The sequence below is a fragment of the Cryobacterium sp. M25 genome (assembly GCF_002929635.1).
Lineage (GTDB): Bacteria > Actinomycetota > Actinomycetes > Actinomycetales > Microbacteriaceae > Cryobacterium > Cryobacterium sandaracinum.
The window spans coordinates 1-57,083 of sequence record NZ_PJJU01000047.1; the positions used below are offsets into that span (position 1 = coordinate 1).

The 57,083-nt window shown below is 69.6% G+C and carries 52 protein-coding genes and 2 pseudogenes (1 of these 54 running past the window's edge); 32 read left to right on the forward strand and 22 right to left on the reverse strand.

Translation table 11 applies throughout. From position 1 onward, the window contains the following. The 3 genes from CXY81_RS06365 to CXY81_RS06375 form a co-directional block, all read left to right on the forward strand. Positions 1-702: DUF222 domain-containing protein (locus CXY81_RS06365; RefSeq protein ID WP_158252017.1), on the forward strand; the 702-nt coding region annotated here is incomplete at its 5' end. Between the two features lie 112 nt (positions 703-814). Beyond that, positions 815-2,779, forward strand: a complete 1,965-nt coding sequence (locus CXY81_RS06370; protein WP_104194352.1) for a M13 family metallopeptidase — start codon at positions 815-817, stop codon at positions 2,777-2,779. A 75-nt stretch (positions 2,780-2,854) separates the two neighbouring features. Then, positions 2,855-3,757 carry a serine hydrolase gene (locus tag CXY81_RS06375; protein ID WP_199182995.1) on the forward strand — a complete coding sequence of 301 codons (903 nt, stop codon included), beginning with the start codon at positions 2,855-2,857 and terminating at the stop codon, positions 3,755-3,757. Between the two features lie 90 nt (positions 3,758-3,847). Here the strand turns inward: CXY81_RS06375 and CXY81_RS06380 are convergent, their stop codons facing one another. Together CXY81_RS06380 and CXY81_RS06385 are read right to left on the reverse strand one after the other, a co-directional pair. Continuing rightward, entirely contained in the window at positions 3,848-4,081 is a 234-nt protein-coding gene (locus tag CXY81_RS06380; protein ID WP_104099947.1) for a YbdD/YjiX family protein, read from the reverse strand. Then, positions 4,078-6,372: a carbon starvation CstA family protein gene (locus CXY81_RS06385; protein WP_104169341.1), complete on the reverse strand. Its 2,295-nt coding sequence runs from the start codon at positions 6,370-6,372 to the stop codon at positions 4,078-4,080. Before CXY81_RS06385 ends, CXY81_RS06380 begins: the two co-directional genes overlap by 4 nt. Before the next feature lie 164 nt (positions 6,373-6,536). Between CXY81_RS06385 and CXY81_RS06390 the strand changes: the two genes are divergently transcribed. Beyond that, a complete protein-coding gene (locus CXY81_RS06390) occupies positions 6,537-7,922 on the forward strand; it encodes a glycine--tRNA ligase (RefSeq protein WP_104169342.1) in 1,386 nt (461 codons plus the stop codon). Between the two features lie 248 nt (positions 7,923-8,170). On the opposite strand, the gene CXY81_RS06395 is transcribed toward CXY81_RS06390, so the two are convergent. Both CXY81_RS06395 and CXY81_RS06400 read right to left on the reverse strand, forming a co-directional pair. Then, positions 8,171-9,235 (reverse strand): alcohol dehydrogenase catalytic domain-containing protein, encoded by a 1,065-nt coding sequence (locus CXY81_RS06395; protein ID WP_104194354.1) that lies wholly within the window; start codon positions 9,233-9,235, stop codon positions 8,171-8,173. Positions 9,236-9,293: 58 nt separating this feature from the next. Further along, positions 9,294-10,658, reverse strand: a complete 1,365-nt coding sequence (locus CXY81_RS06400; RefSeq protein WP_104194355.1) for a glutamyl-tRNA reductase — start codon at positions 10,656-10,658, stop codon at positions 9,294-9,296. Between the two features lie 71 nt (positions 10,659-10,729). Here CXY81_RS06400 and hemE point away from each other — a divergent pair, with 71 nt between their 5' ends. The 12 genes from hemE to CXY81_RS06460 all read left to right on the forward strand — a co-directional run bounded on the left by hemE (position 10,730) and on the right by CXY81_RS06460 (position 21,141). Next, positions 10,730-11,920: a uroporphyrinogen decarboxylase gene (gene hemE / locus CXY81_RS06405; RefSeq protein ID WP_104194356.1), complete on the forward strand. Its 1,191-nt coding sequence runs from the start codon at positions 10,730-10,732 to the stop codon at positions 11,918-11,920. A gap of 28 nt (positions 11,921-11,948) precedes the next feature. Beyond that, a complete protein-coding gene (gene hemG / locus CXY81_RS06410) occupies positions 11,949-13,430 on the forward strand; it encodes a protoporphyrinogen oxidase (protein WP_104194357.1) in 1,482 nt (493 codons plus the stop codon). 88 nt (positions 13,431-13,518) lie between these two features. Continuing rightward, a complete protein-coding gene (locus tag CXY81_RS16605) occupies positions 13,519-13,875 on the forward strand; it encodes a YtxH domain-containing protein (RefSeq protein WP_199180843.1) in 357 nt (118 codons plus the stop codon). A 31-nt stretch (positions 13,876-13,906) separates the two neighbouring features. After that, complete coding sequence (locus CXY81_RS06420) at positions 13,907-14,323, forward strand: phage holin family protein (protein ID WP_158252018.1); 417 nt, start codon at positions 13,907-13,909, stop codon at positions 14,321-14,323. Further along, positions 14,313-14,636 (forward strand): DUF3618 domain-containing protein, encoded by a 324-nt coding sequence (locus tag CXY81_RS06425; RefSeq protein ID WP_104194358.1) that lies wholly within the window; start codon positions 14,313-14,315, stop codon positions 14,634-14,636. Before CXY81_RS06420 ends, CXY81_RS06425 begins: the two co-directional genes overlap by 11 nt. Before the next feature lie 69 nt (positions 14,637-14,705). Then, positions 14,706-15,470, forward strand: coding sequence for a hydrogen peroxide-dependent heme synthase (gene hemQ, locus CXY81_RS06430; protein ID WP_104194359.1), 765 nt, complete (start codon positions 14,706-14,708; stop codon positions 15,468-15,470). Then, a complete protein-coding gene (locus CXY81_RS06435; RefSeq protein WP_104169349.1) occupies positions 15,470-16,564 on the forward strand; it encodes a ferrochelatase in 1,095 nt (364 codons plus the stop codon). The genes hemQ and CXY81_RS06435 overlap by 1 nt, the downstream gene beginning before the upstream one ends. Continuing rightward, positions 16,561-17,514 (forward strand): hydroxymethylbilane synthase, encoded by a 954-nt coding sequence (gene hemC, locus CXY81_RS06440; protein ID WP_104169350.1) that lies wholly within the window; start codon positions 16,561-16,563, stop codon positions 17,512-17,514. Before CXY81_RS06435 ends, hemC begins: the two co-directional genes overlap by 4 nt. Beyond that, positions 17,514-18,305 carry a uroporphyrinogen-III synthase gene (locus tag CXY81_RS06445; RefSeq protein WP_104169351.1) on the forward strand — a complete coding sequence of 264 codons (792 nt, stop codon included), beginning with the start codon at positions 17,514-17,516 and terminating at the stop codon, positions 18,303-18,305. Before hemC ends, CXY81_RS06445 begins: the two co-directional genes overlap by 1 nt. A 43-nt stretch (positions 18,306-18,348) precedes the next feature. Beyond that, positions 18,349-19,335 (forward strand): porphobilinogen synthase, encoded by a 987-nt coding sequence (gene hemB / locus CXY81_RS06450; RefSeq protein ID WP_369828346.1) that lies wholly within the window; start codon positions 18,349-18,351, stop codon positions 19,333-19,335. Next, entirely contained in the window at positions 19,335-20,663 is a 1,329-nt protein-coding gene (gene hemL, locus CXY81_RS06455) for a glutamate-1-semialdehyde 2,1-aminomutase (protein ID WP_104169353.1), read from the forward strand. Before hemB ends, hemL begins: the two co-directional genes overlap by 1 nt. Positions 20,664-20,790: 127 nt before the next feature. Then, entirely contained in the window at positions 20,791-21,141 is a 351-nt protein-coding gene (locus CXY81_RS06460; RefSeq protein ID WP_104099932.1) for a hypothetical protein, read from the forward strand. A 170-nt stretch (positions 21,142-21,311) separates the two neighbouring features. On the opposite strand, the gene CXY81_RS06465 is transcribed toward CXY81_RS06460, so the two are convergent. From CXY81_RS06465 to CXY81_RS06485, 5 genes are all read right to left on the reverse strand, one after another. After that, positions 21,312-22,328 (reverse strand): MDR family oxidoreductase, encoded by a 1,017-nt coding sequence (locus CXY81_RS06465; protein WP_104170037.1) that lies wholly within the window; start codon positions 22,326-22,328, stop codon positions 21,312-21,314. Between the two features lie 34 nt (positions 22,329-22,362). After that, complete coding sequence (locus CXY81_RS06470) at positions 22,363-23,205, reverse strand: ABC transporter permease (RefSeq protein ID WP_104170038.1); 843 nt, start codon at positions 23,203-23,205, stop codon at positions 22,363-22,365. Further along, complete coding sequence (locus CXY81_RS06475) at positions 23,202-24,122, reverse strand: ABC transporter ATP-binding protein (protein ID WP_104194360.1); 921 nt, start codon at positions 24,120-24,122, stop codon at positions 23,202-23,204. Before CXY81_RS06475 ends, CXY81_RS06470 begins: the two co-directional genes overlap by 4 nt. Positions 24,123-24,206: 84 nt before the next feature. Further along, positions 24,207-25,421 carry a cysteine desulfurase-like protein gene (locus CXY81_RS06480; RefSeq protein WP_104194361.1) on the reverse strand — a complete coding sequence of 405 codons (1,215 nt, stop codon included), beginning with the start codon at positions 25,419-25,421 and terminating at the stop codon, positions 24,207-24,209. 79 nt (positions 25,422-25,500) lie between these two features. After that, positions 25,501-26,427, reverse strand: coding sequence for a rhodanese-related sulfurtransferase (locus CXY81_RS06485; protein ID WP_104170041.1), 927 nt, complete (start codon positions 26,425-26,427; stop codon positions 25,501-25,503). Between the two features lie 120 nt (positions 26,428-26,547). On the opposite strand from CXY81_RS06485, the gene CXY81_RS06490 reads away from it, so the two are divergent. From CXY81_RS06490 to CXY81_RS16915, 3 genes and pseudogenes are all read left to right on the forward strand, one after another. Continuing rightward, complete coding sequence (locus tag CXY81_RS06490; RefSeq protein WP_104099926.1) at positions 26,548-27,093, forward strand: YbhB/YbcL family Raf kinase inhibitor-like protein; 546 nt, start codon at positions 26,548-26,550, stop codon at positions 27,091-27,093. Positions 27,094-27,211: 118 nt separating this feature from the next. Beyond that, positions 27,212-27,373: pseudogene (locus CXY81_RS16910) on the forward strand (alpha/beta hydrolase); the annotation flags it as partial. Positions 27,374-27,440: 67 nt separating this feature from the next. Beyond that, a complete protein-coding gene (locus CXY81_RS16915; RefSeq protein WP_233194024.1) occupies positions 27,441-27,818 on the forward strand; it encodes a hypothetical protein in 378 nt (125 codons plus the stop codon). A gap of 177 nt (positions 27,819-27,995) precedes the next feature. On the opposite strand, the gene CXY81_RS06500 is transcribed toward CXY81_RS16915, so the two are convergent. Continuing rightward, the gene (locus tag CXY81_RS06500) at positions 27,996-28,634 is read right to left on the reverse strand and encodes a LysE family translocator (RefSeq protein WP_104194362.1); all 639 of its coding nucleotides are present in this window, start codon (positions 28,632-28,634) and stop codon (positions 27,996-27,998) included. Between the two features lie 202 nt (positions 28,635-28,836). Here CXY81_RS06500 and CXY81_RS06505 point away from each other — a divergent pair, with 202 nt between their 5' ends. After that, positions 28,837-29,400, forward strand: coding sequence for a thioesterase family protein (locus CXY81_RS06505; protein WP_104170043.1), 564 nt, complete (start codon positions 28,837-28,839; stop codon positions 29,398-29,400). Positions 29,401-29,672: 272 nt separating this feature from the next. Here the strand turns inward: CXY81_RS06505 and CXY81_RS06510 are convergent, their stop codons facing one another. The 4 genes from CXY81_RS06510 to CXY81_RS06525 form a co-directional block, all read right to left on the reverse strand. Continuing rightward, complete coding sequence (locus tag CXY81_RS06510; protein ID WP_104170044.1) at positions 29,673-30,185, reverse strand: hypothetical protein; 513 nt, start codon at positions 30,183-30,185, stop codon at positions 29,673-29,675. A 99-nt stretch (positions 30,186-30,284) separates the two neighbouring features. Further along, positions 30,285-31,907 (reverse strand): NAD(P)/FAD-dependent oxidoreductase, encoded by a 1,623-nt coding sequence (locus CXY81_RS06515; RefSeq protein ID WP_104194363.1) that lies wholly within the window; start codon positions 31,905-31,907, stop codon positions 30,285-30,287. Between the two features lie 71 nt (positions 31,908-31,978). After that, positions 31,979-32,344 carry an META domain-containing protein gene (locus CXY81_RS06520; protein ID WP_104170046.1) on the reverse strand — a complete coding sequence of 122 codons (366 nt, stop codon included), beginning with the start codon at positions 32,342-32,344 and terminating at the stop codon, positions 31,979-31,981. 72 nt (positions 32,345-32,416) lie between these two features. Then, positions 32,417-33,331 (reverse strand): LysR family transcriptional regulator, encoded by a 915-nt coding sequence (locus tag CXY81_RS06525; protein WP_104194364.1) that lies wholly within the window; start codon positions 33,329-33,331, stop codon positions 32,417-32,419. 141 nt (positions 33,332-33,472) lie between these two features. Between CXY81_RS06525 and CXY81_RS06530 the strand changes: the two genes are divergently transcribed. The 5 genes from CXY81_RS06530 (at position 33,473) to CXY81_RS06550 (ending at position 43,091) form a co-directional block, all read left to right on the forward strand. Beyond that, a complete protein-coding gene (locus CXY81_RS06530; RefSeq protein ID WP_104194376.1) occupies positions 33,473-37,093 on the forward strand; it encodes a bifunctional proline dehydrogenase/L-glutamate gamma-semialdehyde dehydrogenase in 3,621 nt (1,206 codons plus the stop codon). Between the two features lie 173 nt (positions 37,094-37,266). Then, a complete protein-coding gene (locus CXY81_RS06535) occupies positions 37,267-38,289 on the forward strand; it encodes a 3-oxoacyl-ACP synthase III (protein WP_104099919.1) in 1,023 nt (340 codons plus the stop codon). Next, positions 38,286-41,099 (forward strand): alpha/beta fold hydrolase, encoded by a 2,814-nt coding sequence (locus CXY81_RS06540; RefSeq protein ID WP_233194025.1) that lies wholly within the window; start codon positions 38,286-38,288, stop codon positions 41,097-41,099. Before CXY81_RS06535 ends, CXY81_RS06540 begins: the two co-directional genes overlap by 4 nt. Positions 41,100-41,202: 103 nt before the next feature. Further along, positions 41,203-42,171 (forward strand): NAD(P)-dependent oxidoreductase, encoded by a 969-nt coding sequence (locus tag CXY81_RS06545; RefSeq protein WP_104194365.1) that lies wholly within the window; start codon positions 41,203-41,205, stop codon positions 42,169-42,171. Positions 42,172-42,317: 146 nt separating this feature from the next. Then, positions 42,318-43,091 (forward strand): ABC transporter permease, encoded by a 774-nt coding sequence (locus tag CXY81_RS06550; RefSeq protein ID WP_174843657.1) that lies wholly within the window; start codon positions 42,318-42,320, stop codon positions 43,089-43,091. 62 nt (positions 43,092-43,153) lie between these two features. On the opposite strand, the gene CXY81_RS06555 is transcribed toward CXY81_RS06550, so the two are convergent. Further along, complete coding sequence (locus tag CXY81_RS06555; RefSeq protein WP_104099917.1) at positions 43,154-43,591, reverse strand: Lrp/AsnC family transcriptional regulator; 438 nt, start codon at positions 43,589-43,591, stop codon at positions 43,154-43,156. A 347-nt stretch (positions 43,592-43,938) separates the two neighbouring features. Between CXY81_RS06555 and ddaH the strand changes: the two genes are divergently transcribed. Both ddaH and rocD read left to right on the forward strand, forming a co-directional pair. Continuing rightward, on the forward strand, positions 43,939-44,817 hold the full coding sequence (gene ddaH, locus CXY81_RS06560; RefSeq protein WP_104170077.1) for a dimethylargininase: 879 nt from the start codon (positions 43,939-43,941) through the stop codon (positions 44,815-44,817). An 8-nt stretch (positions 44,818-44,825) separates the two neighbouring features. Next, a complete protein-coding gene (rocD, locus tag CXY81_RS06565; RefSeq protein ID WP_104194379.1) occupies positions 44,826-46,070 on the forward strand; it encodes an ornithine--oxo-acid transaminase in 1,245 nt (414 codons plus the stop codon). Positions 46,071-46,178: 108 nt separating this feature from the next. Here rocD and CXY81_RS06570 read toward each other — a convergent pair whose 3' ends face one another. The 4 genes from CXY81_RS06570 to CXY81_RS06585 all read right to left on the reverse strand — a co-directional run bounded on the left by CXY81_RS06570 (position 46,179) and on the right by CXY81_RS06585 (position 49,741). Further along, on the reverse strand, positions 46,179-47,438 hold the full coding sequence (locus CXY81_RS06570; protein WP_104170049.1) for an alpha-hydroxy acid oxidase: 1,260 nt from the start codon (positions 47,436-47,438) through the stop codon (positions 46,179-46,181). Between the two features lie 16 nt (positions 47,439-47,454). Next, the gene (locus CXY81_RS06575; RefSeq protein WP_233194026.1) at positions 47,455-48,492 is read right to left on the reverse strand and encodes a FadR/GntR family transcriptional regulator; all 1,038 of its coding nucleotides are present in this window, start codon (positions 48,490-48,492) and stop codon (positions 47,455-47,457) included. Positions 48,493-48,641: 149 nt separating this feature from the next. Further along, positions 48,642-49,196 (reverse strand): glycerophosphodiester phosphodiesterase family protein, encoded by a 555-nt coding sequence (locus CXY81_RS06580; protein ID WP_104194366.1) that lies wholly within the window; start codon positions 49,194-49,196, stop codon positions 48,642-48,644. A 149-nt stretch (positions 49,197-49,345) separates the two neighbouring features. Beyond that, on the reverse strand, positions 49,346-49,741 hold the full coding sequence (locus CXY81_RS06585; protein ID WP_104170052.1) for a sortase: 396 nt from the start codon (positions 49,739-49,741) through the stop codon (positions 49,346-49,348). A 115-nt stretch (positions 49,742-49,856) separates the two neighbouring features. Between CXY81_RS06585 and CXY81_RS06590 the strand changes: the two genes are divergently transcribed. Beyond that, positions 49,857-51,323 (forward strand): peptide MFS transporter, encoded by a 1,467-nt coding sequence (locus CXY81_RS06590; protein ID WP_104170053.1) that lies wholly within the window; start codon positions 49,857-49,859, stop codon positions 51,321-51,323. Positions 51,324-51,563: 240 nt separating this feature from the next. Here the strand turns inward: CXY81_RS06590 and CXY81_RS06595 are convergent, their stop codons facing one another. Both CXY81_RS06595 and CXY81_RS06600 read right to left on the reverse strand, forming a co-directional pair. Then, complete coding sequence (locus CXY81_RS06595) at positions 51,564-52,877, reverse strand: MFS transporter (RefSeq protein ID WP_104170078.1); 1,314 nt, start codon at positions 52,875-52,877, stop codon at positions 51,564-51,566. Between the two features lie 5 nt (positions 52,878-52,882). After that, positions 52,883-53,359 carry a MarR family winged helix-turn-helix transcriptional regulator gene (locus CXY81_RS06600; RefSeq protein WP_104170054.1) on the reverse strand — a complete coding sequence of 159 codons (477 nt, stop codon included), beginning with the start codon at positions 53,357-53,359 and terminating at the stop codon, positions 52,883-52,885. Between the two features lie 120 nt (positions 53,360-53,479). Between CXY81_RS06600 and CXY81_RS06605 the strand changes: the two genes are divergently transcribed. After that, positions 53,480-54,331: an alpha/beta fold hydrolase gene (locus CXY81_RS06605; protein ID WP_104099911.1), complete on the forward strand. Its 852-nt coding sequence runs from the start codon at positions 53,480-53,482 to the stop codon at positions 54,329-54,331. 9 nt (positions 54,332-54,340) lie between these two features. Then, the gene (locus CXY81_RS06610; RefSeq protein WP_104170055.1) at positions 54,341-55,390 is read left to right on the forward strand and encodes a biotin/lipoate A/B protein ligase family protein; all 1,050 of its coding nucleotides are present in this window, start codon (positions 54,341-54,343) and stop codon (positions 55,388-55,390) included. Positions 55,391-55,413: 23 nt separating this feature from the next. Here CXY81_RS06610 and CXY81_RS06615 read toward each other — a convergent pair whose 3' ends face one another. Then, a complete protein-coding gene (locus CXY81_RS06615; protein WP_104099909.1) occupies positions 55,414-55,746 on the reverse strand; it encodes a GNAT family N-acetyltransferase in 333 nt (110 codons plus the stop codon). Positions 55,747-55,780: 34 nt separating this feature from the next. On the opposite strand from CXY81_RS06615, the gene CXY81_RS06620 reads away from it, so the two are divergent. Together CXY81_RS06620 and CXY81_RS06625 are read left to right on the forward strand one after the other, a co-directional pair. Then, positions 55,781-56,791: a site-specific DNA-methyltransferase gene (locus CXY81_RS06620; RefSeq protein ID WP_104194367.1), complete on the forward strand. Its 1,011-nt coding sequence runs from the start codon at positions 55,781-55,783 to the stop codon at positions 56,789-56,791. After that, positions 56,788-57,083, forward strand: a pseudogene (locus tag CXY81_RS06625) (LLM class F420-dependent oxidoreductase); it runs 566 nt beyond the window's last position. The gene CXY81_RS06620 and the pseudogene CXY81_RS06625 overlap by 4 nt, the downstream one beginning before the upstream one ends.

A 57,083-nucleotide genomic window follows, 5' to 3' on the forward strand; every position in this document is an offset into this window, starting at 1 on the left:
GTGCTCTCCACCTTCGACTCCATCACCGGACCCCGCCGCGGCGGAGTGCGCTTCGTCGACCCGGAACGCGCCGCCTGGGCCCAGAAAATGCAGGACGACCCGCGCAGCACCGAGCAGATCAACGCGGACTCCCTCGTGCAGCTGCTGACGATCGCCGGCGAAGCCGACCCCGGCCGGGTCTTCGGCGGACGCCGCCCGGCGGTGCGCGTGATCGTGACCGAGAAGGCTCTCACAGCCGAACCCGGCGAGCCGGGTGCCGCCGAACCCGCCGCTCACGGGCAGATCGAGGGCAACCCGGTCCCGATCTCGCAGGAAACCATCGACCGGTTGCTCTGCGAGACCGGCACCCGCGGCATCAAATTCGACGACATCGGCCAGATCATCGACGTCGGCCGTGACGAACGACTCTTCACGGAGGCACAGCGCGCCGCGATGGGAGTGCGCGATGGTGGATGCCTCTGGGTCGGCTGCGACCGATCACCGGCCTGGAGCGAAGCCCACCACATCAACGAATGGCTCACAGACAGCGGAGACACCAACCTCGCCGACGGCGTGTTGCTCTGCCACCCGCACCACCTGCTGCTGCACAACCAGCACTGGAAGATCACCCGCACGAGAACGCAATGCTGGCTGCGGCCACCGGTGGAGAACGATCCGGAGCAGACACTGATCGCACTATCGAGCAAGGCGGTGGGGCTGTAGCTCCGGGTCTCGGCGGGCTCGACCAGCGGGCCGGGAGGTCCACCGCCATCCGTGTGCACACCCGATGGGTCTCTACCAGCTCGGCCACTGTCACAGCGAATAGGGTGGAGGTATGACTGACCAGGGGACCGCATCCGGAATCGACCGCGACGAACTTGACCTCGAGGTGCGTCCGCAGGACGACCTCTTCCGCCATGTGAACGGCAAGTGGATCGCCCGCAGTGAGATCCCGGCCGACAAGGCCCGCTGGGGCTCGTTCTACCTGCTCGCCGAGGAATCGGAGAAGGCCGTCCGGGAAATCATCCTCGAAGCCCAGACCGCCGCCCCCGGCACCGAAGAGCGCAAATTCGGTGACCTCTATGCCAGCTTCCTGGACGAGGACCGCGTCGAAGAGCTCGGAGCGACCCCGCTCGCGGCCGATCTCGCCATCGTCGACGCCGTCACCTCCGTCCCCGAGCTGCTCGGCACCCTCGGCCGCCTCGAGCGCGCGGGTGTGTCCGGCGCCTTCGGTCTCTTCGTCGACAACGATCCGGGGGACCCCGAGCGCTACCTCGTCTTCGTCGAGCAGGGCGGGCTCGGCCTCCCCGACGAGTCCTACTACCGCGACGAGAAGTTCGCCGCGATCCGGGAGGCCTACCAGGCGTTCCTGACCCGGATGTTCGGCCTCGTCGGCACCCCGGATGCCGCCGGTCGCGCCGAGCGCGTGTTCCTTCTCGAAACCGAGCTCGCCACCCACCACTGGGACAAGGTGCGCTCGCGCGACAGCGAGAAGACCTACAACCTCAAGACCTGGGGTCAGGTCACCGCGCTGGCCGCCGGCGCCGACCTGCACCTTTGGCTTGACGGGCTCGACGGCCCGGCCGGTGCTCTCGACGAGGTTGTCGTGCGCCAGCCCAGCTTCGTGACCGGTCTGGCGGAGATGCTCACCGAGGACCAGCTCGAGGGTTGGAAGGACTGGCTACGGTGGCAGATCATCCGTTCCAGCGCCGCGTTCCTGTCGAGCGATTTCGTCGAGTCCAGCTTTGACTTCTACGGTCGCACCCTGACCGGCACTCCCCAGTTGCGCGAGCGCTGGAAGCGTGGCGTCTCGCTCGTCGAGGGGGCGCTCGGCGAGGCCGTCGGGCGCATCTACGTCGAGCGGCACTTCAAGCCCAGCGCGAAGGCGAGCATGGACATACTCGTGGCCAACCTGGTCGAGGCCTACCGCCGGAGCATCACCGAACTCGACTGGATGACCGCGGAGACGCGCGCCCGTGCGCTCGACAAGCTCGAGAAGTTTACCCCCAAGATCGGCTACCCGGTCAAGTGGCGGGACTACTCGACCCTTTCGGTCGACCCGGCCGACCTGATCAAGAACGTGCGCGCCACGAGCGAGTTCGAGTTTCAGCGGGAATTGGGCAAGATCGGCAACCCGCTCGACCGCGACGAGTGGTTCATGACCCCGCAGACGATCAACGCGTACTACAACCCGGGCTTCAACGAGATCGTCTTCCCGGCCGCCATCCTGCAGCCGCCGTTCTTCGACGATGCCCGCGATTCCGCCGCCAACTACGGCGCGATCGGCGCCGTCATCGGGCACGAGATCGGCCACGGCTTCGACGACCAGGGCTCGAAATACGACGGCACCGGGCTACTCACCGATTGGTGGACCGAAGATGACCGCACGGCCTTCGAAGAGCGCACCGGCTCCCTGATCGAGCAGTTCAACGCGCTCGCCCCGCATCAGGTTCCCGACCACCACGTGAACGGCGCACTCACCATCGGCGAGAATATCGGCGACCTCGGCGGGCTCTCCATCGCTTGGAAGGCCTACCTGATCTCGCTGGACGGCCAGGCGCCGCCCGTGATCGACGGACTCACCGGCACCCAGCGCTTCTTCCTCTCCTGGGCACAGGCCTGGCAGCTCAAGATGCGTGACGAGGAGGCCGTCCGCCTGCTCTCGATCGACCCGCACTCGCCCAACGAATTCCGCTGCAACCAGATCGTGCGCAACATCGACGAGTTCTATACGGCGTTCGGCGTCACCCCGGACGACGCTCTCTGGCTGGACCCGGAAAAGCGCGTTACGATCTGGTGACCTCAGCGCGACCGTAAGCCCGTGTCACCGGGGTCGAGCAGCCCGAATCTACGTAAGGACCTGCCCACTGTGGCCATGCCATCCCAGGACTCAGAGCGCCGGTCTCGCCACTCCTCGGCGCGCCGCGGCAGGCACGGCGGCGTGGACGCCACGGCGAACTTCGGCCGCGGGTTCCAGGCGCTCGGTGACCTCGCGGTCGACGGGGTGCAGGTGTCGGCCCGCGCCACCGATTTGGTCACCGGCCGGGTGCTGTTCTCCGTGGACGACCACGTGGTCATGCCCACCGCCGGCATCGGCACGGTGCTTCTGCTGATCGAGGTCGCCGCCCGGCTCCGCGACGCCGACTTCGGCGCGTACACGATCCTCGATCGCAACGTGTCCGATTCGGTCGCCGGATCCGGCCTCTGGCAGCACCTGCAGGCTCCCTCGCTGCCGATCGCCGACCTCGCTGCGCTGATCGGTGCCATCAACGACAACCTGGCCACCAATGTGCTGCTCCGCGCAGTCGGCCTGGACGCGGTGCGGACCCGCGCCGAGCAGCTCGGACTCAGCCGCACCGCCCTGCTCGACCTTGTGCGCGACCGGCGCGGTCCCGATGACGCGCCTCAGCTCTCGGTCGGCAGCGCCAAGGAGCTCACCTGGCTGTTCACGGCGCTGGCCCGGGGGGAGGTCGTCGATGCTGAGGCGAGTGAGCGCGTGCTCGGCTGGCTGTCGCTCGGCGCCGACCTGTCCATGGTCGCCAGCGCGTTCGGGCTCGACCCGCTCGCGCATCGGTCCGGAGATCACGGCCTCCTGCTGGTCAATAAGATCGGAACGGATGCCGGCGTGCGCAGTGAGATCGGCATTCTGCGCGGCCCGCGCGCCGGGGTGACCTACATGGTCTCGATGTCCTTCGCGGACACCCGCCTCTCGTCCCGGCTCGCGGTGCTCGACGGGATGCGCGCGGTCGGCCTCGACCTGCTGGAATACGTGCACTGACCGGCGTCGCCGGTGAAAACAGGAAAACAGGGCTGCCCCCGCGAAGGAATCCTTCGCGGGGGCAGCCCTGGGTGGTGGTGGCGCACCCGCTCAGCAGCACCGACCCTGGGGGTTGATGTCCTGGCGGTCAGTCTGGTCGCGCCAGAATTCGCGTTCCGTCATCATCACTGGTCCGGAGCAGGCGGCGGCATCCGGGTCATGAATCGATTCGTCATGGGCCTCATGGTGGGCCTTGTACTTGTCGTAGGCGTCTTCACCCATGACCCCCCTCATGAACCAGGCGAAGCTCTTCGCGCCGTGGCGAACACTGGCGAGCAGATTCATCGGCGGGTCGTCCTCCCTGCCTTGTCCAGCTTGGCCTGGGCGATCTGGGTGTCCCAGCGTGCGGCCAGCTTCTTCTCTTCCGGAGTGGCCACGAAGCCGGACGGGGCGAACATCTGCGACGCCACCGCGTCATCCTCGTTGGTGCCGAAGCTGCGGGTCTTGTAGGACTTCCAGGTGGCTTGCACGGCGGTGACCATCACGATGATGGCCAGCACGACGAACAGGATCGAAAGGACGCCCTGCACCATCGTGTTGCGCACGACCGCCTCCATCGCCTCGACGGTCTTCGCCGTGCCGAAGCTGGTGAGTCCCTCATCCAGAGCGTTGGAGAACGCTCGATTCTGGGCGAAGTAGCCCACGGCGGGAACGGTCGAGAAGATCTTCAGGAACGACGCGTAGATGGTCACGACGGCGGCGAAGGTCAGCGGCAGCGCCACGACCCAGAGGTACGTGAACAGCCCTCGCTTGGCCACGATCGCCAGGCAGACGGCCAGGGCGATGGCCGCCAGCAACTGGTTCGCGATTCCGAACAGCGGGAACAGGGTGTTGATGCCACCGAGCGGGTCGGTGACGCCCATCACGAGCACGGCACCCCAGGCGGCGACCATGATCCCGGTCGTGACCCAGGCGCCCAGGCGCCAGGAGGTGTTCTTGAACTTCGGGAAGAAGTTGCCGAGGCTGTCCTGCAGCATGAACCGGGCCACGCGGGTTCCGGCATCGACGGCGGTCAGGATGAACAGCGCCTCGAACATGATGGCGAAGTGGTACCAGAACGCCATCATCCCCGAGCCGCCCACAAGCTGGTGCATGATGTTGGCGAGGCCGACCGACAGGGTCGGGGCGCCACCGGTGCGGGACACGATGGTCTCCTCACCCACGTTCTTCGCGGTCTCGGTGAGCATCTCGGGGGTCAGGTTGACGCCGGTCAGGCCGAGGCTGTTCACGAATGTGACAGCACCCTCAACGGTGCCGCCGGTCAGGGCCGGCGAGGAGTTCATGGCGAAGTAGATGCCGCGGTCGATCGACAGCGCGGCGACGAGCGCCATGATGGCGACGAATGATTCCATCAGCATTCCGCCGTAACCGATGAACCGGGTCTGGCGTTCCTTCTCGATCAGCTTCGGTGTCGTGCCGGAGGCGATCAGGGCGTGAAAGCCGGACAGGGCGCCGCAGGCGATGGTGACGAAGAGGAACGGGAAGAGCGAGCCGCTCACCACGGGGCCGCCGCCGTTCACGAACTCGCTGGCGGCCGGGGCCGAGATCTCGGGGCGGACGATGATGATGGCGATTGCCAGCATCCCGATCGTGCCGATTTTCATGAAGGTGGACAGGTAGTCCCGGGGGGCCAGGAGCAGCCAGACCGGAAGGATGGCGGCCACGAAGCCGTAGACGATGATGCCGATCGCGAGGGGCAGCGGTTCAATGGCGAAGAAGGTCGAGCCCCACTCGGTGTCCGCGATCATGCCACCACCGATGATGGCGGCCAGCAGCAGGATGAAGCCGATGATCGAGACCTCGGTGACCTGGCCCGGGCGGAAGAAGCGCAGGTAGACGCCCATGAACAGGGCGATCGGAATGGTCATCGAGACCGAGAAGACGCCCCAGGGGCTGTCCGCGAGGGCGTTGACGACGACGAGGGCGAGGATGGCCACGATGATGACCATGATCGCCAGAGTCGCGACGAGGGCGGCCGTGCCGCCCACCTTGCCGAGCTCGTCCCGGGCCATCTGACCCAGGGAGCGTCCGCCGCGGCGCATTGAAAAGAACAGCACCATGTAGTCCTGCACCGCGCCGGCAAGCACGACACCGACGATGATCCAGATCGTGCCGGGCAGGTAGCCCATCTGGGCGGCCAGCACGGGGCCGACGAGCGGTCCGGCGCCGGCGATCGCGGCGAAGTGGTGACCGAAGAGAACCCGGCGGTCCGTGGCCGCGAAGTCTTTGCCATCGGCCTTGTACTCGGCCGGCGTCGCGCGCCGGTCATCGGGGTGCAGCAGGTGCTTCTGGATGTAGTTGGAGTAGAAACGGTAACCGATCAGGTACGTGCAGACGGCGGCGAAGACGAACCAGATGGCGTTGACGGTCTCGCCGCGAACGACGGCGAGCATCACCCAGCTCAGCCCGCCGAGCAGCGAGATGCCGCCCCAGATCCCGATCTTCAGGGGGGTCCAGTGGGCTTCCTCGGCGTCGTGGGTGGTCTGGTCGAGAGCAACGGGCAACAGGAGGGGATCCCGTTCCAGCTCCTCACCCCGCTTGGCTGAATCGTGTGGCGTGCGGGGCTTGGTGCCCATGATCTCTCCTTTGAGGTACCCGCAAGGACTGCGGAAATCCTTAGCAAGGCTAACAGCTTGGCGGCACCTTCCGGACGGACGCCTAAAATGGACGGAGCGCCGGGCGGCTTCTGCCTGTCCTGTGTGCTTTCCAGATCCCCCGCCCTCTCGACCATTGGAGCCCCGTGGCCGCCCTCTCCCGCCTCGATTCCGTCATCGCCCTTGCCCGCCACCGCGGGTTCGTGTTCCAGGCCGGTGAAATCTACGGTGGGTCCCGGTCCGCCTGGGACTACGGGCCGCTGGGCGTGGAGCTCAAGGAGAACATCAAGAAGCAGTGGTGGCGCTTCATGGTCACCAGCCGCGACGACGTGGTGGGCCTCGACTCCTCGGTGATCCTTCCCCGCAAGGTGTGGGAGGCATCCGGTCACGTCGAGGTCTTCAGCGACCCGCTGGTCGAGTGCACGAGCTGCCACAAGCGCTTCCGCGCAGACCACCTCGAGGAGGAATTCGAGGAGAAGAAGGGCCGCCCGCCCGAGGGCGGCATCGACGGCATCCCCTGCCCGAACTGCGGCAACCGTCATATTTGGACCGAACCGCGCGCTTTCTCCGGCCTGCTCAAGACCTACCTCGGCCCGGTCGACGACGAGGCCGGCATGCACTACCTGCGCCCCGAGACCGCGCAGGGCATCTTCGTGAACTTCGCCAACGTGCTGCAGGCTGCTCGCATGAAGCCGCCGTTCGGCATCGGCCAGATCGGCAAGAGCTTCCGCAACGAGATCACCCCGGGAAATTTCATCTTCCGTACCCGCGAGTTCGAGCAGATGGAGATGGAATTCTTTGTCGAGCCGGGCACGGATGAGACGTGGCACCAGTACTGGATCGACCAGCGCCTGAAGTGGTACACCGGCCTCGGCATCAACGTCGACAACCTGCGCCTGTTCGAACACCCGGCCGAGAAGCTCTCGCACTATTCCAAGCGCACCGTGGATATCGAGTACCGCTTCGGTTTCAGCGGCAGCGAATTCGGCGAGCTCGAGGGTGTTGCCAACCGAACCGACTTCGACCTCAGGACGCACGCGGGGGCATCCGGCAAGGATCTGTCCTACTTCGACCAGACGAAGAATGAGCGCTGGGTTCCCTACGTGATCGAGCCGGCGGCCGGACTGACCCGCTCTCTGATGGCGTTCCTGGTAGACGCGTACCACGAGGAGGAAGTGCCCAACGCGAAAGGCGGCGTCGACAAGCGCACCGTGCTGAAACTCGACCCGCGCCTGGCGCCGATCAAGGTCGCCGTGCTGCCGTTGTCCCGCAACGAGGCGCTCTCGCCGATGGCCAAGTCCCTCGCGGCGCGGCTGCGCGAGTCCTGGAACGTGGACTTCGACGACGCCGGCGCCATCGGCCGCCGCTACCGCCGCCAGGACGAGATCGGCACCCCGTACTGCGTCACGGTCGACTTCGACTCGCTCGAGGACCAGGCCGTCACCGTGCGTGACCGCGACACCATGGCGCAGGAGCGCGTGCCGCTCGACAAGCTCGACGCCTACCTGGCCGAGCGCCTCCGCGGCGCATAGCCGAGTCTGCCGGCTGGGGCCGGCCGGCTGGGGCCGGGGGTACCGCTGGCGGTACCGGTGGGGTGCTGGGGCCGGGGATACCGGTGGCGGTACCGGTGGGGTGCTAACTCAGGAGAAGTCCCGCGGGCGAGCTTCGGCGGTCCCGGAACGGCGGCACCGCGGCGACCGGACACACCGGTTTTCCTGAGTTGGCCCCACAGGTGGAGGGAGACGGATTCCTAGCGAGCCGCCACCGCTGCCGCACGAGTTCAGGGGCGGGCGAGCTCGATCAGGGTGACGCCGCCCGGCGCGGCCGGGTCGCTCATGGCGGCGAGGGCGGCGGGCGCCTCGGCCAGGCTGAGGCGGCGGCCGATCAGGTCCTGCGGGCGCAGCCGGCCGGAGGTGACCAGGGCCAGCAGGGCCGGATAGTCGCCCGCGGGCATCCCGTGGCTGCCCATCACGGTCAGTTCGCGGGCGATGACGTCGCCGAGCGGAAGCCGTGGGTCTTCCGCCAGCAATCCGATCTGGACGTGACGTCCCCGGGTTGCCAGTGAACGGATGGCGATGCCCACCGTGCTCTCCCGACCGAGCGCCTCGACGCTGACCTGCGCACCCGCACCCGCATCCGTGCCCCTGCCCGTCACCGAGCGGATCCGCGCCACCACCTCATCGTTCGAGAGCCCGGCGGAGTCCACCGTGAAGGTCGCGCCCACTCGCGCGGCCGTCTCACGGGCCGCGGCACTGATGTCCACGGCGATCACGGTCGCACCGAGCGCCGCGCCGATCATGACCGCGGAGAGACCGACGCCGCCGCAGCCGACCACGACGAGGGTCTCGCCCGCCTGCAACCGGGCCTGATGCACGAGTCCGCGATAGGAGGTGGCGAAGCGGCAGCCGAGCAGTGCGGCGGCGCCGGCATCCAGTCCCACGGGAATCGCGATCAGGTTGACGTCGGCGTTGTGCAGGGCCACCCGCTCCGCATAGGAGCCCCAGTGGGTGAAGCCGGGCTGGGTCTGGTTGCGGCAGACCTGGCCGTTGCCGTCCCGGCACTCCGGGCAGTCGCCGCAGGCGCAGACGAACGGCACGGTGACGCGCTGGCCCACGGCGAAGCGGCGCACCTCGGGCCCCACGGCGTCGATCACGCCGACGAGCTCGTGGCCCGGAACGTGCGGCAGGGCGATGCCGGCGTCGTGCCCGAGCCAGCCGTGCCAGTCGCTGCGACAGAGGCCGGTGGCCTCCACTCGCACGACGACCCCGGACGCGGACGGCACCGGGTCAGGAACCTCCCGCAGCTCGGGTACGGCACCGAACGCGTCGAACCAGACGGCTCTCACCCGCAGATCCCGGCCGTGCTGTGCACGCTCGCACCGTGCAGGGCCAGGCCGCCCACCGTCAGGATGCCACGGGGCCGATATCGGTGACCGTGGCCGCGGTCCCGGCGGCGGGCAGCTCAACCTGGATGCCGAACAGGGCATCGAGTCCGGTCAGGAATGCGGCCTGCTCGCCCGCTCGGGCCAGCTCGCGGGATCGCACCATCGGGGTGTGCAGAAGCACGCCGGCCAAGTGGCGCAGGGCCGCCTCGGTCTGCTCGCTGTTGTCGCCGCGGTTGCGCGCCCGTTCGATCTCACCGTCGAGGAGGTCGAAGACGTAGCTGCGAAGGGCCACGACGGCCGGGGCGAGGCTCTGCTCCTCGGCAACCGCGGAGAACTTGCGGGCGGCGCGGCCCACGAGCAGTCGGGCGTCGCTGGTGGCGTTGAGCTCCTCGAGCGGCGCGTGGATGCGGATGGTCTCGAGGTCGAGCAGCTCGACGCCGGCCAGGTCGGTGACGTCCGGGTCGACGTTGCGCGGCAGACCCAGGTCGATGATGAGCCGGCGCGGGATCTCGGTCGGGGCATCCGTCATCGGGCAGGAGGGCAGTGTGCGCGCTTCGGCGGCCGGGAGCTGCAGGGAGAGTGCGCGGCCCGAGTGGAGCAGGGCCGCGTCGATCACGTGGGTGTCGGCGGTCGTGCAGGTGAGGATCAGGTCGGCCTCGGCGGCTTCGATGGCGAACGCCGACTCGGCGACGGCGGTGATCTGATGCGAGGTGGCGAACTTCTGAGCGCGGCCCGAGGGGGAGTACACCCGCACGTCCTCGGCGCCGAGGTCCCGCAGCGCGGCGAGGGAAGCCCCCGCGTAACGGCCCGTGCCGACCAGGAGCACGCGGGTCTGGGCCCAGTCCGTGATGCGGCTTTCGGCCAGTTCGAGGGCCAGGCGCACGAGTGAACGCCCCGCGGCTCCGATGCCGGTGCGGTTCTTGACGCCCCGCGAGGTCTGCGACGCACGCTGGAAGAGGCGTTCGAGTTCGGGGCTGGTGGTGCGGGAGAGCCGGGCCTGCTCAAGGGAGCGGCGCACCTGGCCGGCGATTTCGCCCTCGCCGACGACCACCGATTCGAGGCCGCTCGTCACGGCGAAGAGGTGCTCGGCGACGCCGCTGCCGTGCACCAGGTCCAGGGTGTTCCGCAGAACGTCGACGGCCACGCCGGTGCTCGCACTGACGCCGTCGATGGCGGCGTGCACGGCCGAAAGTGGGGAGGAGCCGAGCGGTTCGTCGAGGTCGAGGTAGGCCTCGAACCGGTTGCAGGTGGCAACGACAACGGCACCGACCAGGGCCGGGTGCCGCTCGAGGATGCCACCCGCCGTGTCATTCGCACCGACAGACAATTTCTCCAGCACGTCAAAGCTGGAGTTCTTATGGCTGGCGGACAGGCAGATTAACACTCGATGAGTCTACGACCTGTGGCTGAGGGCCCGAATCGCCCGAGTGTCGGAAGTTTGACAGAATCAAGATAATGAACCTCGACGCGCAACACCCACTCGCAACCGGACTCACAGCCGATTCACGCCTCATCCGCGCCTACCAGGGCACCAGGCCAGACGTCACCCCCGTCTGGTTCATGCGCCAGGCCGGCCGTTCGCTGCCCGAATATCGCTCGCTGCGTGTCGGTACGCGCATGCTCGACGCCTGCCTCGACCCGGAGATGGCGAGCGAAATCACGCTGCAGCCGGTGCGCCGCCACAACGTCGACGCCGGCATCCTCTTCAGCGACATCGTCATCCCGCTCAAGCTCGTGGGCGTCGACGTCGAGATCGTCGCAGGCACCGGCCCCGTCCTCGGCACGGCCGTGCGCACGGCGAAGGATGTCGCGGAGCTCACTGCTCTCGACCCTGCCGTGCTTGAGGGGAACCTCGCCCCGATCACCGCGGCGGTCGCGCGCACCGTCGCCGAGCTCGGCTCGACGCCGCTGATCGGATTCGCCGGGGCCCCGTTCACGCTGGCGGCCTATCTCGTGGAGGGCGGCCCGTCGAAGGACCACATCAACGCCCGCACGCTCATGCATGCGGACCCCGACGCCTGGGCCACCCTGATGGAGTGGACGGCCGAGGTCACCGGACGATTCCTGCGCGCGCAGGTTCTGGCCGGCGCCAGCGCCGCCCAGCTATTCGACTCCTGGGCCGGCGCGCTCTCGCTGGCCGACTACACGCGCTTCGTCGCTCCTGCCTCCACCGCGGCGATCGCCCACGTGCGCGACCTCACCTATGGCGAGGGCGCCGCGGGCACAGATGCCGAGGGCGTCGCATCCGTGCGCCGCAACGTGCCCGTCGTGCACTTCGGAGTGGGCACGGGCGAGCTGCTCAGGGAGATGCACGGGGTGGGCGCCGACGTCGTCGGAGTCGACTACCGGGTGCCGCTCGATGAAGCCAACCGTCGCCTCGGCGGACTGGTCCCGGTGCAGGGCAACGTCGATCCGGCGCTCCTCGCGGCACCGTGGCCGGTGCTCGAAGCGCATGTCCTCGACGTGCTCGAGCGTGGGCGCACGGCACCGTCCCACGTGCTGAACCTGGGCCACGGCGTTCCGCCGATGACCGACCCGAACGTGCTGACTCGCCTGGTGGCCTTCGTGCACGAGGTCACCGCGGTCTCCGCCGGCCCGGCCGGCGCCGTCCCGGAAGCCCCGGCCGCCGCGCCGTCCGCGTCCTGACAATCGCACGCAGGCTCAGGGGGCGCGAATGAAAGACGTCATCGTCATCGGTGGAGGGGTGGCGGGCCTGATCGCCGCCCGAGCCTGCGCGCGGGTCGGACTCAGCGTGACCGTGCTCGAAGCCACCGGTGTGCCGGGCGGAGCACTCGGCAGCCACCAAGTTGCCGGCCTCACCCTCGACAGCGGTGCCGAGAGCTTCGCCGTGCGGCGCGACGCGGTGGCCGAGTTCATCGCCGACCTCGGCCTGTCCGACGAGGTTGTCGCGCCGAACCCCGCCGGCGCGTGGCTGCACCTGCCCGACGACCGCGTGCCGAATGGTTCGGTCAGCGTTCCGCTGCCCAAGGCCGGCGTGCTCGGCATCCCCGGTTCTCCGCTCGCCGACGACGTGCGCCGCGTGATCGGCTGGAGTGGCGCCTGGCGCGCCTACGCGGACCGGCTGATGCCGGTGTTGACGATCGGCCGGGAACACAGCCTGGGTGAACTCGTGCGCAAGCGCATGGGGCGCCGCGTGCTCGAACGGCTCGTCGAACCCGTGACCGCCGGGGTGTACTCGTCCGCGGCCGACGATCTCGAGATTGACGTCGTGGCCCCGGGCCTCAACTCTGCCCTCACGGTGACGGGTTCGCTCTCCGGGGCCGTGCTGTCGTTGCGCTCCGGCGCCCCGGCGGGCTCGAACGTGGCCGGGCTCCGCGGCGGCATGTTCCGGCTCGTGACCGCTCTGGTGGCCGACCTCGTGCACTTCGGCGCCGAGATCGTGACGGATGCCCCGGTCACCGCATTGCAGCGCTCCGGCACCGAGGACGCGCCCACCTGGACGGCCACCTGCGCGGCACCGGACACGGCGGCGGACGCAGACGCCCCGGCAGCCCCGGCGCCGGAGACCACCCTCGACGCCCGCTTCGTGATCATCGCGACTCCAGGCGCGCAGGCGCTCGGCCTACTGGCCGGCCTGAGCCCGGCCCATGCGGCGCTCGCCGAACTCGACTGGCCGCAGCCGACGGCGATCGAGCTGGCCACGATCGTCATCGACGCCCCGGAGCTCGACCTGCACCCGCGCGGCACCGGCGTGCTGGTCGCGGCCGCGACCCCCGGGGTCACCGCCAAGGCGCTCACCCACGTGACCGCGAAGTGGGAGTGGCTGGCCGAGGCCGCCGGACCGGGCCGACACGTCATCCGTCTGTCCTACGGTCGCGCCGGCCAGGACAGCCCCACCGCCGGTCTCCGCGATGACGAGCTCCTCGCGCTGTCCCTGGCGGACGCTCGCACGATCCTGGGCGTCAATCTCGACGCGACCGCCGTGCGGGGTTTCGCGCGCACGGTCTGGGGCGATGCCCTCTCGCCCGCGACCGTCGGCGCGCCCGAGCGGGTCGACCAGGTGCACGAGGTCGTGGCCGCCACCCCGGGACTCGAACTCACGGGTGCGTGGCTCGCCGGCACCGGCCTGGCCTCGGTGATCCCGGATGCCGTCGCCGCGGCCTCCCGCACCCGGCACGAGGCCCTCGGCATCTGATCACCGGGTCACCGGCCGCGCCGACCTGCTCTTATCCCTAATGGGGGATACTCTGAGGGATACGTGCACCTTGAGGAATGGAGTGACAATGCGGGGAAAACTTCTGTTCATCACGGGTGGACTCGTCGGATACGTCCTCGGCGCGCGCGCCGGGCGCAAGCGCTACGACCAGATCGTGGCCGCGGCAGACAACCTATGGAACGCGCCGCCCGTTCAGCGCCGGGTGAACGAGGCCCGCGACTTCGCGCTCGAGCGGGTCGGGGATGTGCCGTCGGCACTCCTCGAGACCGGCAAGAAGATCGCCTCGGCCCTGCAGTCCAAGGCGTCCAAGACGTCCGGGACCAGTTACACCGTGCCGACGCCGACGCCGACGCCGACGCCGACGCCGGCGACCGCAGCGCCGGCCGCACCGACGACGTTCGCCGACGACACCATCACGAAATAATCACCGCGACACTCCGAACGAAGGGGAAACTGTGAGAAACAGCGAATTCAACCCGAAGAGCCGGAAATCGACGTTCGACCTTCTCGGTGAGCTGCCCGGTCAGATCATCGCTCTGGTCAAGGCCGAACTCGAGGCGGCTAAGGCGGAGTTCGCCGGTAAGGCCAAGAACATCGGGCTGGGCATCGGGCTCTTCGTCGGGGCGGCCCTGTTCACGTTCTTCGCGGCTCTGGTGCTGGTCGCCCTCGCGGTCATCGCGCTTGCCCTCGTCCTGCCGCTCTGGCTCGCGACCCTGATCGTGGCGGTCGCCCTGTTGCTGCTCGCGCTCCTATTGGGGCTGATCGGCAGAAACCGGCTGCAGGCCGGAACGTCATCGGATCCGGACGGCGTGACGGAAAGCATCCGTCGCGACGTCGACGCCCTCAAGGGAGTTGGCAAATATGAGCACTGAAGTGAACACGACGACACATGAGGCCGTCCGCGGGAGCGTCGAAGCTGTCACGGTTGTGGCCGTTCCGCGCACCAAGACCGAGTTGCGCGCCGAGGCCGCCCGTGCCCGCGTCGAACTCGCGCAAACGCTCGACGCGATCGAGTACAGGCTCAACGTGCCGAGGCAGTTGCGCGTGCGCTCGCGCCTGGTCAACGTGCGCCTGCGCGAACTCGGCGAGAAGAATCCCCTCGCACTGGCCGGCATCGTCCTGGGCGCGGCCACGGCCGCGGTGGGCGCCGTCTGGCTCGGTGTCAGGGCCGTGCAGCGCCGCTGAGGCCAACGGAAGCCGGTACCCGACCGCGCAGTTTTGGCTCTCGCGGCAAAGGAGTAGAGACTAGTAGTTATGACTCACCCGGCTGCCGGAGAGGCAGTAAACCCACCTCACTCCACCACCTCTGCCGAGACCCACGGAACGACTGACGCGCCAGACGCGTCGCCGCAGGGTTTCACGCTCTTCGCTGTGCTGCGCAAAGATCCGAGCAACCCGGACGACCTCGACGGCCACGATGTGCCCCGAGCCGTCCTGGAGCTCGACGACGTCATCGGTCTGGTTGAGGCCGAGGGCGTCACCGTCCGCGGCTTCTACGACGTCTCCGGGCTCCGCGCCGACGCCGACGTGATGATCTGGACCCACGCACCGGACGCCGAGACCCTGCAGTGGGCCCACCGCCAGCTGCGTCGTAGCCGCCTCCTCAAGAGCCTCCTGCCGACCTGGAACGCCATGGGCGTGCACCGCGACGCCGAGTTCAACAAGAGCCATGTGCCTGGGTTCCTGCGCGGAGTGGAGCCGAAGGGCTGGCTGACCCTCTACCCGTTCGTGCGCAGCTACGAGTGGTACCTGCTGCCGGAGGCCGAGCGCAGCGCCATGCTCGCCGACCACGGCCGCAAGGGCGCGGCCTTCCGCGGAGCCATCGCCAACACCGTCTCCTCGTTCGCCCTCGGCGACTACGAGTGGCTGCTGCCGATCGAAAGCGACGAGCTCACCGAGCTCGTCGACCTGATGCGCGAACTGCGCAACACCGAGGCGCGCCGCCACGTGCGCGAAGAGGTCCCGTTCTACACCGGCCGCCGCATCTCGACGGCCGAACTGGTGGAGGTTCTGCAGTAATGACTACCTACGATGCCATCCTGCTCGCCGGCTTCGGCGGCCCCGAGGGTCAGGACGATGTGATCCCGTTCCTGCGCAACGTCACCGGCGGGCGCGGCATCCCCGAGGAGCGCCTCGAAGAGGTCGCCAAGCACTACCGCCACTTCGGCGGGGTCAGCCCGATCAACGACCAGAACCGTGTGCTTCGCGCCGCGCTCCAGGCCGAACTCGAACGCCGCGGCATCGACCTGCCCGTGCTCTGGGGCAACCGCAACTGGGCACCCTACCTGCGCGACACCATCAGCGAGGCCAACGACAACGGCCAGACCCGGCTCCTGGCCATCGCCACGAGCGCCTACAGCTCCTACTCCGGCTGCCGCCAGTACCGCGAGGACTTCGCGGCCGCGCTGACCGCGACCGGGCTGGAGGGCGTGGTGCACATCGACAAGGTGCGCCAGTTCTTCGACCACCCCGGATTCGTCACCCCGTTCGTGACCGCCCTCCAGAAGGGGCTCGCGGATGTCGCGGCCCAGGTCCCCGGAATCGACCTGGCCACCGAGGTCGAAATCCTGTTCTCGACCCACTCGATCCCGATGACCGACGCCAACAAGAGCGGCCCGGCCGAGCGCGGCTTCGGCGAGGGCGGCGCCTATGCGGCGCAGCACCTCGCCGTCGCCCAGAAGGTCATGGTCGGGGTGGACACCCCGTGGCAGCTGGTCTTCCAGTCCCGCAGCGGGCCGCCCACCATGCCGTGGCTCGAGCCCGACATCAACGACGCCATCGCGTTGCTGCCGGAGCGGGGCATCCGTGCCATCGTCATCGTGCCGCTCGGCTTCGTCAGTGACCACATGGAGGTCATGTGGGACCTCGACAACGAGGCCACCGAGACCGCCGGGGACCTCGGCCTGGTGTCCGTGCGGGTGCCGACGCCCGGCGTCGACCCGGCCTTCGTGAGCGGGCTCATCGACCTGGTTGAGGAGCGCATGAACGACACCCCCGCCGACGCTCGTCCGCACGAGACCGACCTCGGACCCTGGTACGACGTCTGCCGCCCCGGTTGCTGCGAGAACGTGCGCCTGGGCTTCAAGCCGGCCGTCGCCGGGATGGCTCCGTGAGCCTGATCCGCGTCGGAACCCGTGGCAGCGCGCTCGCCCTGGCGCAGACCACTGCGATTGCGAACCGCATCGCGACCGCGTCCGGCTCCGAGGTCGAAATCGTCACGGTCACGACGCACGGCGACACCTCCCGCGAGTCTCTGTCAAGCCTGGGCGGCACGGGCGTCTTCGCCAGCGCCCTGCGGGAGTCGCTCCTGGCCGAAGAATGCGACGTCGTCGTGCATTCCTTCAAGGATCTGCCGACGGCCGCCTACCCGGGCCTCCGAATCGGCGCCACCCCGAAGCGTGCGGATGCGCGCGACGTGCTGTGCGCCCGCGATGGGCTGAACCTGACCACGCTGCCCGAGGGCGCGCGAGTCGGCACAGGGTCACCGCGCCGGGCCGCCCAGCTGCGATCGCTGCGCCCGGACCTGGACGTCGTGGACATCCGTGGCAACGTGGAGACCCGTCTGAACCGTGTGGCCGAGGGCGACCTCGACGCCGTCGTGCTCGCCGCCGCGGGCCTCAGCCGGCTGGCGCTGCTCGAGTCCGTGGACGGCGAATACCTGGAACTGTCGGATTGGCCGACCGCACCCGGTCAGGGCGCGCTCGCGCTCGAGGTGCGCGACGGGAAGCTCGACCGTACTCTCGCCACGGCCCTCACTGCGATCAATCACTCGACCAGCCAGACCACCGTCATGGCCGAGCGTCTGGTGCTGGAGCGGCTCGAAGCCGGCTGCGCCGCGCCCATCGGCGCCATGGCCGCGATCGACGACGGGCTCCTGTTCCTCACCGCCACGGTGTACAGCCCGGACGGCTCCCGCAGCGTCGTGAGCTCCCATGCCGCCACCCCCGACTCCCACTCCATTGCGCACCTGGCCGAAGCCGCGCAAGACGTGTCCAACCGTGTTTCGTGTGACCTACTCGCCGGCGGCGCTGCTGACTTCGCCCCGATGAAGGTGACTTCGTGATGAACTCGCGCTACAAGACGAAAACCAGCCTCGTCAAGCCGCTCACCGGCTGGCGGGTCCTCGTGCCGCGCGGCGGCCCGTGGGGCGACCACGTCGCCGCCGACCTGCGTTCCAAGGGCGCCCAGCCGATCGTGGCCCCCATGATCAACTTCGCCCCGACCGACGACGCCCCCGCGCTCGAGGCCGCCCTGGCACGCCTCGCGGCGGGCGACTTCGACTGGATGACCGTGACCAGCGCCACGACCGTCGACGTTCTGTCGTCGCACCGTGCCGTCGTGGCCGCGTCCACGCGCATCGCGGCGGTCGGCGAGACAACGGCCGCGGCCCTGATCGCGGCCGGTTACCGGGTCGACATCGTCCCCTCCGAAGACAACTCGGCTCGCGGACTCCTCGAGGAGTGGGAAACGGCCACCTCGGGCCAGGTGCCGCTGCGCATCCTCACTCTCCGCTCGGAAATCGCCAAGCCGCTGCTGACCGAGGGGCTGCGCCGGATCGGCCACGACGTCGAATCGGTCGTCGCATACCGCACCATCGGCGTCCCGGTCGACCAGAGCGTCGTCGCGGACGTCGCGGCCGGCACTGTCCAGGCCCTGCTCGTCACCTCCGGAAGCGTGGCGCAGCAGGTGCAGGACCAACTCGGGCCGATCCCCGAATCGACCGTGGTGGCCTGCATCGGGCCGCGCACGGCGCGGGATGCGGCGGCCATCGGCCTGCGCGTAGACGTCGTGGCCGACTCGCCCAGCGCCGAGTCCTTGATCCAGGCCCTGGTGCACGTCGCCCAGTCCCGCTGACGGTTCGCGCACGCCCGGCCCGGCGACGTAGGGTTGACGGGTGATAAACCCCGTCATCCGCCCGCGACGGTTGCGCACCACTCCCGCGCTCCGCCGCCTGGCCAGCGAAATCCGTCTGCACCCCTCCGAATTGGTTCTTCCGATGTTCGTGCGGGAGGGCAGCGGCGACCCGATGCCGATCCAGTCGATGCCCGGGGTGGTTCAGCACACCATTGACAGCGCCCGACGGGCGGTGACCGAGGCCGCGGAAGCGGGCATCGGCGGCGTCATGCTCTTCGGGGTGCCGACCGTGCGCGACGCCGTCGGCTCCGGGGCGACCGATCCCGACGGCATCCTCAACGCCGCCACCCGCGCGCTGGCCGACGAGGTCGGCGACGCCCTCGTCGTGCAGACCGACCTCTGCCTCGACGAGTTCACCGACCACGGCCACTGCGGATTGGTCGGCGCAGACGGCAGCGTCGACAACGATTCCACCCTCGAGCGCTACTGCGACATGGCGCTCGTGCAGGCGGCCTCCGGCTCGCAGCTGCTCGGCCTGAGCGGAATGATGGACGGCCAGGTTGCCGCCGTGCGCCAAGCGCTCGACCAGAACGGCTACGTCGATACGGCCGTGCTCGCCTACTCGGCCAAGTACGCCTCGGCCTTCTACGGTCCCTTCCGCGACGCGGTGGAGTCAACCCTCGACGGTGACCGGCGCAGCTACCAGCTCGACCCGGCGAACCGCCGGGAGGGCGTGCGCGAGGCCCGGCTCGACATCCAGGAGGGCGCCGACATCGTGATGGTGAAGCCCGCCGGCAGCTATCTCGACGTGCTCGCCGAGGTCGCCGCCGTCAGTGACGTTCCGGTCTGGGCCTACCAGGTGTCCGGTGAATACGCGATGATTGAGGCCGCAGCCGCCCACGGCTGGATCGACCGCCGCCGGGCCGTCGAGGAGTCCGTGCTCAGCATCCGTCGCGCCGGAGCGGACGCCGTGCTCACCTACTGGGCGGTCGAACTGGCCACCTGGTTCAACGAAAGACAGGCCCGATGATGTCCCGCAACGACGATCTTTTCGCCCGCGCGCAGCGCGCCATCCCCGGCGGAGTGAACTCACCCGTTCGGGCCTTCCGGTCGGTCGGGGGAACCCCGCTGTTCCTGGTTAAAGCGAAGGGCGCCTACGTCACCGACTCGGACGGGCGTGAATACGTCGACCTGGTCAGCTCCTGGGGCCCGGCCATCCTCGGCCACGCCCACCCGGAGGTCGTGCAGGCGGTGCAGGATGCCGCCGCGCTCGGACTGTCCTTCGGTGCCTCTACGCCCGGCGAGACCATCCTGGCCGAACTGATCGAGGAACGCGTCGGCGCGGTCGAGAAGCTGCGCCTGGTCTCGACCGGCACCGAGGCCACCATGACGGCCATCCGTCTGGCCCGCGGTTTCACCGGTCGTGACCTGCTGATCAAGTTCGCCGGGCATTACCACGGTCACTCGGACGGACTGCTGGCTCAGGCAGGGTCCGGCCTGGCCACGTTGGCCCTGCCCGGCTCGGCCGGGGTCACGGCAGCGACGGCCGCGCAGACCCTCGTGCTGCCTTACAACGACCTGGATGCCGTACGAGTCGCCTTCGAGGCGCACCCGGGCCGGATCGCCGCCGTGATCACCGAGGCGGCGGCGGCGAACATGGGTGTCGTGGCTCCCGACGCCGGCTTCAACGCCGCGCTCACCGCCCTCGCGCACGAGCAAGGCGCGCTCCTGATCATCGACGAGGTCCTCACCGGCTTCCGGGTGCATCCGGCCGGCTACTGGGGACTGGACACCATGGGCCAGGGGCAGGCGGACTACACGCCGGACCTGTTCACCTACGGCAAGGTCATCGGCGGAGGCCTGCCGGTGGCGGCCCTCGGTGGTCGCGCCGACGTGATGGACTTCCTGGCTCCGAATGGCCCGGTCTACCAGGCCGGCACGCTCTCCGGGAACCCGGTGGCGGTCGCCGCCGGCATCGCCACCTTGCGGGCCCTGGACGAGAGCGTCTACGAGCGCATCGACGCCACCGCGCTGCTGCTCTCCGAGGCCGTCTCCGCCGCCTTCTCGGCCGAGGGCGTCGCGCACAGCGTGCAGCGGGCCGGCAACCTGTTCAGCTTCGTATTCGGTGCCGAAGCCGCCGCCAGCGCGCCTCGGAACTACGCTCAGGTGCAGCGCCAGGAGACGTTCCGCTACGGTCCGTTCTTCCACTCCATGCTGGATCAGGGCGTTTCGCTGCCGCCGTCCGTGTTCGAGGCCTGGTTCGTCTCCAACGCCCACGACGAGAGCGCGGTCGGCTGGATCCTCGACGCCCTCCCTGCCGCAGCGAAGGCCGCGGCCGCCGCGACCCCGCAGGTGTGACCCGCAGGTGTGACCCGCAGGTGTGACCCGCAGGTGTGACCCGCAGGTGTGACCCGTACACCCGGGAGTTATTCCTTTGTGAGGTTCCGACAGGTGGATTTCGTCCCGGAACAGGCAGACTAGACGCATGGCTTCCCTCCGCGTTCACCCTGACCGGCTTGAGATCCACCTCACGAAAGCGGAGAAGACCCTCGCCCTGCGGCGCGAGGACATCGTCGTACCGCGGGGGAACATCCGTTCGGTGACGATCACGGATGACCCGTGGATCTGGATCCGCGGGATCCGTTCTCCCGGGGTGGGCCTGCCGCTGGTGGTCGCGGTGGGCACCTGGAAGTTCCGCGGCGGCAAGGACTTCCTGGCGATCAAGCGCAAGCGCCAGGCGGTCGTGATCGACCTCATTGACGATGAGTTCTCCCGGGTGATCCTGACCACCAACCACGCCCCGGACCTGATCGCGTCGCTCAAGCTCGGCGGTTGACCGTCCCACTGGTCGAGCACGTCCGCTGTCGAACCGATTCGACGGAGATTTTACCGATTCCGGACTGAAACGGATGTTTAGGGCCTGTTTTGAGCAAAATCTCCGTCGAGTTCGTTCGGGACGACGTTGAGCCGCAGCCGCAGCCGCAGCCGCAGCCTCGGAGACGCGTGCTATCGGCGCACGTCGACGACGGTGCGACCGTGCATGATGCCCGCGAGGATGCCCGCGGCGGCACTGAAGCTCGCCTCCAGCGGGATCACCTGGGTGAGCTGGTCGAGCAGGCTCAGGTCGAGGTCCGTGGCGAGGCGCTGCCAGGCCTCTTCGCGCTGGGCGAGCGGAGCCTCGACCGAATTGATCCCGATCAGGCTGACGGCGCGCAGGATGAAGGGCATGACCGTGGCCGGAAGGTCGGCCCCCTGGGCCAGGCCGCAGGAGGTGACCACTCCGCCGTAGTTCGTCTGGGCGAGGACGTTGGCGAGGGTGGCGCTGCCGACCGAATCGACGGCCCCGGCCCAGCGCTGGCCCTGCAGCGGTTTGCCGGCCTCGCTGAGGGTGCGGCGATCGACGAGTTCGACGGCGCCGAGCCCGCGCAGGTAGTCCCCGAGCTCGTCGATGCGGCCGGTTGACGCGTGCACCTGGAAGCCGCGGGCGGCGAGCAGTGCCACGGCAACACTGCCGACCCCGCCGGCCGCGCCGGTCACGAGCACGGCACCGGATTCCGGTGTGACTCCACCCCGTTCGAGGCCAAGCACGGACAGCATGGCGGTCAACCCGGCCGTGCCGATCGCGGCGGCCCGTACGGCGTTGATACCGTTCGGCAGCCGCACCAGGGAGCCCCCCGACACGCGGGCCCGTTGGGCCAACCCGCCGTGGTGCGTCTCGCTCAGGCCGGCCCCGTTGAGGATGACCTGGTCTCCGGCCGACCAGCGCGGGTCGGCGCTCTGCTCGACCGTTCCGACCAGGTCGATCCCGGCGATCAGGGGCCAGGCGCGCACGACCCCGGGGCGGCCCATCAGGGCGAGCCCGTCCTTGTAGTTGATGCTTGAGTACTCGACCGCGATGGTGACGTCGCCGGCCATCAGGAAGCCGTCGTCAACCACGCGGAGGGCCGCGCTCTGCGTCTTCCGGCCCTCGGCATTTTCGATGCGGTCGACGACGATGGCCCGGAACTCAGTCTCAATACCCATGCGTCGAGACTACGCGGGCGCTCGGGTCAGGTGGTCAGGTGACGTCGCGCTTCCAGCTGACCGCATAGCCGATCACGGTCGCGGCGAGCATGTAGGCCAGGAGGACGAGCCCGCCTTGCCACCACTCGAGCAGCGCCGCCGGGGTGCCTCCCGGCGCGGCGAGGGTGAAAAAGCTCGCGCCGACCAGGGCATCGGAGGCGGCCCCCGGCAGGTAGTTGCCGATCCCTCGCGTCACGTCGGTGAACAGGGATGCGAAGCGCAGCAGCGGTTCGACGAACTGGGTGAAGGCGAGCACGATGACGATCGACGCCACCTGGCTATGCACGAGCACGCCGAGGCCCACACCGATGGTCGACCAGATGGCCATGGCGAGCACCGTGCGGCCGATCAGCGCCCAGGTAGCGCTATCGGCCAGCAGCGGGTCGACGTCGAACGCGTTGATGACGAGCGCGCCGACGCCGACGGATGCGAGCAGCGCGACGACCCCGAAGACCGCGCCGACCACGAAGAGAGTGATCGTCTTGGCCCCGAGCACCTGGGCCCGCCGGGGATTGGCGAGGAACGTGGGGGTGAGGGTCTGGTGCCGGAATTCGCCCGTGGTGGCGAGGGCCCCGAGCAGAACCGGGAAGACATAGCCGACGGATGACGCGAAGCTGTAGATCAGGGGTGGGAGGCTGCCGAACCCGGCGAGTCCCTGGGATCCGGTACCGGCGGCATCCGGGCTGATCGCGCCGCTCTCGATCCCCGCGAACAGCGCCGAGAGGCCGCCGGCGAGCAGGGCGATATAACCGAACATGACCGCGGCGAGGACCCACCACAGGCGCGTTGTGCCGAGCTTGGCGAACTCGGCGCCGAGGGCGCGGCTGAAGGACGTCATCGCGACTCGCCTCCGCTTCCGTTTGCGTTGCCGTTCACGAGGGCGAGGAAGGCCTCCTCGAGCCCCTTCCTCTCCCGGTGCAAAGCGCTGAGTTCCACGCCGGCCGAGAACGCGATGTGGCCGATCAGGGCCGGGTCGGGCGCAGCGGCGAACAACCCGGTGCGCCCGGTGGAAAACTCGATGCCGGCCTGGCTGAGGGCGGCCTCAAGAGCCGTGCGGTCGGGGGAGTCGACCAGGATGCGCGGCGCCGCCTCGGTCTCGAGGCTCGACAGGGTGCCTCGGTGCACGAGAGCTCCGTCGGCGATGATGATCACGTCGTCGACGCTCTGCTGCACCTCGGAGAGCAGGTGGGAGCTGACCAGGACCGTGCGCCCCTCATCGGCCATGGTGCGGAGGAAGCCGCGGATCCATTTGATCCCCTCCGGGTCGAGCCCGTTGATCGGCTCGTCCAACACGAGCACGCCGGGGTCGCCGAGCAGGGTGAAGGCCAGGCCGAGCCGCTGCCGCATGCCGAGCGAGAAGCCGCCGACACGCTGGGCGCCGTGTGCGCCGAGGCCGACCGTGTGCAGCACCGCGTCGATGCGGGCGGAGGGCAGCCCCGCCGCGATGGCGTAGACCGCCAGGTGGTTCCGGGCACTGCGGCCGGGATGGAAGCTGGCTGCCTCCAGGGCGGCCCCGACGGTCTGCAGCGGGCGCGGCAGGTCACGGTAGCGGATGCCGTCGATGGTGGCCGTGCCGGACGTGGGCGTGACCAGCCCGAGCAGCATGCGCAGCGTGGTGGTCTTTCCGGCGCCGTTGGGGCCGAGAAAGCCGGTGACCCGGCCGGGCTCCACGGTGAAGGACAGGTTGTCCACCGCGGTGACGCTGCCGAACGTCTTGGTGATGTTGCTGAACTCGATGACCGCGCCGACCGGCATCCGTTCCCCCTTCGTTGCTGGTAGTCCCTCGCTGATAGTCGTTCGCTGGGATCTGGTTCCAGCCTAGGGGCGGAGACGACCGGGTCAGGTGACGCGGAGGAAGACGCGCAGTGCGGCGAGCAGCCGGGCCACCTCATCGACGGTGTTGTAGGGGGCGAGGCCGATCCGCAGGCCGCCACGGTCGCCGAGTCCGAGGTGCCGGGAGGCTTCGAGGGCGTAGAACGAGCCGGCGGGGGCGAGGATGCCCTGCTTGCACAGGTGGCGGGACGCATCCGCGGTGTCGTGGCCGGCGAACGTGACCAGCACGGTGGGTGTGCGCACGGCAGCCCTCGAGTGCAGTCGCGCCCCCGACAGCTCCGCCAGGCCGGCCTCCAGTTCGCCGCGCAGGGTCTCCTCGTGGTGTTCGAGAGCCTGGGACGAGCGGATCAGGCGCTCCCGCCGAGAGGCCCCGGCCGGCGCGGAGTCGCCGAGGCCGGCGAGGAATTCGACGGCGGCCGTGACCCCCGCCATCGTCTCGTAGGGGAGCGTGCCCAGCTCGAAACGCTCGGGCACCTGGTCGCTCGAGGGCACCAGCTTGTCGGGATATATCGTTTCGAGCAGCGCGGGCGCGGAAGCGAGAATCCCGCAGTGCGGACCGAAGAACTTGTAGGCCGAGCAGACGAAGAAGTCCGCTCCCAGCGCCACGACGTCCACCGACGCGTGCGGCGTGTAGTGCACGCCGTCGACGTAGAGGAGCGCGTCGACGGAATGTGCGAGCCGGGCGATCGCCGCCACCGGCGGGCGGGTGCCGATCAGGTTGGAGGCGGCGGTCACGGCTACCAGCCGGGTGCGCTCGCTGAGGACCGCGGCGATGTCCGGGACGCTCAGCTCACCGGTGGCCGGGTCGAAGTCCGCCCAACGCACCGTGGCGCCGGCCCGGTCGGCGGCCTGCATCCACGGGCGGATGTTCGCGTCGTGGTCGAGCCGGGTGACCACGACCTCGTCGCCCGGGCCCCATCCGGCGGACAGGGCGTTCGCCAGGTCGTAGGTCAGCTGCGTGGCGCTGCGTCCGTAGACGATTCCGCGTTCTTCGGCGCCGAGCAGATCCGCCATGGCGCTCCGGAACCCGGTGACGGCGTCCTCCGCGTTCTGCTGGGAGGTACTTCCGGTTCCCCGGATCGAGAGCGGCCCGGTCAGGGTCGACGCGATCGCGGAACCGACCGCCAGCGGGGTCTGGGTGCCGCCCGGGCCGTCGAAGAAGGCCGTGCCGGTGGCGAGGGCGGGAAAGCTGGGTCGGATCGTCTGCGCATCAAAGGTCACAGTGCATCCAATCACGACCCCGCCTCCTGCCCCGGGGAAGTAGCATGTCGGCATCTGCGAAAGGGCGCACCGCGGCCGGTCAGGCCCCGGTGTGCGCGTCAGCGTGGGCGGTGGCGTGGGCCGCGCACGCCGGGGTCTTGGCAGCGACGCAGCCCGGGCAGACGACGAGCTGTTCCCGGCAGGAGGCATCTCGGCAGTTGAGCAGGTTCTTCGTCGGTTCACCGCACACCAAGCAGCGCCCGATCACGGCGGTGTGGTCGCTGAAGTCCAGCGACATCCGCTGGTCGAAAACGTAGAGCGAACCGTTCCAGAGGCCGTCGTCGCCGAAAGCCTCGCCGTAGCGCACGACGCCGCCGTCAAGCTGGTAGACCTCGCCGAAGCCGCGCTCCTTCATCAGGGAACTGAGCACCTCGCAGCGGATGCCGCCGGTGCAGTAGGTGACGACGGGCTTGTCCTTGAGGTGGTCGTACGTGCCGCTCTCCAGCTCAGCCACGAACTCGCGGGTGTTGGCGACATCCGGCACGATCGCGTTCTGGAAGCGGCCGATTTCGGCCTCGAACGCGTTGCGGCCGTCAAAGAAAACGACCTCGTCGCCGCGCTCACCGATGAGGGCGTGCAGCTCGGCCGGGGAGAGCTTGGCGCCGCCGCCGACCACGCCGCCGGCGTCGACGCGCAACTCGCCGGGTGCGCCGAAGCTCACGATCTCATCCCGCACCTTCACGACCAGCCGGGGGAAGTCGAGGCTCAAGCCCTGCTCATCGAGCCCGGTGCCCTCGCTCCACTTGACGTCGAGATTCTTGAACGGGGCGTAGTCCCGAGTCTTGCGCAGATAGCGCTTGATCGCGGGAAGGTCGCCGCCGACGGTGCCGTTGAGGCCGTCGGTGGAGATCAGGATTCGCCCGCGCAGGCCCAGCGATTCGCACAGGTCTCGCTGCCAGAGACGCACGGCCTCGGGGTCGGCCAGCGGGGTGAAGACGTAGTAGAGCAGGATCTTCGGAATAGCCACCGCGCCATTTTACCGAGTTCGCCGGCTGGTATTCGGCTGATATCCGGGTGGGTGCCTGGGTGGGGGGGCGCGGGCCGGGTGGCCGGTTGGCTAAGCTTCTGGCAACCAATTGGAGGCCCAATGGCCCAGAACGATCCTCTCGCCCGGTTCGGCGCTGTACCGCTATTCACGCTGACGAGCACGGACATGACCGACGGAGTGCCCCTCACCGCGGCGCAGTACGGCACCGGCTCCGGCGGCCGGAACCTGTCCCCGCACCTGGAGTGGTCGGGATTCCCGGCCGACACGAAGAGTTTCGCGGTGACCCTTTACGACCCGGACGCTCCGACCGGGTCCGGATTCTGGCATTGGGCGGTCGTCAACCTGCCGGCCGACTGCGTGGCCCTGCCCGCAGACGCCGGCGCTCCGGGCGGCCGGCTGCTGCCGAGGGGTGCCGTGACCCTGCCCAATGAAGGCCGTCAGTCGGCTTTCGTCGGCGCGAGCCCTCCGGCCGGCACCGGCACGCACCGGTACCAGTTCATCGTGCACGCGGTCGACGTGGCCCGGCTCGACATCGACCCGGACTCCACGCCGGCCGTGCTGGGGTTCAACCTGCACTTCCACACCCTGGCGCGCGCGGTGCTCGAGGCCACGGGTGTGCACGGAGGAGCCGCCCACAACCCCTGAGCCGAGGTCTTCTCAGGTTGTCCACGGGCGTTTCTCCTCCGGTTCTCGGGTGATCCAGATCTGCAGCCCCACCCGATGAACGGCCCGTCGCAGCCCCGCAATTCGCGCGCCGGGGCCGCTGCCGGTCTACGTCTACTTCCACGGCGGCGGCTGGACCTCGGGCGACAAGGCGCCGCTGACGGAGTACGCGGCCAGCCAGGCGGTCGACGGCATGATCGTCGTCAACGCGAACTACCGGATGGCGACGCGCTTCCAGCTGAAGCACATGTTGGACGACGGCAACGAGGTGTTGCGTTGGGTGGCCCGCCACATCGAGGAGTTCGGCGGGGATCGCCGACATCTCGGTGATGTTCGAGCACGGATTCGTGCTGAGCCTGAATTTTCTGCGGATGCTGCTGCCGGAGCGCGGCCGCGGGGTCGTGCTGCGTACCGCGGCCCGGTTCATGTCCCCGATCGAGTGGCTCGAGCGCGGGTTCCCGCCGGTGTTCGTGACCACCTCGGAGCGTGACTACTTCTACCGGGCGAACCTCAATTTCATCGCTGCGCTGCGCCGGCGCTCCATCGCGGTCGACGCGCTGATCTACGACCGGAAGCAGACCAACACGCGCCACACCCGGCAGCAGGACGCCGCGCATCCGGAATCGCACGAGGTCTACCGCCGCCTGGGTGCCTTCGTGCGCCGCGTCGCCGGGGTGCCGCTCGCGGCCGTCGCAACCGTCGCCTAGAACGTTCGTGGCGCACCCTGTGGAAGCCGGCGCATGTTCTACGGTCCGCCAGCTTCCACCGGGTGCGCCGCGACGGATGCGGGCCGCAGAGAAACCTTCGGACATCGGCTCACCGGGTCCGACAGGCCCGACTTTCGGGGCCGATATCGGAACCGCGGTCGACCACCGGGGGCAAGGTCAGGCTTGGGCGCCCGTGGCGGCGAGCACGCCGCCGAGGCCGATCATCATGACACCGCCGCCCGCGGAGAGGTGCTCCATGCGGCGGGGGGACGAGGCGAACCAATCGCGGGCCGAGCCTGCCGCGAGGGCCCACACGCTGTCGCCGAGCAGGGCAAGCAGCACGAACACGAGGCCCAGAGTCAGCAGCTGCAGCGGGACGGCCCCGGCCGAGTAGTCCACGAACTGGGGCAGCACGGCCACGAAGAACACGATCGACTTGGGGTTGCTGATCCCCACGACCGATCCCTCGGCCAGCAGGCGCCACTTCGTCTTCGGCACGCTGCTCAGTCCGAGGCTCCGGGCGGCCGCGTACCGGTGCCGGATGGCCTGCACGCCGAGGTAGACGATGTACGCGGCGCCGGCGAACTTGATCGTCGTGAACACCACGATCGATCCGGTCACGATTGCGCCGAGGCCCAGCGCGACGGCCGCGACCACCGGGATCAGCCCGAGGGCGTTGCCGAGCACGCTCAGCAGACCGCCGAGGCGTCCGAGCGCCAGGGACCGCCCGATCACGAACAGCACGGTGGGTCCGGGCAGCACGATCAGGGCGACGGATGCCAGCGCGAACGTCAGCAGGTTGGGCAACGGGACCATATACGAAAGGTTAACCCGGCCGGGAGGCCGGGGCATCCGCTGTCGCGAGTGTGCCTGGTCCGGTCGAGAGTGACCCACGGAACGGGCACGCTCAACCGGAGGCACTGTGGTAATCGTGCAGGTTCCGGTCGTGCGGGCCCGGATGCTTGTGGCTCGCGGCAGCAGAATGCGCCCCGGCACCGCCGGTGGCTAGCCTCTCAAGATGCACATGCTCTGGCGCACCCTCCTGCACTCCGTCTTCTCCCGCTTCGGCCCGCGCCTGGGCCACTACGACGTGGCCAGCACCCGGTTCATCACTTTGCCGACCGACCAGGACATCCTTCGGCATATGAACAACGGCGTATACCTGTCGATCATGGACATCGCCCGCTTCGACATGCTGCACCGTACCGGCATCTGGGCGATCTTCCTGAAGCGCGGCTGGTACCCGGTGGTGGTGTCGGAGACGATCAGTTTCCGCAAGTCGCTGACCCTCGGCCAGAAGTTCACGGTGGAGTCGCGCATCCTGGGCTTCGACGAGAAGGCCGTCTACGTGGAGCAGCGGTTCGTGCGGCCGGACGCCGACGGAACCCCGGAGATCTACGCGCAGGGCTTCATCCGCGGACGGTTCCTGAAGCGCAGCGGAGGGGTCGTGGGCATCGACGAGCTCGTCGACGCCGTGGGCGCGGTGCCCGAGGACGTGACGGTGCCGGCCTGGCTGCTCGAGTGGAGCGCGGATGTCGCGATGCCCGCCACCCGCGCCGCCGCCCCCAGCCACTGGACCTGAGTGGGAGCGCCACGCGCCGTGTCTGCCGTGTCAGCCGAGTCCGGGGTCCTGCGGCACCCCCGCCCGTAGCCCGAACGAATTCGACGGAGATTCTGCCCGAATCAACCCGAAACAGTACGGAAATGCAGTTTTGCCCGAGAATCTCCGTCGAATTGGTTCGACGCCGGGCATGGCGTGGCGCCTGTGCTGACCAGCGTCCACGCGGGCGACCAGCGTCCACGCGGGGCGATCAGCTCTGATCCTCCGCGAGCGACACAACCAATCGATCAGGACTAGACGGTGGGTTCGGTGGCCTTCTTGGGCGGGATGAGCTCACTGTAGTACTCGACGTGGGGCTTGTAGTGGGTCCGGGCGGGTATCGGCTGGCCGGTGCGCGCCGCAACGAGACGGTCGAAGTAGTAGTCCCAGAACGGGCCGACGGTGGCGGCCTCCGCGGCGGAGTGCAGGCGCTGGCCGAAGGTGAGGGTGGTCATCCCCGCCCCCTCGACGAGGTGCAGGATCACGTGCCGGGCGGCGGCACCCTCGCCGATGTCGGCGGTGAACCGCTTCGGCGGGATGCACTTGATGATGCTCACGTACTCCCACTCGGCATCCGCTTCGTCCAACTTGAATCGCACGGCGCCGGTCTCGGGAGCGCCCGTGTAGGTTCCGATCCAGCCCTGGAGGCCGGCGGACCGGCTCACGCTAGCCCACACGTCGTCCTTCGACGCGCTGAAGAGCCGGTCGAGCATGAGGTACAGACCGTCTTCGCGATAGGCAAGGCGTCCGGTTGGCTTGAATGACATGCGAACCTCCACGGTGAGTGAGGCACGGGCCTCAGTACAAAACTATGCCCTTCTCCGGGCGGGGATCAACAGCCACGCCCTCCGGCCGGGACCCGGCGCCTACCCCTCGAGCACCGCCATCGCCGCATTGTGACCGCCGATGCCGCTGACGCCGCCGCCGCGTCTGGCGCCCGCCCCACAGATCAGAATCCGCGGATGCTCCGTCGCCACCCCCCAACGCTCGGCCGCGGTGGATCGCGGCGCGTCGTCCTCGAGGAACGGCCATTCCAGAGGACCGTGGAAGATGTTGCCGCCGGGGAGGTTGAGGGCGTGCTCCAGGTCGAGCGTGGTCTTCGTCTCGATGCAGGGCCGGCCGGCGGCATCGCTCAGCAAGAGGTCCTCGATGGGTTCGGCCAGAACGGAATTCAGCGACGCCAGAACGGCGGCTTGCAGCCGGTCGCGGCTGACGTCGTTGTTCTCCTCGGTGAGCCAGCGGTGCGGGGCGTGCAGCGCGAACACCGTGAGGGTCTGCGCGCCGGCGGCGACGAGCTCGGGGGAGAGGATGCTCGGGTCGCTGAGCGAGTGGCAGTAGATCTCGCAGGGCAGCAGCTCGGGGAAGCCGTCGTGGTCGGCCTGGTTGTAGGCGCTCTCCAGCTGGGTCAGGGTCTCGTTGATGTGGAAGGTGCCGCCGAACGCGGCCTCGGGGGACACGTCCTCGTCGCGCAGCAGCGGCAGTCGGCGGAGTAGCAGGTTCACCTTGACCTGCGCGCCCTCCGGTTTGGCGTCGGGCCCCGCGCTCGGCCCGGCACTCGGGCCGGCACCCGGCTCGACGTCGGGGCGCACGGATGCCGGCGCGGCCTCGCCGAGGAGACCCCGCAGCACCCACGGGGCGACGTTGGCGAGCACGTGCCGGCCCTGAACGACCCGCAGGGCGCCGCCGTGCCGGTAGCTCACCTCGCCCTCCGGCGTGACGCCGGTGACCTCGGCCTCCGTCACGATCCGGGCGCCGGCCTGCCGGGCGGCCTTCTCCAGCTCGCCGGAGACGGCGCCCATGCCGCCGACCGGCACGTCCCAGTCCCCGGTCCCGTTGCCGATGACGTGGTACAGGAAGCAGCGGTTCGCGTCGAGCTCCGCGCTGTCCAGCGACGTGAAGGTGCCGATCAGGCCGTCGGTGGCGACCACCCCGCGCACGAGGTCGTTCTGGAAGCGATCACGGAGCGCGCCGCCGAGCGGCCGCTCGAAGAACTGCTCCCAAAGCATGTCGTCTCCGAGCAGGGTCCTGGCCTCCGAGCGCGTGGGCAGCGGCTCGCAGACGGTGGGGAAGAGCGCCCGGGCAACGCTCTCCGTGTCACGGTAGAAGGCATTCCAGGCGGAAAAATCGGCGGCCGCGCCGACCCGGTCGAAGCTGGCGCGGGTGGCCGGCTCGTCGCCGCGGTCGACCAGGAGTCCGGTTCGGGTGTCGGCCGGATCGGGGGTGTACGAGGAGTACCGGCGCCGGGCCAGCCCGATCTCGAGACCGAGCTCGTCGATGATTCGCTGCGGCAGCAGGCTGACCAGGTAGGAGTAGCGCGAGAGCCGCGCGTCGACGCCGGGGAAGGCCGGGGCTGAGATGGCCGCGCCTCCGACGTGTTCGCCCTGCTCGAGTAGGAGAACGCTTTTGCCGGCCAGGGCCAGATAGGCGGCGGCCGTCAGGCCGTTGTGTCCGCCGCCGATGATCACGACATCGTGTGTGGGTTCGCTCATGCACCGAGACTACTCAGGAACCGAGACCAGCCCGGGGCGTCGGGCCCGCGCAGCTTGCCCGCCCGGCCGGGTCAGTCGGCACGTTCGAGCGTGCCGAACTCGTCGCCGTCGGCGTCCTGGATGGTCATGGTCGACCCGGCCACGGTGGCCGTGCTCGCTCCGCCCAGCCAGGTGTCGACGCCCTCACAGGCCATCAGGGTCGACGCGAACGTGCCGAACTCGACGGTGTCGCCGCTCATCGACCAGGTGCCGACGAGCCGGTTGCAGCCGTCGGTGCCGGTCACGGACGAGTCGGCCTTCAGCTCGAGGCCGGGCGTACCGCTGGCGTCGGGGGTGCCCCACGTGCCCGTCACGTCCGCGCTATCGGCGCCGGTGGAGCATCCGGTCAGGCCCAGGGCGACGGCGGCGAAGGCGAGCACAGCGGTTGGCTTCGTCATGGTGGGGCTCCGTTCACGGGTGTCGACGCGAGCCGCCGGACGCGCCCGTTCAACGATCAAAGCAGGGGAAGGTCAACCTGTCACCGGGGCGGCGACCAGTTCCACGGCGCGGGCCAGGGCGTCGCGCACGGCGAGCACGCCCGGTCGGCTGGCACTCGAGCGCCGGGCCGAGGAGAAGACGGTGCGGAGCGGCCCGCCGGGCAGCTCGACACCGCGGACGGTCGGCATCTTCCCGGCCCAGATCAAGTCCGGCAGGATGCCGACGGCATTGCCGGATTCGATCAGGCGGATGTGCGCGATCAGGTCGGCCGTCTCGAACCTCACGTCGGGCTCGAATCCCGCCGACCGGCAGAGCTGGGTCGCCCAGTGCCGTGAGGCGGTTCCCTCCGGCTCCATCACCCAGGGCAGATCGGCGGCGTCGGCGAGCGACGCTGCCGCCGCGCGGCCGCCGCGCGAGGGCGGAACGGCCAGCCGGAGCGCATCCGTCGCCAGGTTCACACGGTCCAGGTCAGGCCAGTGCACCCGGGTGTGCCCGGGATACTGTTCGGCGAGCACGAGGTCGAAATCGCGCGCAGACACCTCGAACAGGCCGCGCTCCGGCTCGCGCTCGGTGACCTCGACCCGCAGCTCGGGGAACTCCTCGGCGAGCAACGTGAGGGCCTGAGGGATGAGGGCGTGCGCCGCGGACTGGAACAGGGCCACGCGCACCGTGCCGGACACGGTCGTCAGCGACGCGGTCATCTCCGCCTCGGCCAGTTCCAGCCGTTCGAGCAGGTAGGTCGTGTGCAGCACCAGAACCTCGGCCTGCGGGGTGAGCCGCACCCGGCGCCCGACCTTCTGCAACAGGGAAACCCCGGCCTCTTTCTCCAGTAGCGCGAGCTGCTGCGACACAGCGGACGGGCTGTAAGCGAGGGCTTCGGCGACTCCCGCCAGGGTGCCGCGGATCTTGAGCTCGCGCAGCAGACGCAGTCGGCGCACATCCAGCATCCGTCATCCTCCTCGATCGTATCAATACTGATCATAAATGCTAATCAATATCGATCATAAAGATTCGCTTTTGCTAAAGGAACGAAAACCTCACACTGAGAACAGCCGTCCGCCGTGAACGAAAGAACTAGCCTCGTGACCATGACCAACTCCACTCCATCCGTGCAGCACGATCTCAGCGCCGATGTGGTCGCCCTCGTGCAGAAGTGGCTCGCCGAGAGCGCCACGATCCCCGCCGACCTGTCGGCCCAGCGCCTCGCCGGCGTGCTGAAAGACCCGAACGGGCTCGACTTCACCGTGGGCTTCGTCGACGGCGTCATGCGCCCGGAAGACCTCATGGTCGCCGGCTACAACCTGCAGAAGGTTGCGAAACAGGCGCCCGGCTTCCTCCCCTCCTACCTGCGCGGCGCCATCGGCCTCGGCGGCGTGCTCGGCCCGGTGGTGCCCTGGGTGGTCATCCCCGCCGCGCGGAAGGTGCTGCGCCAGATGGTCGGGCACCTGGTCGTGGACGCCACGCCCGAGAAGCTCGGTCCGGCGATCGCCCACCTGCGCGAGTCCGGCAACCGGCTCAACATCAACCTGCTCGGCGAGGCCGTGCTCGGGGAGAAGGAGGCGCTGCGCCGCCTCGAGGGAACCCGCGCCCTGCTGGCCCGCGACGACGTGGACTACGTCTCGATCAAGGTCTCCTCCATCGCCAGCCAGCTGTCGATGTGGTCCTTCGACGAGGCCGTCGACCGCGTCGTCGAACGCCTGACCCCGCTCTACGAGCTGGCGGCGGGGGGCGGTTCGACCACCGGGGGCGGCTCCACCACCGGGGCCAAGTTCATCAACCTCGACATGGAGGAGTACCGCGACCTCGACCTCACCATCGCGGTGTTCGAGCGCATCCTCGACCAGCCTCAGCTGCTGCACTTGGAGGCCGGCATCGTGCTGCAGGCCTACCTGCCCGACGCCCTCGGGGCCCTGCAGGGTCTTACCCACTGGGCACAGGGCCGCCGGGCCGCGGGCGGAGCCCCGATCAAGGTGCGTGTCGTCAAGGGCGCCAACCTGGCCATGGAACACGTCGACTCGGCCGTGCACGACTGGCCGCTGGCGACCTACTCCACCAAGCAGGACAGCGACACGAACTACAAGCGCGTGCTCGACTGGGCCTTCACCCCGCAGAACACGGATGCCGTCAAGATCGGCGTCGCCGGCCACAACCTCTTCGACGTGGCCTGGGCCCACCTCCTGGCCACGAAGCGCGGCGTGGACGACCGGGTCGAGTTCGAGATGCTGCTGGGCATGGCCACCAGCCAGGCCGAGGCCGTGAGCCGCGACGTCGGCCGCCTCCTGCTCTACACGCCCGTCGTGAACCCGGCCGAATTCGACGTGGCCATCAGCTATCTGATCCGCCGCCTCGAGGAGAACGCCAGCCAGGACAACTTCATGTCGGCGGTGTTCGAGCTGACGAGTTCCCCGCAGCTCTTCGACCGCGAGAAGGAGCGGTTCCTGGCCTCTCTCGCGGGCCTCGACGCGGTCGTCCCACAGCCGAACCGCCGCCAGGACCGTATCCAGGTCACCCAGCTCGATGCAGCCGGCCGCGGCGAGGTACCCGCAAGCGAATCCGGCGATGACGAGGATGAATTCGGCGACGAGTCCGGCGTCGGGCTCACCGCAGCCGTGCTCGGGCTCACCCGCGGCTCGGTCGAGAGCCTGCCGCACCCCGGTTTCCACAACGAACCCGACACAGACCCGTCCCTGCCCGCGAACCGGGCCTGGGGTCGTCACATCCTGAGCCGGGTCGAGACCTCCACGCTCGGGCTGGACGCCATCCGTGACGCCCGGGTCAGCGACCCGGCCGAGCTGGACCGCCTGATTGAGGCCGCGGCGGCCTGCGGCGCCGCCTGGGGGCAGCGCACCGGAGCGGAGCGCGCCGCAGTGGTGCACCGGGCCGGGCTCGCGCTCGCCGCGAACCGCGACCGCCTGATCGAGGTGATGGCCGCCGAAACCGGTAAGACCATCGCCGAGGGTGACCCCGAGGTCAGCGAGGCGATCGACTTCGCCCACTACTACGCCGAACGGGCCCGCGACCTCGACGCCGTGCAGGGCGCGATCTTCGTGCCCTCGAAGCTGACCGTGGTCACCCCGCCGTGGAATTTCCCGGTAGCCATCTCCGCCGGCGGCGTGCTCGCCGCCCTCGCGGCCGGCTCCGGCGTCATCGTCAAGCCCGCCAAGCTCGCCCAGCGTTCCGGCGCGGTCATGGTCGAGGCGCTCTGGGAAGCCGGCGTGCCGCGCGACCTGCTCGTGCTCGTGGACCTCGCCGACCGGGAACTGGGTACCCGCCTGATCTCGCACCCGGCCGTCGACCGCGTCATCCTGACCGGCGGCTACGAGACCGCGCAGCTGTTCCGCAGCTTCCGCGAAGACCTGCCCCTCCTGGCCGAGACAAGCGGCAAGAACGCCATCATCGTCACTCCCTCCGCCGACCTCGACCTCGCCGCCGCCGATGTCATCAAGAGCGCCTTCGGGCACGCCGGGCAGAAGTGCTCGGCCGCGAGCCTGGTCATCCTGGTCGGATCGGTCGCCAAATCGGAGCGCTTCATCAGTCAGTTGACGGATGCCGCGACCTCCCTGCGCGTCGGCCGCCCCTCCGACCCGGTCACCCAGATGGGCCCCATCATCGAGCCGGCCGAGGGCAAGCTGCGCCACGCCCTCACCACGCTCGGCGTCGGCGAAAAGTGGCTGGTCGAGCCCCAGCAGCTCGACGAGTCCGGCACCCTCTGGTCGCCGGGCATCCGCACCGGGGTGCTGCCCGGCTCCTACGTGCACCTGACCGAGTTCTTCGGGCCCGTGCTCGGAGTGATGCACGCCCGCAACCTGGCGGAAGCCATCCGTTTCCAGAACGCGGTCGACTACGGCCTCACCTCGGGGCTGCACTCGCTCGACCCGGCCGAGCTGACCGAATGGCTGGACACGATCGAGGCCGGCAACCTCTACGTGAATCGTGGCATCACCGGCGCGATCGTGCAGCGCCAGCCCTTCGGCGGCTGGAAGCGCTCGGCCGTGGGACCGGGCACCAAGGCCGGCGGCCCGAACTACCTGTACGGGTTCGGCAGCTGGGTGAGCGAAGCCGGCCGCAACAGCTCGACGCTCCACCTGCGCGGCCTCGACCAAACCGTCACCGCCCTGATAGAGGCGGCGCAGACCGTGCTCGACTACGCGGACTTCGACGTGCTGCGCCGGTCGGCGCTGAGTGACGCGCTGGCCTGGCGCGACGAGTTCGGCGCGGTCAGGGACGTCTCAGACCTCGGTCTCGAACGCAACCTGTTCCGCTACCGCCCGCTGCCCGTCACCGTGCGCCTGACCGAGGCCGGCACCCTCGCCGACCTGCTGCGCGTGATCATTGCCGCGACCCTGTCGACGGCGTCGTTCGAGGTCTCCAGCGCCATCCCGGTGCCGCCGATGGTGCGCAACGTGCTCGCCGAGCGCGAGATCGCGGTCTCGGTCGAGAGCGACGACGAATGGCTGCAGCGGGCCGAGGCCGGTGGCATCCGCACCAGCCGGGTGCGCCTGATCGGCGGGGACCGCCTGACAGGGGCGCAGGCAGAGGCCTCCCGCCTGGCCCACGCGCTCGGCGGCAGCCCGGACATCGCGGTGTACGCACACCCCGTCACCCAGGCCGGCCGGGTCGAGCTGCTCCCGTTCCTGCGCGAGCAGGCGATTTCGATCACGGCGCACCGCTTCGGCAACCCGAGCACACTCTCCGAGGGGATCATCTAGGGGCCGGGCTGCGTCCCGTGCGACGGCGGCCGACCACAAGGCTAAAATAGGCCTTTGGTGGCCGCAGTCTGCGGTCGACTGCACCAGCAGGAGTGCGGACAACGATCAGGCTTCTGGTGCACAATGATCGAGGCGCGGCTGACCACTGCTGCAATTCGACAGGGGATCCACAGTTGGACGGTAACGCAACGACGACGCACCGCAATGTCGCCCTGCTGTCGGTGGCGACCGAGCTCGCCCCGCAGGTCACGACCTCGGTGGACATCGATCGTCGCCTGCAGCCGGCCCTCAAACGGCTGAAGCTGCCGAGCGGCCTGCTCCAGCGGGTGGCGGGCGTGCACGAGCGCCGAAACTGGGCGCCCGGCCAGGCCTTCGACGACGCGGCCGTCGCGGCCGGCACGCGCGCCCTGGCCGCCGCCGGCATCCAGCCGGGCCAGGTCGGCCTGATGATCAACACCTCGGTGACCCGCAAGCACCTCGAGCCCTCGGTGGCCGTGCGCATCCACCACGGCCTCGGCCTGCCCTCCTCGGCCACGAACTTCGACATCGCGAACGCCTGCCTCGGTTTTGTCAACGGCATGACCCTGGCCGCACAGCTGATCGACTCCGGCCAGGTGCAGTACGCCGTGATCATCGACGGGGAGGACGCCGACGAGATCCAGACCAACACGATCGAGCGCCTCGGCCGCCCGGACATCAACCGCAAGGACTTCATGAGCGAGTTCGCGAGCCTGACGCTCGGCTCCGGCGCGGCCGCGGCCGTGCTCGGTCGGGCCGACGCGCATCCGGAAGGGCACCGCATCCTCGGCGGCGTGACCCGCGCCGCCACCGAGTTCAACGGCCTCTGCGTCGGCAGCGTCGACGGCATGTTCACCGACGCCAAGGCGCTGCTCAAGGGCGGCATGGAGCTCGTCGTTTCGGCCTGGACCGAGGCCAAACGCGACTGGAACTGGTCGGGCATGGACCGGTACATCCTGCACCAGGTGTCGGACGTGCACACCGACGCGATCGTGAAGGCGACCGGGCTGGACCGCAGCCGGGTGCCGCTCACCTACCCGCTGTACGGCAATGTGGGGCCCGCGTCGATCCCGATCACCCTGGCCGAGGAAGCCGCGCGGCTCAGGACCGGCGACCGGGTGCTGCTGATGGGCGTGGGCAGTGGCCTGAACACGGCCATGATGGAACTCGCCTGGTGAAGCGCGGCTCTGCCCCCGTGTCCTACCGTCTCCCGCGCGCCGCGGCGACGCCGGCGCCCGCGTCCCTGCCGCCGGCCGGCCTGTCGGGGCTCGATGCCGCGTTCTCGCGCCTGGTGCCGGTCGTGTCGACCGCCTCCGGGCATCCGGTCACCCGCACCTGGCACCTACTCGACAACGCGGAGCGTCTCGCCGAGCTGGGCGTCACCCCCGTGGGCACGGTGCTCTGCGTGCACGGTAACCCCACCTGGTCCTACCTGTGGCGCGAGTTCGTCACGGCGGCGACGGATGCGGCCTGTCACGGCGGTGAGGCCTGGCGCGTCATCGCCGTCGACCAGCTCGAGATGGGCTTCTCCGAGCGAAGCGGCGCGGTGCGCCCGCTCGCCACGCGCGTGCGGGACCTGGGCGAGCTGACCGACACCCTCGGCCTGGCCGGCCCGGTGGTCACCTTCGGTCATGACTGGGGCGGGTCGATCTCGCTCGGCTGGGCCGTCGACCACCCGGACGTGCTCGCCGGGGTCATGCTGCTGAACACGGCCGTGCACCAGCCGGGCGATGCGCCGGTGCCGGCCCCGCTGCGGCTGGCCCTGCGGAGCAGCGTGCTCGGCTCCGGCACCGTGGCCACGCCGGCGTTTCTGGAGACGACACTGGCACTGGCGCACCCGCCGCTTCCGGCCGCGGTGAAGCAGGCGTATCGCGCGCCCTACCGCGGCGCGGCCCGCCGCGGCGGGATCGGCGCGTTCGTCGCCGACATCCCGGTGCATGGCGCACACGAAAGCGCGGCCGAAATCGCCCGCATCTCCGGCGGCATCCGCGACCTGACCGTACCGGCCCTGATGCTCTGGGGCCCGACCGACCCGATCTTCAGCGATCGCTACCTCGACGACCTCGTGGACCGCCTGCCGCACGCGGACGTGCATCGCTTCGAGGGTGCCGGGCATCTCGTCATGGAAGACGTCGACTACGCCGCGGCCGCCCTGACCTGGCTCGGCGACCGCGCGGTGCCTGCCGCTGCAATCGCTGCTGTCGCCTCCGCCGCTTCCTCCGCTGCCCTTCAGGTTGCCGTTTCGGTCGAACAGGGTGTGGGCGGCTGGGCGGCCGGCGAGCGGCATCCGCTCTGGCACTACCTGGACGAACTGCAGAACAGCGACGAGACCGCGCTGGTCGACATGGCCCCGCCCGGGGGCGGCGCACCCCGCGTCGTCAGCTGGCGTCTGCTCTCCCGGCGGGTGCGGCAGCTCGCCTGCGGCCTCGATCGTATCGGCGTGCGGAAAGGCGACCGGGTCTCGCTGCTCGTTCCACCCGGCGCCGACCTGACCGCGGTGCTCTACGCCTGCGTGCGGATCGGCGCGATCGTGGTGGTCGCGGATGCCGGCCTCGGCCTACGCGGGCTGACCCGCGCCGTGCGCGGCGCGCGCCCCGACCACGTGATCGGCGCCGCCCCCGGGCTGCTCGCCGCCCGGGCCCTCGACTGGCCCGGCCAGAAGATCTCCGTGGCGCGGTTTCCCCGCGCCGCCATGCGCGCCCTCGACATCTCCGCCACCCTCGCCGAGCTGATCGCGCTCGGCGTGGACGAGCAGCTTCCGCCGCCGCCGGAACCCGGAGACACTGCCGCCGTGCTGTTCACCTCCGGCTCGACCGGGCCGGCCAAGGGCGTCGTCTACACGCACGGCCAGCTCGCCGCGGTCAGCCACGCGCTGTTCGCGCAGTACGGCGTGGGCCGCGGCACCGGCCTGGTGGCCGGCTTCGCCCCGTTCGCGCTGCTCGGCCCGGCCCTCGGCGCCCGCTCGGTGACCCCGGACATGGACGTGACGAAGCCGAAGACCCTGACCGCCGCATCCGTCGCCGCCGCGGTCGCCGCCATCGACGCGACCGTGGTATTCCTGTCGCCGGCCGCGCTGGCCAACGTCGTTGCCACCGCCGGCAGCCTGACCGCCGCCGACCATGTCAGCCTCGCCGGCGTGTCGAGCTTTCTCTCCGCCGGTGCCCCCGTCTCCGAGCCGCTGCTCGCGGCCGCGGCCCGGCTGATGCCGTCGGCCTCCGCACACACGCCCTACGGCATGACCGAGGGGCTGCTGATGGCCGACATCTCGCTCGACGGCATCCGCGAGGCGATGGCCACGGCGACCACGCCGGGGGTCTCGCCGTCTGCCTTGTCCTCTGCCGCGACGGCGACGGATGCCCCGGCCGGCCCCGGCGGGGTCTGCGTCGGCCGCGCGACGGCGACCACGCGCATCCGCACGAGCGCCCTCGACGCCCAGGGGCACGCCACCGGCGAGCTGTCGGAGGCCGCCGGGGTCACCGGCGAGATCGTGGTCTCCGCGCCGCACGTCGAGGACCACTACGACCGCCTGTGGCTGACCGACCGGGCCGCCCGCAGCGGCGCCGTGCCCGGTGAACGCTGGCACCGCACGGGCGACGTCGGGCACTTCGACGCCGCCGGACGCCTCTGGGTGGAAGGGCGCCTGCCGCACGTGATCACGACGGCGACCGGCGTCGTGACCCCGGTCGGTCCCGAGCAGCGCATCGAGTCCGTCGCAGCGGTGGCCCGGGCCGCCGTCGTCGGGGTTGGGCCGACCGGCACCCAGCAGGTGGTCGCCGTGGTCGAGACCCGCACGCCGACCCGCCGGGTCGCGCTGGCCGACCCCGGGCTGGCCGCCGCCGTGCGTGCCGTCGCGGGGCTGCCGCTGGCCGCGGTGCTGGTCGTGCCGCATCTGCCCACGGACATCCGTCACAACTCGAAGATCGACCGCACCCGGCTGGGGCGCTGGGCCGGCGGCATCCTATCCGGCGCGCGGATGACCCGCCCGTGAGGCGCCTCTCGCGTCACGCGCAGGCTGCGCCCCTCCGCTGCCGGCAGGCCACGCGCGCAGCGGCGCAGCACCCGCGCAGCGCATTTTCGCCGACGGTGCTGCCGTGAGGGTGCTTGTCACCGGGGCCAGCGGCTTCCTCGGCCGCGCCGTCGCGGCCGAGATCGCGGCCGCCGGACACGAGGTGCGCGCCTTCCAGCGGCGCCCGTCGGGCGTGCCCGGCGTGACCGACCTGCTCGGCTCGGTCACCGCGCCCGCCGAGGCCCGGCGCGCCGTCGCCGGAATGGACGCGGTCGTGCACCTGGCCGCCAAGGTGTCCCTGGCCGGCAGCCCGGCCGAGTTCGCCGCCGTGAACGTGGGCGGCACGCGCACCCTGCTGGCCGCGGCCACGGATGCCGGAGCCTCCCGCTTCGTCTTCGTGTCGTCGCCCTCGGTCGCCCACGCCGGGGCATCCATTGTCGGCAGCGACGCCGAGCCGGCCGACCCGGCCGGGGCCCGCGGTCCCTACGCCCGCACCAAGGCCGAGGCCGAACTGGTCGCCCTCGCCGCGGATTCGGCCGCCCTGCGCGTGGTCGCCGTGCGGCCGCACCTGGTCTGGGGCCCGGGAGACACCCAGCTCGTGGCCCGGATCGTCGAGCGCGCCCGCGCCGGACGCCTGCCGCTGCTCGGCCACGGCGCCGCCCTGATCGACACCACCTACATCGACAACGCTGCCACGGCCATCGCGGCAGCCCTCTATCAGGCCGACGCCGTGCACGGCCGCTCCTACGTGATCACGAACGGGGAGCCGCGGCCGGTCGCCGAACTGCTCGCGGGCATGTGCCGGGCCGCCGGCGAGCCGGCGCCGGCCTGGCGGGTCCCGGCCGGGGTTGCCCGCGGTGCGGGGGCGCTGATCGAGGCGGCCTGGCGCATCCGTCCGGGCGCCGACGAGCCGCCGATGACCCGGTTCCTGGCCGAGCAGCTCTCGACCGCGCACTGGTTCGACCAGCGCCGCACCCGGTCCGAGCTGCGGTGGACGCCCGTGGTGAGCCTCGATGAGGGCTTCCGCCGCCTCGCCGCCTCGTACGACGGCTAGCTTTCTCGGGCACTGGCGGCCTCAACGGATGCCCAGGGCCGTCCGTGCGATCGCCAGCGCCCCTTCCGCGTGCTGACGGAGCCCAGTCGTTGACGGATTCCGATCACCGAGGCCTGCCGGGCGCGGCGGCTCGCTAGGCTCGTTACGTGACCTGGCCCCGCGACCTCCCCGCCCAGCTGGCCGGACTGGCGCCGACCCTGCTCGGGATCGCGCTGCTCATCGCGATCGTCACGCTGGTGCTGCACGGCTACCGGGTGCCGCATCCGTTCGCACCGGCCCTCGCCGTGCTGCGCGGCGCCCTGCAGCTCGCCGCGATCAGCCTGATCCTCAGCGGCATCATCTCCGACCCGTTCTGGGTCGGCGTGGGTCTGGCGGTCATGTTCACCGCTGCGGTCGGCACGGTCACCCGCCGGATCGGCGCCACCCGGCGGCACGCGACCTGGGTGGCCGCCTCGATGGGCCTGGGCGTGATGGTCACCCTCCTCGTGGTCTTCGGCACCGGCGCGCTCGAGTTCACGCCGCGCTACGTGTTGTCGTTCGGCGGCATCATCATCGGCAACGCCATGTCGATCGCCACGCTCTCCGGCCGGCGCTTCACCGAGGGCGTGACCGAGCACTGGGAGGAGGTCGAGGGCTGGCTGGCCCTCGGCGCCACCCCGCGACAGTCCACCCGGGAACTGGCCTGCCGCGCGGTGTACTTCGCCCTGATCCCCTCGACCGACCAGACGAAGACCACCGGGCTGGTCACGCTGCCCGGAGCCTTCGTGGGAGCGATTTTCGGTGGAGCCTCTCCGCTCGAGGCAGGGAGGTTCCAGATCGTGGTGCTTGCCGGCATCCTCTGCGCCGGATCGATCGCGGCGGTCGCCCTGATCCACCTGCTCGCCCCCGTGACCCGGCGCCCCGTCCCGGTGCCGGGCTAGCGACACGCGCCGCGCTGATGTCCTCGGCGCCGGCCGGTCCGATCCTGCTGGGAGCCGGGCGGCTACTCGGCGGAGCGGTGAATCAGCCGGGAGAGCACGATCGCGCTGCGGGTGTGGTCCACGTTGGGTGCCAAACGCACCTTTTCCAGCGCCGCCTCCAGACCGGGGATGTCCCGGGCCCGGATGTGCACGATGGCGTCGGCGCTGCCCGTGACGGTTCCGGCGTCCACGACCTCCGGCACCCCGGACAGGATGCGCAGCAATTCCTCGGGCGCAACGGTGCCGCGGCAGAACAGCTCGACGTAGGCCTCGGTGCTCATGCCGTCGATGGCCGGATCCACCTGGATGGTGAAACCGCGGATGACGCGGTCGGCCACGAGCCGGTCGACCCGGCGTTTCACGGCCGACGCCGAGAGTCCGACGACCGAGCCGATATCGCCGTAGCCCGCCCGGGCGTTCTGGCGGAGCAGGTCGAGAATGCCACGGTCGAGGTTGTCCATGCCGAGAGTCTAAGGGGCATCGTTGCGCTGGCGCACTCATGAACGCAGAAAACCCGCGCACGATAGCGCAATTCACTGGATAGCTGCGCCGTGGCGAGCGGACCAACGGGCGGACGTGCGGCATCCGTCATCGCCCGTTGTGGCGGAAAACTGCGTGAGGGGCCGGACGCGCGCACGTTTTCGGCGCAGAGTGGGGTGCACATCCGATTCGTGCTGTGTGAGACTAAAGATGGCGTCTCTGCCCAGGCGTTTCGTGCCGGCAGAGCTCTCGTGAGTGACCTGGTCCGCCATCCACCCCGCCAGCCGACCTCACCCGAAGGGGGCGGATGGCCGCCAAAGGAGTCACCATGTCGACCAACCTCACCGCCCCGAACCTGGACGAGCTCGTCTCGCCGGCCCTCCCCGTGCGCACGCCCGTCAAGCGCACCGTGCTGATGTGCAAGCCCGACTTCTTCTCCGTCGTCTATCGCATCAACCCCTGGATGGATCCCGCCATCCCGACGGACACCGCGCTCGCCGTCGCCCAGTGGCAAACGCTTCACGACACCTATGTCGGCCTCGGCTTCGACGTGCACCTGATCGACCCCGTCGACGGCCTGCCGGACATGGTCTACGCGGCCAATGGCGGATTCGTCATCGACAACATCTCCTACGGCGCGGCCTTCACCTACGCCGAACGCCAGCCGGAAGGTCCGGCCTACATGGACTGGTTCGGCGCCAACGGATTCGACGTGCGCGTGCCGGCGGAGATCAACGAGGGCGAGGGCGACTTCCTGCTCGTGGGCGACGTGATCCTCGCGGGCACCGGGTTCCGCAGCGCCTCGAACAGCCATGAAGAGGTGTCGGCGATCTACGGCCGCCCCGTGATCACGCTCAACCTGATCAATCCGAGCTTCTACCACCTCGACACGGCCATCGCCGTGCTCGACGCGTCGCCGGCCACGGGCAACGGCGAGATCGCCTACCTGCCGAGCGCGTTCGACGAGCCGAGCCTGGCCATCCTGCGCGAGCGATTCCCGGACGCCATCATCGTCGCCGAGAAGGACGCGGCCATCCTCGGCCTCAACTCCTATTCCGACGGCTACAACGTGGTCATCGCCGCGCGGGCGAAGGGCTTCGAGGCCCAACTGCGCGCCCGCGGCTTCAACCCGATCGGGGTCGACCTGTCCGAGCTGCTGCTCGGTGGAGGAGGCGTGAAGTGCTGCACCCTGGAGCTGCGCCGATGACCGACCCGATGACCGACCGGGCCACCGCCCCGGTTGTCGCGCTCGGACAGGCCGCGTATATCGCGCTGGAAGACGAGCACGCGGCCCACAACTACCATCCGCTGCCCGTGGTCGTCGCGTCCGGCGACGGCGCCTGGGTGACGGATGTCGACGGCCGCCGCTACCTGGACTGTCTGGCCGCGTACTCCGCGGTCAACTTCGGCCACTCCAACCCGCTCCTGTTGGACGCCGCTCGCGAGCAACTGGGCCGCATCACGCTCACCAGCCGCGCCTTCCACAACGACCAGCTCGGCCCGTTCGTGACCGCGCTCGCCGAGCTCTCCGGCAAGGACATGGTCCTGCCGATGAACACGGGCGCCGAGGCGGTGGAGTCCGGCATCAAGGTGGCCCGCGCCTGGGGCTATCGGGTCAAGGGCGTCGCCGCCGGGATGGCGAACATCATCGTGGCCGGGGAGAACTTCCACGGCCGCACCACCACGATCATCAGCTTCTCCGACGACGAGTCGGCCCGTAAGGATTTCGGGCCGTTCACGCCGGGGTTCCGCACGGTTCCCTACGGAGACGCCGCGGCCCTCGAGGCTGCGATCGACGCGAACACGGTCGCGGTGCTGCTCGAGCCCATCCAGGGCGAGGCCGGCATCGTCGTGCCGCCGGCCGACTACCTGCCGGCCGTGCGCGAGATCACGAACCGCCACAATGTGCTGTTCATCGCCGACGAGATCCAGTCCGGCCTCGGCCGCACGGGAGCGACCTTCGCTTGCGACCTGGTGGGCGTCGTTCCTGACCTCTACCTGCTCGGCAAGGCACTCGGCGGCGGCATCGTGCCGGTCTCGGCGGTCGTCGGCAATCGGGACATCCTCGGCGTGCTCCGCCCCGGCGAGCACGGCTCGACCTTCGGCGGCAACCCGCTGGCGGCGGCCGTCGGCCTCGCCGTGGTGAAACTGCTGGCCACCGGCGAGCAGCAGGAGCGCGCGCGCGTTCTCGGCGCCCGCCTGCACAACGGTCTGACCGGGTTGATCGGCCAGGGCGTCGTGGCCGTGCGTGGCGCCGGCCTCTGGGCCGGCATCGACATCGACCCGACGCTCGCCCCCGGCCGGGTGGTCTGCGAGGCCCTCCTGGCCCGCGGCGTGCTCGCGAAGGACACCCACGGCTTCACCATCCGGTTGGCCCCGCCGATCGTGGTCTCCGAGGCCGACCTCGACTGGGCGGTCGAGCAATTGGCCGCCGTGCTCGCGGAGCTCGCCGCCACGTAGCCGAGCCGCCGAGTTGTCCCGTTTGTGCCGAGTTGACCCGTTGGAACGGGTCAGCTCGGCACAAACGGCGACACTCGGCGAGGTCCGACCGGCCGGGCGGCCACGGCGCTACACGCCGACGGATGCCGCCACCGGCTGCGCGATGCGGCCGAGGCGTGCGAGCTGGGTGACGTGGCCCGGCTCGAGCTCCTCCAGGCTGTTCACGCCGAGCAGTCGCATGGTGCGGGAGACCTGCTCGGAGAGGATCTGGACGGCCCGGTCGACGCCGGCCTCGCCGCCGGCCATCAGGCCGTAGAGGTAGGCGCGGCCGACCAGGGTGAAGCGGGCACCGAGGGCGACGGACGCGACGATGTCGGCGCCGCTCATGATGCCCGTGTCCAGATGCACCTCGTATTCGCTGCCGACCTCGCGCACGACGTTCGGCAGCAGGTGGAACGGGATCGGGGCGCGGTCGAGCTGGCGCCCGCCGTGGTTGGAGAGGATGATGCCGTCCACGCCGAGGTCGGCGAGCGTGCGCGCATCCGCCAGGCTCTGTACGCCCTTGACGACGATCTTGCCGGGCCACTGCGCCTTGATCCAGGCCAGGTCCTCGAAGGTGACGGTGGGGTCGAACATGGTGTCGAGCAGGTCGGCGACTGTGCCGCTCCAGCGGTCGAGGCTGGCGAAGGCGAGCGGTTCGGTGGTGAGGAAGTTGATCCACCATTCCGGCCGCGGCAGTGCGTTGATGACCGTTCCGGCGGTCAGGGCCGGCGGGATCGAGAAACCGTTGCGCTTGTCGCGCAGGCGCGCGCCCGCCACGGGCACGTCCACAGTCACCAGCAGGGTGTCGTAGCCGGCCTTCGCGGCCCGGTCCACGAGCGCCATCGAGCGGTCGCGGTCCTTCCACATGTAGAGCTGGAACCAGTTGCGCCCGTGGGGGTTCGCGGCCTTGACGTCCTCGATCGACGTGGTGCCCATGGTCGACAGGGAGAAGGGGATGCCGGCCCGGGCCGCGACGTGGGCGCCCGCGATCTCACCCTCGGTCTGCATCATCCGGGTGAACCCGGTCGGGGCGATTCCGAAGGGCTGGGCCACGGGGGCGCCGAGCACGTCCCAGCCCGTCGACACGGCCGACACGTCCCGCAGGATCGACGGGTTGAACTCGATGTCCTCGAAGGCCTGGCGGGCACGGCCCAGCGACAGCTCGGCCTCGGCGGCGCCGTCGGTGTAGTCGAACGCGGCCTTGGGGGTGCGCTTCTTGGCGATGTCGCGCAGGTCGTAGATGGTGAGCGCGCCCTCGAGGCGGCGCCTCTTCGCGTTCAGCTCGGGGGTCTTGAAGTGCATCAGCGGGGCAAGGTCTTTGATCTTCGGGATGCGTCGTTGAACCATGGTCGAAGGGTCCTTTCTATCGGGCCACCGGGTGCCCGTTGGCATCCGTGTGGTCGTTGGCGAAGAGGTCGGGCAGGTGGTTGGCAAGGTGGGTTTCGGCGTAGTAACTGGCGATATGGGACTGCACGAGGCTGCGGGCGGCCGGGGGATCGCCGGCCTCGATCGCGCCGAGAATCGCGCGGTGTTCGGTGCGGAGCCGGGCGGAGGTGTCGGGCCAGGAAGCGAGGCTGGTCGCGCCCGCCCGCACATAACCCTCGATGGCACTGCGCAGCCCCGCCATCGTGGCGGTCACGACCTGGTTGCCCGATGCGGTGGCCAGGGCCAGGTGGAACGCGGCGTCGAGGGCCAGGAATTCCCCCTCGGTCAGCGCGGGAGACTCCATGGCGCAGAGCAGCAGCTCGGGCGTCGTCAGGTCGGGGTGCAGGGAGGCGTTGGCGTCCATGGTGGAACTGGCCTGGGCGGATGCCTCCGCCAGCTCGGTCACGACCGAGGCCTCGAGCACCAGCCGGGTCTTGACCACGTCAGCGACGGGGAACCCCTGCGCCGCCACCTGCAGACGCATCAGCGCCGACATGCCGCCGCCGGGCAGGGCCACGATGATCGCACCCGCCGTGGGCCCCGACCCGGCGGACGTGCGAAGCAGCCCGAGCACTTCGAGCACCCGGATGGCCTCGCGCACGCTGGACCGTCCGACGCCCAGCTCGGCGGCGAGGGCCCGCTCGGGCGGAAGATGGTCACCCGGGCGTAGTCGTCCACTGAGGAGATCCAGCTCGATGCTCTGCAACACGACTTCCCAGGCACGGCGTTCAATGCTCACGGGCTCCTCCTCGACGTTGGGGTGGCATGCGGTGTGCCCGACGGGGATCACGCGTCGGGCGGTGTGGTCTGACCACACGCTACACGACGCGCCCGGTGCGCACCAGCGCCCGGGGCGCATCCGGCACCGGGTGTACGCCGCCGGCACCTTCAGGCCGCGCTCCTCGAGGACCGTGCGGAGGCGGTCGGGGTAGTCGGTGATGATGCCGTCCACTCCCTCCTCCATCAGGGTGGTCAAGTTCGCGGTCTCGTTCGCCGTCCACGGGACGACCGGGAGGCCGATGCCGCCCAGGTTCGGGCTGGATCCGGGCTGCCCGACGCTCGGCCAGGAATCCCCGCTCGATCGGGCCCCCAGGGTCAGATCCGGGGCGATTTGCCGGGTGAGGTTCAGTGACGCCCAGTCGAAGCTCTGCAGGACTGACCGATCCGACTGCCGGGGGTGTTCGCCTGCTCAGGGAAGCCCGGCAACTGCTGGTAGCCGCAGTCCAGGGTGCGGATTTCGGCCAGGCTCAGGTCGCGCACCCGGTCGTCGGCATAGGGAAAGGCCGGGTCGCCGGGGAACGCGGGCGCGGCGTCGGCGCATTTGCTGGACGTCATCACGTCGTCGTGCCACACCACCACCTGGTTGTCACTGGACGAATGGGTGTCCAGCTCGAGTGTGCTCACACCCAACTCGAGAGACCCGGCGAAGGCGGTCAGTGATTCCTCGGTCCACTGGCCGCGGCCACCGCGGTGCGACTGCAGATCGAATGATCCATTGCGCTGGTTGGACCGAAGGGCGTTCACCGTGCCGGTCGTTTCGGAGCCGGACGGATCGGCGGTTGTGGCGGCCGGCGTGCCCGGATCGGAGGGAGCGGCCCGGGCCGGCGAGGCCCCGAACGTCCCGGTGACGGCCCCGGCGAGGACGGCGGCGGCGGCCGCCGAGATCAGGATTGTGCACATTGCGTGGTTCCCCTGGAGTTGCGTGAACCGGCGGCAGTCTGCCTCCGGTTCTCCACGCTGTAAACCGGACGTGGCCGGGGTGGAGAGGTCGTTCCGAGCGCTGACCGGGCCTGGTCACGGCGGCGGGCTCCGTGCGAACGCAGAGGATCTCAGATGAAGAGCAGCACGATGCCGAGCACGCCGGACGCGGCACCGATGCCGAGCAGGATCAGGCCGGTCAGGCGCAGTGCCCGGCCCTCGGCCTCCGGGGTGTGGGTGCGGCACCGGGAGGGGGTGCGGAGGCTGAACCAGACCGGCACGTCGTCGCCGGGCGCGAGCCCGTGCGTCTCGTGTGTGTTCGCCGGGCACTCGTGCACCTCGCCGTCACGGTCGAACCAGCGGATGACCGTTCCGGCCCGGGAGGACGCGATGACGCCATCCGTCAGTACCCAGCGACCCTTCACGCCGCGCGCGACGAGACCGGCCGCGAAGAGCGCCCCGCCGACGGCCAGGCCGACCAGGGTCAGCACCTCGCTGAGGAGGGAAATGAGCGAGTAGGCGTCCACGTGGCCCCTTCCCGGTCGTCGTAACGGTACGGGCAAAATCGTACCGCGCCACCGGACCGGATGCCGCGACCCGGCCGATGCCCCCAGGTCTGGGGGCACACGGTAAGGTCAAGCAATGAGCTCGGCTGTTGAACAATCCCCCACCCGCGACGACCGAAGCTTCCTCGGACAGCCTCGCGCCCTCGCCAACGTGTTCGGCGTCGAGATGTGGGAGCGGTTTTCGTTCTACGGGATGCAGGGCATCCTGCTGCTCTATTTGTACTACTCCGCGGCCGACGGCGGCCTCGGGATCCCGCAGGCCACCGCGGCAGGCATCGTGGGGGCCTACGGCGGCGGCGTCTACCTGTCGACCATCCTGGGAGCCTGGGTGGCCGACCGCCTGGTGGGCTCGGAGCGGGTGCTCTTCTTCAGCGCCATCGTGATCGCGGTGGGGCACGTGGCGCTCGCGCTCCTGCCGGGCCTCGGCGGCGTGGCGACCGGGCTCATCCTGATCGCGCTGGGCAGCGGCGGGCTCAAGGCCAACGCGACCAGCGTCGTGGGCGCGCTCTACGCCAAGGACGATCCTCGGCTCGACGCGGGCTTCTCGCTCTTCTACCTCGGCATCAACCTGGGTGCCTTCTTCGGGCCGGTCCTGACCGGCCTGCTGCAGACGACCCTCGGCTTCCACTACGGGTTCGGGCTCGCCGCCGTGGGAATGGCGATCGGCCTGGTGCAGTACTCCTTCGGCCGCAAGCGCCTGCCGGCCATCGTGCACGAGGTGCCGAACCCGCTGCCGGCGTCGCGCCACGCCGGCTACCTCTGGGCCGCGATCGTAACGATCGTCGTGATCGTGGTGCTGGTCCTGCTCGGCGTGATCACGGCATCCGGCCTGGTCACCATCGTTATCGCGCTGACCCTGATCGCCACGGTCTCCTACTTCGTGGTCATCCTGCGTAACCGTCAGATCACCGCCCTCGAGCGCAAGCGCGTCTACGCGTTCATGCCGCTGTTCGTGGCCAGTGCCGCGTTCTGGTCCCTCTCCCAGCAGCAGTTCACGGTGGTGACCATCTACGCCGACGAACGGCTCAACCGCGACGTGTTCGGCTGGGAGCTGCCGGTGTCGTGGGTGCAGTCGTTCAACCCGGTCTTCATCATCCTGCTCTCGGGTGCCTTCGCCGCGCTGTGGACGCGCTGGGGTTCGCGTCAGCCGTCCACCCCGGTCAAGTTCGCGTTCGGCACCGTGCTGATGGGTTCCGCGTTCCTGCTGTTCCTCCCGTTCGTCGACGGCGGCGCGAATTCGACGCCACTGATCGCGATGATCGCGATCCTGTTCGTGCTCACGGTGGCGGAGCTTCTGATCGGGCCGGTCGGCCTGGCCGTCACGACGCGGCTCGCCCCGGAACTCTTCAAGACCCAGATGGTCGCGCTGTTCTTCCTCTCGATCGCCCTGGGCACCGCGGTGTCCGGCTGGCTCGCCGAGTGGTACACATCGGTGTCGGAGACGGTCTACTTCAGCGTGATCGGCGGGGTCGCGATCGTGCTCGGGCTGTTGCTCGCACTGATCGCCCGACCGATCCTGCGGCTGATGAACGGCGTGCGCTGACCGGCATCCGTCAGCCGAGTGGGTGCCAAGCGATTCGTTGTGTTGCGCCCCACAGGTTCAGAGCTGGCTGCACCGCGCGGACTCTGTTCAGCAGGGGGGGGCGGTGTCCGGTGTTGAACCAATTCGACGGAGAATCTGAGCGAAACCTGCTTTTTCGGGCCTTATGGCAACGATTTGGGCAGAATCTCCGTCGAATTCGTTCGGGGAGAACTGCCGCCAGGCTCGTCAGGTCTCACTCCGCTAGCGCGTCGCCGTGGCCTCGACGATCGCGATTTCGCGGGTGGCGGTCTCGGCGGTGCGGCCGTCTCCGTCGTGGTGCACCCGCACTCGTGGGGTCACGCCCCGGCGGAACCGTACCCGCAGGCTGCGGTAGCGCACCATCCAGAAGAGCACCGCCCCTGCCGCGAGGAGGCCCGAGAGCGCGGCCACGCCGAGCGCCCAGCGCGGGCCGAACTGGTCGGCTACCCAGCCCACCAGGGGCGCCCCGAGTGGCGTGCCGCCGGCGAAGATCGCCATGTAGAGCGCCATCACCCGGCCGCGCATGGCCGGCCGCGTCGTGGTCTGCACGTAGGCGTTCGCGGTGGTCATCAGGGTCAGCGAGGACAGGCCGACGAAGGTCAGGGAGATCGCGAAGGTCAGGTAGTTGGGCATCACCGCGGCCACAGCGCAGGACAGGCCGAACGCGAAGGATCCGACGATGACCAGACGCAGCCGCGGCCGGCCGCGACGGGCGGCCATCAGCGCCCCCGCGACGGAGCCGATGGCCATGATCGAACTGAGCAGCCCGAACTCGCTGGCACCCATGCCGAACTCGACCGTGGCCATCGTCGCCGTGAAGATCGCGAAGTTGAAGCCGAAGGTGCCCACCAGGAAGACGGTGATCAACACGACGATGATGTCTGGCCGGCGGGACACGTACCGGAAGCCAGCCATCAGCTGTCCCCGCTCGCGGGAGGCCCGCGGCTGCGGCCTCAGCTGAACGGTGCGCAGAAGAGTCATCGCGAGCACCGTCGCCGCGAACGTCGCCGAGTTGATCATGAAGACCCAGCCGGCGCCGACGGCGACCGTGAGCAGCCCCGCGGCGGCCGGCCCGATCAGCCGGGCGCCGTTGAACGATGCGGAGTTGAGGGCCACGGCGTTCGGGAGGTCGTTGTCGGAGACCAGCTCCGACACGAAGGTCTGGCGAGCGGGGGCGTCGATCGCCGCGACGATCCCGAGGCCCAGGGCGAAGAGGTAGACGTGCCACAGCTCCGCGACGCCGGTGACGGTGATCACACCGAGGCCGAGGGCGAGCAGGCCCATCAGGGTCTGCGTCAGGATGAGCAGTCTGCGCCGGTTGAACCGGTCCGCGATGAGGCCGGACCAGGGCATCAGCACGAGCTGGGGCCCGAATTGCAAAGCCATCACGATGCCCACCGCGGTGGCGTTGTAATCGGTCAGTTCGGTCAGCACGATCCAGTCCTGGGCCGTGCGCTGCATCCAGGTTCCGATGTTCGACACGAGGGCCCCCGCGAACCAGATTCGATAGTTCGGGATGCTCAGGGAGCGGAACATGTTGTTCAACTGTTGGCGAGTTCCTTCATGATGTCGACGGCCTCGGTGAGGATCCGGTGCTGGTCGGGGCTGAGCGTGACGATGCGCTGGGCGAGCCAGGCATCCCGGCGTTTGCGCGTCTCCCGCATCAGGGTGCGCCCCTGGTCGGTCACCGTGAGCACCACCTTGCGGCCGTCGTCGGCAGAGCCGGCCCGGTTCACGAGGCCAGCCTCGACCAGCGCGTTGACCGTGCGGTTCATCGACGGCGGCGTGACCCGCTCGCGTTCGCTGAGCTCGCGGAGGGTGAACGGGCCATGGAAAAACAGGGTGCCGAGTGCCGAGAACTGGCTCGAGCTGAGCTCATTGTCGGCCTTCTCCTGCCGCAGGCGGCGGGCCAGCCGGCCGTTGGCCAGCCGGAAATCGTGACTCAGCTCGGCTACCGTCGCACGTCGACCAGGGGAGACCTCCGGCACAAGCACGTGAGATGTCGGTGAAGATTCCATAGCTACCCACCCTAACCACTTAGCCTCGCTAAGTATTCCCTGCTCGCAGCCTAGTTCAGGATCGACGGCAAAGAACCGGAATCCAGAGACGCGCGGGGCGAGTCCTGCCAGACTGGCCTCGTGCCTACCTACACGGATGACTTTGGCGTCTCGATCACGTATTTCACCTGGCCGGTCGATCGCCCGCGGGCCATCGTGCAGCTCGCTCACGGGGTCGGTGAGCATGCGCAGCGGTATGCGGAGCTCGCCACCCGACTGAACACGGCCGGCTACACGGTCTACGCCGACGATCACCGCGGCCACGGCCAGACCGGAGTGCACCAGTATGACGGCGACCTGTCCCGCCTCGGCCGCCTCGGCCCCGGCGGACTGCGCGCGGCAGTGGCCGGCGTACGCCAGCTGAGTGGGATCATCCGCGCCACTCACCCTGACCTGCCGCTCGTGCTGCTCGGCCACAGCTGGGGGTCCTTCATGGTGCAGATGATCGTCAACGCGCACGCCGCCGACTACGACGCGGTCGTGCTCAGCGGCACGGCCTACCGGATGCCCGGCTACCTGGACAGCGGCGACCTCAACCGCCGACACAAGCACCTCGGCGACACCGGGGTGGAGTGGCTCAGCCGCGATCCAGAGGTGGCCCGCGCTTTCATCGCCGACCCGCTCACGACCACGACCCCGCTGGCCAAGCTGTTCGGGCTGCGAGAGGCGGCGCGCCTCTTCGGCAGGCCGGGCCGCGACCTGCCGCCGGGCCTGCCGCTGCTCATCCTGGTCGGCGGTGACGACATCGTGGGCGGGGAGCGCAGCGCTCGCAGGCTGGTTCGGGCCTATTCCGGGCGGTCGGGACTTCGGGACATCCGGGTCATCACCTACCCCGGTGCCCGTCACGAGGTGTTCAACGAGACGAACCGTGAGGATGTCTTCGACGACCTGATCGGGTGGCTGGCCAAACGTTTTGCCGTGCGCGCCGATTAGGCTGGCGTCATGCACGGTGAATATAAAGTTCCAGGCGGCAAGCTCGTCGTCGTCGATCTCGATGTCGTCGACAACACGATCGTCGACTTCCGGCTGGCCGGTGATTTCTTCCTCGAACCCGATAGTGCGCTCGGCGACATCAACGCGGCCGTGAACGGCCTGTCCGCCGACAGCGACGCGGTCAGCATCGCCGCCGCAGTGCGCGCCGCGCTCCCGGCTCATGCCACGCTGCTCGGGTTCTCGCCCGAATCGGTGGCGGTGGCCATCCGTCGCTCCCTCGCCCAGGCCAGCGGCTGGCGCGACTACGAGTGGCAGCTGATCCACACCAAGGCTGTCGCTCCCGTCATGCAGATGGCGCTTGACGAGGTGCTCGCGATCGAGGTCGGCGAGGGGCGCCGCAACCCCACGCTGCGGATCTGGGAATGGACGGAGCCGGCCGTCGTCATCGGCAGCTTCCAGTCCCTGAAGAACGAGGTCGACCCGGTCCAGGCCGCCAAGCACGGCTTCACCGTCGTGCGCCGGATCAGCGGCGGCGGCGCCATGTTCATGGAAGCCGGCTCGGTCATCACCTACTCGATCTACGCACCGACCGACCTCGTTCAGGGCATGACGTTCGCTGACTCCTATGCATTCCTCGACGAGTGGGTGCTCACGGCGCTCAAATCCCTCGGCATCGACGCTTACTACCAGCCGCTGAACGACATCACGAGCCCCAAGGGCAAGATCGGCGGGGCCGCGCAGAAACGTCTCGGCAGCGGCGCCGTGCTGCACCACGTCACCATGAGCTACGACATGGACGGCGACAAGATGGTGCAGGTGCTCCGCATCGGCCGGGAGAAACTCAGCGACAAGGGCATCACGAGCGCCGCGAAGCGCGTCGACCCGCTGCGCAGCCAGACCGGCCTCAGCCGGGATGCGATCATCGACCGGATGAAGGCGACCTTCACCGGGCTCTATGGCGCCGTCGCCGGTGAGATCACCGAAGCGGAATATGCCAGGGCGACCGAGCTGGTAGAGACCAAGTTCGGCACCGAGGAGTGGATCGGGCGGGTTCCCTAGGCCACGGGCCGTCAATACGCGGGCTACCGTCCGCGCGTGAGCAGGTCCTGGTACTCGGCGTGCAGGTCGATCCAGCGCACAACGTAGGGGCACACCGGCACGACCGTGAGCGTGGTGCGGGTGCGAACATCGTCGAGCGCCTGCTCGACGAGGATGCCCGCCAGCCCTTCGCCCCGGTGCGCCGGGTCCACCTCGACGTGGGTGAACAGCACATCCTGGCCGGCGACCTCGTAGTCGGCGAAGCCCACGGTGGTGCCGGCGAGCTCGAGCGTGTACCGGGCCAGGGCCGGTTCGTGGCGGAATACGACCGAGTCGGATTCCCCGGTCGTTTCCGGGGATGCTGCATCTGGTGTCATCCCCTCAGCGTAGGCTGCCTGACACAATGAAGGAATGCCGATCGCGTGGTCTCCCTCCTCCCCCAGCCGTGTCGTCCACGCGAACAACCTCGAGGTTCTGCCGCAGCTGCCCGACGCGGCCTTCACGCTGATCTACCTGGACCCGCCGTTCAACACGGGGCGCAAGCAGAACCGGCAGACCACGACGTCGGTGCGCGCACCGGCGAGCCCGGTATCCGTCGCCCTGGGTGCGGACGCCGCGGGCATCATCACTGGTTTCAAGGGCCAGCGGTACGAGCGGATCAAGGGTGACCTGCTCGGCTACGACGACCAGTTCGAGGACTATTGGGCCTTCCTCGAGCCGCGCCTGATCGAGGCCTGGCGCCTCCTGTCCGATGACGGCACCCTCTACCTGCACCTCGATTACCGCGAGGCGCACTATGCCAAGGTGTTGCTCGACGCCCTCTTCGGCCGGGACTGCTTCCTGAACGAGCTGATCTGGGCCTACGATTACGGCGCGAAGTCGAAGAACCGCTGGCCGACCAAGCACGACACGATCCTGGTCTACGTGAAGAACCCGGCCCGGTACTACTTCGACTCGACCACGGTCGACCGCGAGCCCTATATGGCGCCCGGTCTGGTCACCCCCGAGAAGGTCGCGAAGGGCAAGCTGCCGACGGATGTCTGGTGGCACACGATCGTGTCGCCCACCGGCAAGGAAAAGACCGGTTATCCCACCCAGAAGCCCGTCGGCATCCTGCGCCGTATGATCCAGGCGTCCAGCCGCGAGGGGGACTGGGTGCTCGACTTCTTCGCCGGCAGCGGCACGACGGGCGCGGTTGCCGCGGCCCTCGGCCGCCGCTTCGTGCTGGTGGACCAGAACCCCGAGTCGATCCAGGTCATGCGCACGCGCTTCGCGCTGCTGCCCGCGGTGGAGTTCCTGCCCGGCGGATTCGAGCCGGCCGCGCCCGAGCCGGCCGCGCCCGAGCCGGCCGCGCCGGAGCCGGCCCAGCCGGCGCTGTTCGATTTCGGCGCCGACCGGCCCGGGGCAAGGCTGGGAGCATGAGACTTCGCATTTTCACCGAACCGCAGCAGGGTGCCTCCTACGACGACATCCTCGCCGTGGCCCAGGCCACGGAGACGCTCGGCTTCGACGCGTTCTTCCGCTCCGACCACTACCTCGCGATGGGAGACCCGGCGCATCCGCCTGGGCACTTTGGTCTCGTCGGTGACCTACCGTCCGCCGGGGATCCTCGCGATCCAGGTGGCGCAGGTCGACCAGATGTCGGGCGGGCGGGTCGAGCTCGGCCTCGGCACCGGCTGGTTCGAGCAGGAACACCTGGCCTACGGCATCCCGT

Bases quoted from the DNA above. Each gene is read 5' to 3' on its own strand.
- CXY81_RS06370 (WP_104194352.1), top strand. From the start codon at position 815: ATGACTGACCAGGGGACCGCATCCGGAATCGACCGCGACGAACTTGAC.
- CXY81_RS06375 (WP_199182995.1), top strand. From the start codon at position 2,855: ATGCCATCCCAGGACTCAGAGCGCCGGTCTCGCCACTCCTCGGCGCGC.
- CXY81_RS06380 (WP_104099947.1), bottom strand. From the start codon at position 4,081: ATGAATCTGCTCGCCAGTGTTCGCCACGGCGCGAAGAGCTTCGCCTGG.
- CXY81_RS06385 (WP_104169341.1), bottom strand. From the start codon at position 6,372: ATGGGCACCAAGCCCCGCACGCCACACGATTCAGCCAAGCGGGGTGAG.
- hemE (WP_104194356.1), top strand. From the start codon at position 10,730: ATGAACCTCGACGCGCAACACCCACTCGCAACCGGACTCACAGCCGAT.
- hemG (WP_104194357.1), top strand. From the start codon at position 11,949: ATGAAAGACGTCATCGTCATCGGTGGAGGGGTGGCGGGCCTGATCGCC.
- CXY81_RS16605 (WP_199180843.1), top strand. From the start codon at position 13,519: ATGCGGGGAAAACTTCTGTTCATCACGGGTGGACTCGTCGGATACGTC.
- CXY81_RS06425 (WP_104194358.1), top strand. From the start codon at position 14,313: ATGAGCACTGAAGTGAACACGACGACACATGAGGCCGTCCGCGGGAGC.
- hemQ (WP_104194359.1), top strand. From the start codon at position 14,706: ATGACTCACCCGGCTGCCGGAGAGGCAGTAAACCCACCTCACTCCACC.
- CXY81_RS06435 (WP_104169349.1), top strand. From the start codon at position 15,470: ATGACTACCTACGATGCCATCCTGCTCGCCGGCTTCGGCGGCCCCGAG.
- CXY81_RS06445 (WP_104169351.1), top strand. From the start codon at position 17,514: ATGAACTCGCGCTACAAGACGAAAACCAGCCTCGTCAAGCCGCTCACC.
- hemL (WP_104169353.1), top strand. From the start codon at position 19,335: ATGTCCCGCAACGACGATCTTTTCGCCCGCGCGCAGCGCGCCATCCCC.
- CXY81_RS06460 (WP_104099932.1), top strand. From the start codon at position 20,791: ATGGCTTCCCTCCGCGTTCACCCTGACCGGCTTGAGATCCACCTCACG.
- CXY81_RS06465 (WP_104170037.1), bottom strand. From the start codon at position 22,328: ATGGGTATTGAGACTGAGTTCCGGGCCATCGTCGTCGACCGCATCGAA.
- CXY81_RS06470 (WP_104170038.1), bottom strand. From the start codon at position 23,205: ATGACGTCCTTCAGCCGCGCCCTCGGCGCCGAGTTCGCCAAGCTCGGC.
- CXY81_RS06475 (WP_104194360.1), bottom strand. From the start codon at position 24,122: ATGCCGGTCGGCGCGGTCATCGAGTTCAGCAACATCACCAAGACGTTC.
- CXY81_RS06490 (WP_104099926.1), top strand. From the start codon at position 26,548: ATGGCCCAGAACGATCCTCTCGCCCGGTTCGGCGCTGTACCGCTATTC.
- CXY81_RS16915 (WP_233194024.1), top strand. From the start codon at position 27,441: ATGTTCGAGCACGGATTCGTGCTGAGCCTGAATTTTCTGCGGATGCTG.
- CXY81_RS06500 (WP_104194362.1), bottom strand. From the start codon at position 28,634: ATGGTCCCGTTGCCCAACCTGCTGACGTTCGCGCTGGCATCCGTCGCC.
- CXY81_RS06505 (WP_104170043.1), top strand. From the start codon at position 28,837: ATGCACATGCTCTGGCGCACCCTCCTGCACTCCGTCTTCTCCCGCTTC.
- CXY81_RS06510 (WP_104170044.1), bottom strand. From the start codon at position 30,185: ATGTCATTCAAGCCAACCGGACGCCTTGCCTATCGCGAAGACGGTCTG.
- CXY81_RS06515 (WP_104194363.1), bottom strand. From the start codon at position 31,907: ATGAGCGAACCCACACACGATGTCGTGATCATCGGCGGCGGACACAAC.
- CXY81_RS06520 (WP_104170046.1), bottom strand. From the start codon at position 32,344: ATGACGAAGCCAACCGCTGTGCTCGCCTTCGCCGCCGTCGCCCTGGGC.
- CXY81_RS06525 (WP_104194364.1), bottom strand. From the start codon at position 33,331: ATGCTGGATGTGCGCCGACTGCGTCTGCTGCGCGAGCTCAAGATCCGC.
- CXY81_RS06530 (WP_104194376.1), top strand. From the start codon at position 33,473: ATGACCAACTCCACTCCATCCGTGCAGCACGATCTCAGCGCCGATGTG.
- CXY81_RS06555 (WP_104099917.1), bottom strand. From the start codon at position 43,591: ATGGACAACCTCGACCGTGGCATTCTCGACCTGCTCCGCCAGAACGCC.
- ddaH (WP_104170077.1), top strand. From the start codon at position 43,939: ATGTCGACCAACCTCACCGCCCCGAACCTGGACGAGCTCGTCTCGCCG.
- rocD (WP_104194379.1), top strand. From the start codon at position 44,826: ATGACCGACCGGGCCACCGCCCCGGTTGTCGCGCTCGGACAGGCCGCG.
- CXY81_RS06570 (WP_104170049.1), bottom strand. From the start codon at position 47,438: ATGGTTCAACGACGCATCCCGAAGATCAAAGACCTTGCCCCGCTGATG.
- CXY81_RS06580 (WP_104194366.1), bottom strand. From the start codon at position 49,196: ATGTGCACAATCCTGATCTCGGCGGCCGCCGCCGCCGTCCTCGCCGGG.
- CXY81_RS06590 (WP_104170053.1), top strand. From the start codon at position 49,857: ATGAGCTCGGCTGTTGAACAATCCCCCACCCGCGACGACCGAAGCTTC.
- CXY81_RS06595 (WP_104170078.1), bottom strand. From the start codon at position 52,877: ATGTTCCGCTCCCTGAGCATCCCGAACTATCGAATCTGGTTCGCGGGG.
- CXY81_RS06600 (WP_104170054.1), bottom strand. From the start codon at position 53,359: ATGGAATCTTCACCGACATCTCACGTGCTTGTGCCGGAGGTCTCCCCT.
- CXY81_RS06610 (WP_104170055.1), top strand. From the start codon at position 54,341: ATGCACGGTGAATATAAAGTTCCAGGCGGCAAGCTCGTCGTCGTCGAT.
- CXY81_RS06615 (WP_104099909.1), bottom strand. From the start codon at position 55,746: ATGACACCAGATGCAGCATCCCCGGAAACGACCGGGGAATCCGACTCG.
- CXY81_RS06620 (WP_104194367.1), top strand. From the start codon at position 55,781: ATGCCGATCGCGTGGTCTCCCTCCTCCCCCAGCCGTGTCGTCCACGCG.